This is a genomic window from Erysipelatoclostridium sp. DFI.2.3, assembly GCF_019132535.1.
GTDB classification, from domain to species: domain Bacteria; phylum Bacillota_I; class Bacilli_A; order Erysipelotrichales; family Erysipelotrichaceae; genus Clostridium_AQ; species Clostridium_AQ innocuum.
The window spans coordinates 1-57,671 of record NZ_JAHOOJ010000016.1; the positions used below are offsets into that span (position 1 = coordinate 1).

The following is a 57,671-nucleotide window of genomic DNA, read 5'->3' on the forward strand; positions in this document are numbered from 1 at the left end:
CATAGATATAAAAAAGGATATATGAAAGACTAAATGCAATTGTAAGTGTAAATTCAACTAGATTGTTGTGTAAGAGTCTTTTCTACTTAGCTACTTTGAAAGTGGAATTTAACTTTTCACTTCAGCTAATAACTAATGAAGAAATATAAGACTTACATAGCATTGATTAATTTGTTATAATATAATTATAATGCTATAATTAACCACAGTCAGCGATTACTATCTTTTCCAATTTATTAGATAATATGATTATCTTAATATATTCGAATCATCTTCCTTTTATGTCTATATATCATTCTTTTTTAGCTATAATGGCGTATCAATAAAAAAACTTATCAGACACATAATTTTTGGCTCCGAATATGCTCTAAATTTTAATAAATTTTATATCTAATTTTTGATTATCCGCATAAACACTATACATTCAAGCATTTTGAGGTATAGAAAAAAACTCATTTTACCACGAATTTACCACGATTGAATGAGCCTTGATATGACAGTAAAACCACTATGGGAGATAGCACAAATAACTGTGTATCTCCCAATTTTCTTTTATACAGTTGATTACTTCACTCGTATTTCAAATTTCAAGATTGCTTTCATCATATCTGTATAAACTTCTCCTTTTAGTTCTTCATCAACCTGCATAATGATTTTACCACTTTCACAGTGGTAAAACGGTCGCAAGCATAATTTAGAAATATAAGCGTCATAAAACTTCAAAATTTCTCTGATTGCCACCTCATCTCCGCTTGACGCTCTGCAAATCAATTCAAAAGAGGGATAGCCATAATCTTTGCTCATTCTTTTTACTTCCTTTCGCTTAAAAGCATTTTTAACTTCTTTAGTCCTCTACTTCTTCTGCTAAAAATAGCAGAACGTGATACATGGTACAATTCTGAAATTTCTCTGTCATTCATGCCTTGAAAATAACGTAATAAAATCGTACTACGCTGTTTTTTCGATAGCATATTTAAAGCTGTAGCGAGTTTTTCATCTGTTACACAAATCGTAAAATGAAAAACTTGAAACGATACATAATCATAAATGTATGTATCAACTGTTCCCTGTTCAAGCCGTTCTGTTTCTGACATTTCGCAAAACAGAACTTCATTTTTAGAGCGTTTCATAATCTGCTTTTTATGATATTTTACCCTGCCCTTAATGATAATCATCATCAAAGAATTAAACTGCAATCTGACAATATCCTTGAAAGAAGATGTATTCATAAGTTCACCCCCCCCCTTTCTGCAAAAACTGAAATATACAAACGGAATATTTCAATACGGAAAATAGAAATACCGTCTATACCTTTGGTTTCGTATCAGAAAAGAAAGTGTCTATGAAAAAAAGCCCGCACAAAACATATTGTTTTGCACGAGCCTTTATATTGAAAAATAAAAGTAAGATGTTTTAATTACTATTAGTATCTATCTTCTTTAACGCTTCTAAAGTTATATCTAAATTGTCTTTATGCCAATTTTCTAAAGTGATTCCAGCTTTTTTTGATGTCAAACTGCCAGAAGTTCGTAAATTGCTTAGCTCTTTTTGCTGTGTTGATAGTCGAATAATATCTGTATCTGTTGTAATTGAAATGATATAATTCAATAAATCTTCTGAAATCTCAATACTTTTAATTCGAGAATATGGAATTACTAAAAGTTCTTCTTTTTTTAACGTCATATTCAATGTCATAAGATTGAATGGTATTAACACAATTTCATGCTCACAAAGTTGTAGTACATAAAATTCCGAATTGAAAAATTCGAGAATCTTTGCACTCAAATTATGCGGAGCGTATTTTACAATAATACATTTGTTTTCAAGTGCTTTCAATCCAGCCTCATTTATAACCTTATAGACCTTTTTTTCTGTTGCCATAATACATTCCTCCTTGAGTTTTTATATTCGCCCTTATTTTATACTATTTCATTCTAAAAGTAAAGTATTTCTTACATTTAGAAGCAAAAAAATTCTTGCTCTCATTTAGATGAAAAACAAGAAATCTTTTATTTATTCAATTTTATTTAAAATTAAAATTGCAATAATCTCAATAAATATCATCGTATCATAAAGCCATTGGATTACATTGGCACAAAAAACATAACCTACTTCCAAAGTATCAGGCACCATTGCTCCAACTGCTTTTGCAAGTAAATTTGCCATAATTATAAAATAGATAAAGGCAATCGCACTAGCTTTTCCTTTAATTTTCCACCCACGTTCATCTCGATTTTGTTTTCGTACAAACATTACAATCAATATCAATGTAAGTGGCAAACTTGCCCATGCACCAATTATCAAAACAGTTTTACTGTTAAATACATTCCATAAAAATTCGTATAATGATAACACAGTCAATCCTCCCTAAAATCAAATAAATCTTCAATCGTTACATCAAACACTTTCGCAATACTGTATGCCAACAACATAGAGGGATTATAACGATTTCTCTCAAGCTGTATAATCGTTTGTCGTGATACGCCTACAAGGTCAGCGAGTTCCTGCTGGCTCATTCGTTTTGTCGCTCGGTAAACATGAATTTTGCTATCAAACGAATATTTATTTTTCTTTGCCACTCATACACCGCCTTTATCGTAATTTTCCATTTCCGATTATAACATATTTCTTACATTTTGTGTGGCTGTTTTTAATACCTTATGAGAAAATCGTGCAACTATCCCTTTTTCCCTCTTGATTACCCAACACAGAAAAGAAAAAGCCCTGTCAAGAGCTTTGCCACCATTGGTGGTGCTTTGCACTCTTGATCGGGCTTTTTGTTTGCTGTATCTTCTCACAAGAGGAAAAAGATTACTCGTCCTCATCATCAAAATGGTTATTCCCTAATACTTCCCGTAACAGTTCCATATCTTCTTTTGAGTTGGGGTTTATCCGTTTCACGAATTGAAAAGGTGTTTTATACTTATGTCCCTCTATGCTTTCCCCAAACATATCCATGCTGTATAAATCATCATATCGGTCTAACAATCTTTGAAACTTCAAATGCTGGATAAATTCTTTAATTGGGTAAAGGTCGCCTGCCTGTATGTTATTTCCGTTGATGTAGTCGGTAATATATTCCCGTAACTTTTCTAACTCATATTCCAGCCATTCTTCCTCACTATCAAAAAAGTTGTCATAATGCCCGTGTTTCAGTTCTGTATTTAGGCGTTCTTCGGCTCTTAGAAACTGACAGACTTCCTTTTCAGCCTGATTGATATATTTCCATTCCCCCGACAACAGTTCATTGGGCGTTACGTCCAGCACTTCCATTATCTTTTCCAGCGTATCATAGGCAGGATAATTCAATCCTCGTTCAATCTTGGAAAGGCTCTGCATATTGATACCGATTTTGTCCGCAAGCTCCTGCTGTTTCATTCCTCTGTATTTTCTGATGGTCTGTATGTTGTTTCCCAAAAAATTTATTTTCACTGCATAACCCTCCGTAACTCTGTATATCTTCTTATTTCGTTTCCGTTATAAGTCTATCATGCTTAATATGGTTTGTAAAGACAAAAAAAGATATTGACAAATAAGCATACAAGAATTATTATGTGTTTGTAAATAATTAAGCACAACAGAATGAAATATAAAACCATTTAAAAAGTAAATCCTATCTGATTAAACCCGTAGATATGAATATCGGTTGATATGGCATGGTTAGAAAAGGACAAACAGGGTTTGCAGACAAAGCATTGCAGGACTGCTGGCGTGCGTCAGCAACAACGCCATGACGGCTCTGCCGTCAAAGGACGGAAATGCTTTGTCTGCTGGCGAGCCTGCGAGCCTTACCTGTGCCCCCGTTATCTAACAGGGGGGCACTATTACAAGCGAAACTATCCAAAAACCATACAATCCCAAAGCTGTGAGGAATAATAAGAAGTTTTAAGAAGATAGTGTATATCATACTTTTTGAAAATAGGTTTACAGGTATTTCAAGGCTGTTGTGGGATTGGAGGAATACAATGAACAACTTAGAATTTGCACTTGAAATGAAGAACAAACGCCTTGCAAGCGGTCTTTCGCAAGGAGAACTTGCAAGCCTTACCCATTTATCAAGATACAGTATCAACCGCTTTGAGAACGGAAAAGCCAACGCTAGCAGGGAAACACAAAATATTATCCTGCGTTGTCTGAATTACTATGTCTGTGATAAACCTTTTTATCTGCTAGTCGATTACCTGTCTGTACGCTTTCCGACAACGGACGCATTAGCAATCATTAGAAAGGTGCTAGGCATGAAAGCCGATTATTTTATCCATTATGATTACGGGTATTATGGCTATAAGGAGCATTACACCTATGGAGAAATCAAAGTCATGGTATCTGATGATGAACACATGGGCGTGTTCTTGGAATTAAAAGGGGCAGGCTCACGCAACATGGAATACGTCTTACAGGCACAGAACAGGGATTGGTATTCATTCTTAAACCGCTGTCTTGACTGTGGTGGTCTTATCCGTCGCTTTGATTTGGCGGTCAATGATATGTGCGGTCTGCTGGATATTCCCACCTTGTCTGAAAAATACAAAAATGGCGGTGCGGATTGTCGCTGTAAAAACTATGAAAATGTGCAAGGTGGAAAATTAAGCGGAAAAAACCGTGATTTAGCAAGCACCCTTTATATCGGCTCAAAAGCAAGTACAAAATATTTTTGCCTGTATGAAAAACAAAAGGAACAGGCAACAAAAAAGAAACATACCGATATTATCAACCGTTTTGAAATTCGTCTGCGTGATACAAAGGCAGTACAGGCAGTTGAAGAACTGTTACTGACCTATAACCCTCACGGTCTGGTGTTTTATCTCATTACGGACTTTGTGGACTTTCCCGACTATCCATTATGGGAGATATTCACTTCCCATGACAGCTTACCGTTTGAAATGAACCCCGTACCCGTCAATATGGAACGCACTCTGCAATGGCTGGAAAGACAGGTCATGCCGTCAATCGTGATGATAGAGGAAATCGACAGGCTGACAGGTTCAAACTACATGAAAATGATTGATGAATGCAACCACCTTTCTGAAAAACAGGAAATGATTGTGGAACAGATGTGTACGGATATAGCAGACGTAATCGAAAGTGAGGGGGTGTTTTATGAGTAATGCACAGGATATTCCCGTATGGGAAAAATATACCCTTACCATTGAAGAAGCGTCAAAGTATTTCCGTATCGGAGAAAACAAGTTAAGACGCTTGGCAGAGGAAAACAAGGACGCTGGCTGGCTCATTATGAATGGCAACCGCATACAGATTAAACGCCGACAATTTGAACAGGTCATTGATAAATTGGACGCTATCTAGTGCAAATGAGCCTTGTATGTGTTAAGATGAAAACAAGTCATATCAAGGCTCTTTCCAACAAGGAAAGGAGCATGACACCATGAAAGAAAAAAGACGGGATAACAAAGGACGTATCCTGCATACCGGAGAGAGCCAACGAACAGACGGAAAATACTTATATAAATATGTGGACGCATTTGGAAACACAAAATATGTGTATGCTTGGAGATTGACGCCAACGGACGTAACGCCAAAGGGCAAGCGCCATGTTATATCGTTACGGGAAAAAGAGGAACAGATAAAAAAAGACCTGTTAGACGGTATCGACAGCACAGGCAAAAAAATGACGCTTTGCCAACTCTATGCCAAACAGAACGCACAGAGGGCAAACGTAAAGAAAAGCACACAGAAACAGAGAGAACAGCTCATGCGGTTATTAAAAGAGGACAAGCTGGGTGCTAGGAGCATTGATACCATAAAACCCTCTGACGCTAAAGAATGGGCGTTACGCATGAAAGAGAAAGGCTTTTCCTATAACACCATTAACAACCATAAACGCTCGTTAAAAGCGTCATTCTACATTGCCATACAAGATGATTATGTAAGGAAAAATCCCTTTGATTTCAAGCTGAATGAAGTCATAGAAGATGATACCAAAGGGAAAGTCGCATTGACAGAGGGACAGGAACAAGCCCTACTCTCATTCATCAAGATAGATAACGTGTACCACAAGTATTATGATGATGTGCTGATACTGTTAAAAACAGGACTTCGTATCTCGGAACTATGCGGATTGACGGTCAAGGATATTGATTTCAAAAATGAGATAGTCCATATCGACCACCAGCTATTAAAGAGCAAGGAACAGGGCTATTATATCGAAACGCCTAAGACCAAAAGCGGAATAAGGCGAGTGCCATTGAGCGAGGAAACAATCAAGGCATTTCAAAGGGTTATCAAGAGCCGACCAAAGACAAAGCCGACACAGGTAGACGGACACAGCGATTTTGTATTTATCAATCACAAAGGCAAGCCGAAAGTAGCGATTGATTACAGCACTTTATTTGTCCGTATGGTAAAGAAATACAACAAGCACCATAAAGATAACCCACTGCCACACATCACACCGCATATATTAAGGCATACGTTCTGTACAAAAATGGCACACAGGAACATAAACCCGAAAGATTTACAGTATATCATGGGTCATTCCAATATCAGTATCACAATGGATTGGTATGCACATTCCTCTATTGAGAGTGCCAAAACAGAGATAAAGCGTCTGATAGCATAGAAGTATTTACCACGAAATTTACCACGTTTGAGAGAGAAAACATAAGAAGATATGCCCCGATATGCGAACGTGAACAGAAAGTATAAATGCCCGTAGAGCCTATAAAATAAGGCTTTGAGGACATTTTATAAGATATGAAAAGATAGGAAAAAAGTGATATATAATTTCACCTAAATATAAAACCATAACATTTTATAAAGTGTTATGGTTTTATGATATTTTTTTATTTCGCAATACGATAAATATTTTCCATATCCTCTTTCTTCAAAACCTTGAAACACCCGATCGTGCGTTCGTCCTCAAAGCTGCACTTCCATGCCAGCTTTCGGATATCCTCCTCGCATAACGTGATTCCCATTTCATGAATGGATGTCGGCATACCGATTTCCTTAAAGAACTGTTCGGTTGCTTCAATTCCTGCCAGTGCACACTCGACATCGTTTTCTTCCCGGATTCCCATTACATTTCTGGCATACTGCGCAAATCTGGATGGCTGTTCCTGATAGACATAGCGTGCCCAGCTGCCCCATACGGCAGCCAGCCCTGCACCGTGAGCAACCTTGTACATCCCGCTCAGCTCATGCTCCAGCTGATGACAGGCCCAGTCACCGAAGCTGCGGCTTCCTGTTATATCGTTATGAGAAAGACTGCCTGCCCACATCACCTCCGCGCGGGATTCATAGTTGTTTGGCTCCTTCATCAGAATACGGGTATGCTTCATAACCGTACGCATCAGACTCTCTGCAAAGCCGTCAGTGATATCCATGTTGTTTTCCTTTATGAAATAACGTTCCATGGTGTGTAAAATGATATCCGTACAGCCGCTTGCTGTCTGATAGGGAGGAAGTGTCATAGTCAGCTCTGGATTCATAATGGCAAACCGGCACCGTCCGTAATCAGAGCTTAATCCACGCTTCAGCCATCCGTCTTCATTGGTGATGACACTGGAATTACTCATTTCACTGCCGGCAGCCGCAATCGTCAGTATCGCACCCACCGGAAGGCAGCCGGTTACCTTTTTCCTTCTTGCATAATACTCCCATACATCGCCTTCATTCACAACGCCATAGCCGATGCCCTTCGCAGAATCAATCACACTGCCGCCCCCAACTGCCAGAATGAAGTCTACCTGTTCCTTTTTAGCAAGAGCGATTCCCTCGCGCACCTTGGAAAGCTGCGGATTCGGCACAACACCGCCCAATGTGACGGCGGAAATCCCGGCCTTCTTCAAGGACGCCAAAACACGGTCAAGCAAACCGCTTTTCACAGCACTTTGTCCACCGTAATGCACCAGTACCCTGTGACACCCCTCCTGTTTCAATATAGAACCAATTTGCTCCTCTTCTTTTCGACCGAAATACACGCGTGTCGGAGCGTAAAATGTAAAATTGCCCATAAGCTACCTCCTGTATATGTCATTAGTTTACAACGAATCAAACAAAGGCGCAAGCCATGCAGGAGGCTCATAAAAAAAGCAGCGCGCAATACACTGCTTATCCGGTGAATTTTTCCCACAATCCAAACAGGAAAATGAACATTACAATCAGCGGCAGAACATAAGATACATAGCCTCTTGCCTTTTCCGGGAAGCGAAGACCTTTTCCGGCATTCGCCTCTGCCACAAAATTTTTCCAGCCCCAGCCAAGCTTTCTCGTACAGAAGAACAGGAAAACCAGAGAACCAAGCGGCATAATAACATTGGAAACAAGGAAATCCAGCAAATCCAGCACAGCGCTTTCTTCACCGAAAGGCTGAAATCCGGACAGGACACTGAAGCCGATTGCACAGGGGATGCTTCCCACTGCGATAATAATAAAATTCAAGAGAACACTCTTCCGCCTTGTCCAGTTACATAAATCAATTGTAAAGGAAACAATATTTTCAAACACGGCAATGATGGTGGATAACGCCGCGAAGTTCATAAATACGAAGAACAGAGTTCCCCACAGCTGTCCGTTTGCCATTTCATTGAAGATATTGGGAAGCGTCACAAACACCAGTCCGGGACCGCTGTCAGGTGCTACCCCGAAGGACATGCAGGCGGGAAAGATAATCATACCTGCCATAAAAGCCACAAACGTATCCAGCGCCATAACCCGTACACCCTCCCCACTCAGGGAATGCTTGCGGTCAATATAGCTTCCAAAGATTGCCATACCACCCATTCCAATGCTCAGTGTAAAAAAGGCCTGCCCCATCGCCGCATAGATGGCATTGAAAATACCGTTTTTCATCAGTTCATCAAAATCCGGTATCAGATAAAAGGAGACACCCTTCATCGCACCATCCAGACTCAGGGACTTTACTACCAGCAGGATCATAACCGCCAGCAGCAGTCCCATCATCCCTTTTGTGATTTTTTCCACACCGTTTTGCAGGCCAAGCGCACATACACCGCAGCCGATAGCGACAATCAGCAGCATCCAGAACAAGGATGCCTGCGGATTCTGCTGTAAAGAGGCAAAGACATGCTTCACCTCCTGCGGATCAAGACCGTTAAATTCCCCGCTGATCATCTTTGCGAAATATGCGAGCATCCAGCCGGATATCGTTGTGTAAAACATGACAAGGAGATAGTTTCCAGCCATAGCCACATAAGAGAACCGATGCCAGAGCTGCCCCGGCTTCTCTAAAACATGAAAGCTTCTTGCCACGCTTTTTCCGCTTCCTCTTCCCACGGAATATTCCATAACGATAATGGGAAGCCCCAGAAGAACAAGAAAAAACAGATACACGAGTACAAAGGCTCCTCCCCCGTATTTCCCCACCATATAAGGAAACCGCCATATATTGCCAAGACCGATGGCACATCCTGCCGACAAAAAGATGAAACCGAGTCGTGAGGATAATTTTTCTCTTTTATTTTCCATAATTACTCCTTTAACAAAGTGTCCTGCGGATAACGTGCCCCAGGAACACAGACGTTCTTCATTGTAAAAGAATTTTGTATGGAAGTCAACGAAAACGAAGGGAAACATACTTACTGTGTGTTCCCTAAAACTATTTCAAAAAAGTAAGAGATAGGAAAATGTAAAACATGCATCCATTTCCACAGCTTCTTCATACATTTGCCTGAATTTATAAATAAAATGTCACAAATACACTATTCACGGTACTGTGTTTTGAACTTTTTCAATTTCACTCAAATGCTTTTTAGTGACGTATTCTCATCACCTCATCTATACGTTTTGTACAAATGCAGATATCTGTTGCGGTGAAGAAAGACAGCCCTGCGATACCGGACCATCTGTACCCCAAACTGCCAGTGCAGAGCTTACACCGGCTCTGGCAGCACATTCCATATCCGTGTCCATGTCTCCGATATAGATACAGTCCTCTTTTACTGCATTCATCTTCCGCATATAAGCAAGAAGAGGTTCCGGGTCCGGTTTGTGAAGCAAGGTATCCTCCTTGCAAATTATACAGGCAAACAGCGCATCGAAGGAAGGGGATGAAAAGTAAGCCCTGTATTCCTGCCAGTCACGGGAGGTAACGATTCCCAAGGTATATCCCTGATGACGCAGATTTTCCAGTACCTCCAGCATCCCGCTGAACAGCGCGATATGCTCAACCTGTGTCTGATATTGCAGCTGCCAGTATTCATCGAACTGGGCTGCATCAACATTCTCCACCTGCAGCATGGTTAATGCTTTCTCCGTGGTTACTCCCAGTATGGCTTTCAATTCCGTATTAGAAAATGTACGCCAGGGTACATAATAGCGCAGGGTCTTTTGCCATGCATACAGATTTCCCTTTTCCGTATCCATAAGGGTTCCATCCAAATCAAATATGATATGCTGTATTGCCATAAATACCTCCTGTCCTGTTTCCATTTGCTGAACAGGCACTTTTCTCCATTGTATAATGACACAGCAGGAAACGCAATAGCCTGACTTCATAACAAATCAAGAGCTTCAGCTATTCATTTAAAGACAGAAAGACGGATATGGAAAAAGGAGCTATTCCGTATAAAGGAAATCGCTCCTTATCATTTACACTGTTACAGTGAATCCTGAGGCGGTACATCCAATTTCAGCGCACAGGCTCCCGGATTTTCTTAGGGAAGCTATACAGCCATTGCTGCCAGGGTTGCATCCCGCACAGCCTCGAGTGCCTGCGCTACGGTTGCTGCATCCCCAACAACATATACATTATCCTGATCTGTCAATGCACAGGCCAATGCCGTATTGCTGCGGGAACCGGTCGCATACACCACATGTGTGAAATCCTGTCGCTCCAGCGCCTCTCCATGAACATTCAGCTTTACTATGCCGGCTTCCACAGCCTCCAGCCTGGTATTGGTCAGTAGCTGTACCTGTGCCTTATGCAGACGGTCCATGACCAGCACCTTTTCATTTACAACCATACCTGCCGCAATCTCATCCGTCATTTCAATCATCGTGATATGCAGCGGTCCGCGCTTATTATGGAGAAGGTGTTCACATACCTCACAGCCGACCATTCCTCCACCGACTACCAGAACGTTACCGCCCGGAATGAGCTGTTCGTTTTTCAGCACCTCCCAGGCACCGATGCCATGCTCTGCCAGTCCGGGGATTGGCGGTACTGCCTCCATTGCACCGGTTGCCACGATCAAAGCATCGTATGCATCCTTCATATTCTCGCAGAATTCCGTATGCAAACGGATATCAACGGATAAGCGTGTCAGTTCATGCTCCAGATAAACAACCCACTTACTGATCGGCTGCTTAAATGGCGGCACACAGGCCAGCAGCAGCTGTCCTCCCAGACGGTCTGTTTTCTCAAATAAGGTTACCGTATGTCCGCGAAGAGCCAGTACCCTTGCGGCAGCCATACCCGCGATACCACCGCCGGCTACAGCGACATGCTTTTTCTTATCAGCCGGAATCAGCTTCATTTCCAACTCTTTACCACAGGCAGGATTGATAACACAGCTCGCCGGGTGACGCTTTGTCTGTTCCCCTACACAGCCGATCACACAGCCTGTGCATGGTGCAATTTCCTCCAGCTTATCTTCAGCTGCCTTATTAACCAGGTATGGGTCAGCAAGCAACGCACGACCGAATACGACCCCATCCACAGCTTTTTGATCAACCAGCTCCATTGCCATGGCAGGATCCAGCACCTTGCCTACCACAAGGACAGGCACACTGCTGACCTCGCGGATTCTTGCTGCCTGCGCAACATTGACACCCTCATGCTCACCGTGACTTGGAATGATCTTATTCGGGCGCTCATACTGTGTACCGCCACTGACTTCAAAGGCATCGACACCGTGTGCAATCAGCTTCGGCACAAGATAGCACATATCCTCCACCGTATTTCCCTGCGCATCCTTTTCATCCCCGCTGATGCGCAGAACGATAGGAAAGTCCCTGCCGCAGGCTTCTTTGATTGCATCGATCACCTCAAACAGAAGACGTGCACGATGATCCAGACTTCCTCCATACGCATCACAGCGCTTATTGCGCATTGGTGACAGGAAGGAGCCCAGCAGCATATATGCATGTGCACAGTGCAGCTCGATTCCATCAAAGCCTGCCTGCTTCGCCTGCAACGAGGTTTGTGCATACTGTTTAATGATGTTTGGCAGCTCTTCGATTGCCAGTGCTCTTGTCCTTTGCCCCATCGAATTAACATAGACACTGCTCGCAACCGGTGGTATTCCCATAAAGGCTGAGATACTCTCCGGTCCCGGATGGGTAATCTGCGGTATGATGCAGGCACCTGCTTCGTGAACTTTATCTGTGAAGGCCTTATAGGATGCTATGGCTTCCTCACCTCGAAAGCACAGTGTATTTCCCAGATAGGGAACGGATGGATCAACGCTTAACGCATCCAGAATAATACAGCCGACACCGCCGCGTGCACGCTCGAGCCAGTATGCCTGCATGCGCTCATTTACACAGCCGTCACTGCTTTCATATCCCAGAGACATCGGTGCCATAAATGTCGCATTGCGCAGCTTCATGGTAGAAATCGTCAGCGGCTGAAAAAGCTTTGAATTATTCATATTTCCTCCTGTTACAGGGAACGTGCAGTTTCATGTGCTTCCGCAATCGCCTGCAGTGCCCTTCTTGCCTTTTTGGCATCTCCTATGATGTGATACGGTATCTGTTTTTTCTCACAGGCTTCTGTCAGCGCCTCATGATCTCTTGCGCGTGCACCTACGGCCATAACGACACTGTCACAAGGAATCACCTGCTCGACTCCTTCGTTTTCCACCAGTACTCCGTTTTCCACAACGGCTTTTACCGAGGTGTTGACAACCGTTTCGATATGATGCATGTACAGCGATTCCATAACACAGATTTTACGCAATGCGCCAAGGTCCTTCGCGACGCCGTCCAGCATTTCGATAACGGTAACAGCTGTCCCCTGTTCACTCAGATATTCTGCAGTTTCCACACCGACCAGACCACCGCCGATAACTGCGACATGACCGGATGCGGTTGCTTTTCCGTTCAATATGTCATGGGAATTGTATACATGTTCCCGATCTGCCCCCGGAATGGACAGGTGAATCGGCTCTGCTCCGATCGCAAGGATAACCTCATCCCAGCTGCCCTCTGTGATCAGCGACGCATCTACCGGTGTGTTGAGATGAATCAAAATGCCAAGACGCTTCGCCTTTTCTCCATAGGACAGCGCCGCATCCTTCATTTCCATCTTCCTTGGTGCCTTACCCGCAGTCACAAACTGACCGCCCAGCTCGTCGCTTGCTTCATATACAACAGGCTGATGACCGCGCTGCTTCAGTATGCAGGCTGCCTCCAGACCGGCAACACCGCCACCTGCGATCAGCACCCTTTTCGGCTTCTGCGCCGGTACCAGTACATCCTGTGCTTCCTTTCCAAGGTATGGATTTCGCATACAGGTAATGAATGGAGCAGCGGGATCGGTAAATCCGTCATAGCAGCCCTGATCACAGCCAATGCAGTATACGATTTCCTGCAGTCTGCCTTCCTTCGCCTTTACGCAGAAGTCGGCATCGGCAAGCTGCGCACGTCCCATGACAACCATATCCGCCTTATTCTGTTCCAGAATTTCCTCCGCCAGCTGCGGTGTGTTGATACGTCCGACCGCAATACACAGCATTCCGGTTTCCCTACGGATTCTGGCACAGTTATCCACATTAAAGCCCTTTGGTATATCAATCGGCGGTACCTCGTATTTCAACCCCGCTGTTATCATATTACCACGCGAGATATCCAGTACATCTACTCCGGCCTCTTTTGCCAGCCTGCAAAACGCAATGACATCCTCTATGGTCAAGCCATTCTCCAGATAATCATCCTGTGCATCCAGGCGCATCAGCAGCGGCATATCCCGCGGTATGCTCTGACGAATGGCGCGGATACAGTCCAGCGGGAATTTACAGCGCTTTTCAAATGTTCCGCCATAGGCATCCTCACGGTGATTGAATGCCGGTGACAAAAAGGAATGCGGCAGATAATTATGTCCGCAATGGAATTCCACACAGTCATAGCCGGCCTTCACCGCACGCTTTGCCGCAGCGCCGAAGCAGGCGACAACCTCTTCAATCGTCTCCACATCCACAGCCGGTATGGTATGCCCGTGCACATGCAAATCACTGGCCACCAGGATTCTCGCCTTTGGATCCATGCTTGCGGCAAGACTTCCCTGCCACAGCTGCACACCGCACTTCCCGCCTGCCTCATGAATGGCATCACAGAATGCCTTGTGTGATGGAATATAGGAATCGTTATGCAGTGCCAGAAATTTTCGGGGAGCACTCGGCGCATGGACAGCACATACCTCCGATAAGTTCAGACCGCAGCCGCCCTTTACCCGCGCTACCTGATAATCGATGATCTGCTGTGTCACGTTTCCATCCTCTGCCGCCATTTTCGTTCCCATTGCCGGCAGCACAATGCGGTTTTTCACTTCCATTCCGCGAATTCTGATTGGTTCAAATAGTTTTTCAAACATAAAAAAGACCTCCTGATACTTAAATTATAACGCTTACATGAAAAACGTATATTCAAATTCAAAGGTCTTTTTCTCATTTATACAGATTGCTGTTTGCGATACTGTTCCGGTGTACAGCCCATGCAGGCTGCAAAGTGCCGTTCAAAGACAGCCAGAGATGAAAATCCGCAATCCATGGCAATCGATGTGATGGTACGCTTCGTCGCCGTCAGTAAGGCAGCCGCCTGATGCACACGAACAGCCATCAGCTCCTGTGTCCAGCTCGTATGATATTCCTGCTTTAACAGCTGTTCCAGCTCATAGCTTTTCCGATGGCATTCCCTCGCCATATCCTCAAGCGTAATGTCCTGTGAAAAATGCAGATAGAGGTATTGCATAATCTGCAAATACAAATCCTTGCGGCAATAGAAATGAGCATTGTCCAGAATCCGGTGCTTCTGGTAATCCAGTGGTGACATTCCTGTCCATGCCTGAAACTGACGGTAAAAGCCAGCAGTAGAGGAGTAGGAAAGCAGATCCACAATATAAGAAATGGATAGGTCCTCAAAGTGAAGCAGTGCACAGGCATTGATGATTTTGCCGAATGAGCGCAGCTGGGTAAAGCTGTAACCGCAGGCATCCTTGATCTTCTGATTGAGGTAGCGTGGATGCAGCTGCAGCTTTGCTGCCGCATCCTGCAGTGTGGTATGCTCCTGTGAGGCTACAATTGTGCGCTTGATCAGCTTCCAGACAGGTGACTGTTCCTCCTCCATGGATTCCTGCAATGCATAGCGGCAGAACAGCATATGAATTTGCAGGACGATATACATCAGCATATTGCGGGAACCAAAGGCATTGCCGTAAGATTCCTGCTGTGCCCGATGAAACAGCTGGAGTACCTCGCTATCCGCACAGCGAAGACAGGCCGGAGTTTCATATACCAGAGAGGCATTTCTTCCTCTGGGATGTTTTTCCCACATGGCATGCATGAACAAACCGATATAAAACTGGATTCGCAATACCCGCAGCGGCTTTCGCACACAGGAAACCTCATACAGATGATGAGCATACAGACAGAGAAAGGAATCCTGCTGAACGGTATGCAAAACCCCGTTCACCAGAATATCGCCATCCCCCTTTAAAACATACCAGAGCTCCACGCGTTCATGCCGTGTGAGCGGCACCGGTTGTGCAAGGCTTTGTTCCTCCACCTGTATATCCTGTTCCTTATAGGATTGAAAATAGTCAATCCCCGTGTACCAGTCATTTTGTTGCTGCATGCATGTTCACCTCGCTATGCTCTTCATCATCAGAGTGCTTCTTTTGCAGAAGCATTCGAGCCTATCACAGAACAACAGGCATTTATCACTTATCAAGTGTTTCCTTCATTGCTCGTGCTTTCCAGATTCCGTGTGTTTGCTCGTAAGCAAAAGAAAAGGGGAAGCTCCCCTTGTTCGTTATTTGCTCCAGAGCGGTACCGGATACTTGCCAGCTTCAATCAGCTTGCGAATTCCTTCCTTTACCATCGGCTTATCTTCCTGATAGGTAACACCGTACCATTTGTCATCACTGGATAATACGGTTACGGTAGCTTTTCCTTCACGGATCAGCGTATCCACTGTCACCGGAATGTAAAATTCGCTCTTCAATGGATTTTCCTTCACCGTCTCCTGCAGGAAGGTCGGGAAGCGTTCTTCCACTTCCTCCATGAATTTTGGAGTAAAGCCCCACATATTCATGGAAACAAGAGAATTGGCATCCACATCATACCATGTATCGTTTTCGTAATACTGTACCTTGCCCTCGCGTCTTTCAATTCTTGTGCGTTCATCAACACCTGCCAGCTTGCCGTCTTCCACCTTGCAGACACCGCGGGCAACACTGCCGTGATCTGTCAGAGTGTTTCCAAGAACAAAGCCAACCATGCTGTATGCTGTTTCATCCTCATTGGATACCAGATAGTCATGCAGCTTCTGGAAGGAAGCAATACCATAGTAATCATCCGCATTGATCACGGCGAACGGTTCATGAATTACGTTTTTACAGCACAGAATGGCATGGGCCGTTCCCCATGGCTTTACACGGTCAGCAGGTATCTCATACCCCTCAGGCAGACACGCATCCATCTCCTGAAATACGTATTCCACCTTGATATGATCCGCAATCTTATTTCCAATCGCTTTCTTGAAATCTTCTTCAATCGCTTTCTTTATAATAAAAACAATCTTGTTGAAGCCTGCACGAATTGCATCAAATGCAGACATTTCCAGAATAATTTCTCCGTTTGGTCCAATCGGATCAATCTGCTTCAATCCTCCGTAACGGCTGCCCATACCGGCCGCCAGTACAACTAATGTCACATCTTTCATTATCTCACCTCATTGCCCCTATTTTACCATAGTTGGTATTTGATGAAAAGGATTACAACACGATTTTGACAATTCTTCACAAGATACTGAAAACCGGCTACCCATTTCTTTTCAAGGAAATCATCTATAACTGAAGATAAATCGTTATTTATTTGTTCCAGATTTTATATGATTGATACAAAATATCTTTTAGAACTAACATCGCGTCTTGTTTACTATATCCATATCCATTCTTAATTTCATCAAACATTTTTGTAATTCGAAAAGCATAATTTGAAGTATTCACTTCTGTCTGGTATTTAAGAAGTATAGGATATTTCTTTCCCCATGCATTTGTCCAATTCACTTTTTCATTTAGTTTTTCATCACTTTTATCAATCATTTCTTCGATTTCTTGTAAATCAATATCAAATTCAATAAGTTCATCTAAAGAAATTCTATATAGTTTCGCCATCTTCTTTGATTGGTAAATATCTGGAACTGTTTCATTGGTTTCCCATTTTGATATTGTTTGTCTGCTTACGCCGATTTTTTCAGCAACTTCCTCTTGTGATAATCCACTTTTCTTTCTTGCGTGAAATAAACTATTTCCTAAATTCATTGTGTTATCCTCCTTGTTTTTTGATAATCAAATTATAGAGAATATTGAAGAAGAACTCCACCAACTTTTTCAAGCAATATCGCACGAGAATTTAACAAACTGAAATTTATTTACTTGTAATAACCCTCTATTTTATCAGCATATTCAGTTAAAAGTTTTCTTGAATATTTTTTTCATTTTTAGATACTCTAACTTCTTTCCAAAGAATAGATGCAACTTTTAATTTGTTAGAATAATAATCACTATGTTTATCTAAACAAAAATCTTTTAAAACTGGTTCCATTGACAAACTGAATTATCATACTTTGCATAATCTAACTCTCCATAATATATGTTAATCATATCTTGTATCGTAAATTCTATATCGTTCTCTCCTTTTACTTTTCTCCAAGCTGTTGCCATATTAGCAGTAAATTTAAACGACTTAACTCCAGTTAAAACTGAAAAATAATCTCGAAATTTTTGATTAAATGAAAAGTTACATTCAAGTAGTGGTGTATTTAGCGTTATTACTTCGGTGTGCTTTTTATTTTTATGTTCTGACATCCTTTCAATTCTATTCCCCTTAAAGTATTGCTCTATAATGTAATTCAGTTCCTGTTTTGTACCTCTATATTCTAATGTGAGAGATTTACATATTTGTGAAAGTTCTTCTCTGTACCAATAATACTTATTAAATTCTTCAAATGATTTTATATCTTTAAAATCTGGTCTATTTTGTTCCAAGCTCTTACCTCCACAAATTACAATTTATAAAACACTATTTCCTTTAAAACAAACCTAGTCCATACAGCCTGTAATCAAAAAGAGCTGCTATTTAACATATTGAATCCTCTTATTCGCAATAGCCTTTTCCACCATACGTTAAACATGATTATGAAGCCAGCGATCGCGTATTTCCTTTTTGTAATTTCTGCACACGATAGGAAAGGTAATCCATAAGCTCCTCCAGCTGCTTCTCATGCCAGTCCAATGCTATCTGCTCATCCTTCAAACAGCAGGCATGATAAATCAGACCCCGGGCAGTCGTCAGCAGTCCCCATGTCACATCCTTTACTGCAGTCTCTGAAACCAGCTTTCCAACCTCTGCCGCCAGCAGCTGAAAAATCGGACGCTGTTCATCAAAGAAATAGGTATCGTGGTATTTGATATGGCAGATATAAATCTGGCGCACGGCATGCATGTCCTCCAGCGTGACCATCTTCAGATAGCAGGTCATGATTTTACGAATGCTGCCCCATGCATCCTCCTCCAGCGGTAATGCAAGAAACTGTTCATCCGCCTGACGATAGCCATACAGCAAAGCAGCCTCCTTACAGGAAAAATATAAATAGAAGGTGCCGATGGATACACCTGCCTTTTTACATACGCTTCGAATGGTGATATCACTGAGATCCGCTTCCTTCATACTCGCATGAATCGCCTCAACAATTTTTCTTCTTGTTTTTTCCGTCTGGTTCGGCCGCCGCCGCATTTCCTTTTCTTTCATAGACTCACCTGCTTTGTGTCTTCATTGTATCGTATCCGCTTAAAAAACACAATGTGAACCACCCCTTGACTTTTTCTATGTAAGTGCTATCATGTAATTAAATGAACATGTTCACTTAAAGGAGGGACATCATGAAAAAGGAATATGAAGCTTTATTCACGCCGCTTCGTATCGGTAATGTGGAGATACGAAACCGTTTTGCTATGGCTCCGATGGCGATGGGCCAGCTGGATGACCATTGGGCATATAAGCAGGAATCCATTGATCACTTTACAGAACGGGCCCGTGGAGGTACCGGTCTGATCATCACCGGTGCCAATTTTATCGAAAACAGAATCGAAAAGCACCGCAAGGCAAGCTTTCCCTGTCCGCTGGAGGACCCGCAAAGCTACATGACACAGCTAAAGAAAATGAGTGATAATATTCATGCCTACAATTCCAAGCTGTTTGTCCAGCTGACCGCCGGATTGGGACGCTCTGCCATACCTGCCATGATTCTGGATAATACCTTTGTTGCACCGAGCGCTACCACGAATCGCTGGGATCCTTCCATTCAGCATCGTGCATTGACTACAGAGGAAATCTATGAGCTGATCAAGGATTTTGCGACCTGCGCCATGCTGGCAAAGATGGGAGGTGCAGATGGTATTGAGGTGCATGCAGTTCATGAGGGTTATTTGCTGGATAATTTCACAATGGAATATTTCAATCAGCGTGAGGATGAGTTCGGCGGCGATCTAATGGGACGACTGCGGTTTCCACTCGCCATATTACAGGCTGTTAAACAGGCATGCGGCAAGGATTTTCCTGTGATATTGAGATTCTCACTCAAGAGCTTTATCCGTGCGGAGCGCCATGGCATCCTGCCTGGTGAATCCTATCCGGAGCTGGGAAGAGATATTGAGGAAGGCCTGCAATTCGCCAAAATACTGACCGAGGCCGGATATGATGCTTTGAATGTGGATGCCGGAAGCTATGATGCATGGTACTGGGCACATCCGCCATTCTTTCAGGATCGCGGCCTGTATCTGCCATTTGCCGAAAAGGTAAAGAAGGTTGTAAAGGTACCGGTGCTGACAGCCGGGCGCATGGGCTATCCGCAGCTTGCCGCCGAGGCATTGCAGGAAGGAAAGTGCGACATGGTGGTATTGGGAAGACCACTGCTTGCGGATCCGGAATTTGTTAATAAAATGCGCCAGGGCAATATTCAGGATATCCGCCCATGTCTGTCCTGTCATGATGGCTGCTTTAACCGGGCACACTCGATGCGTCTGATGTCCTGTGCCGTCAATCCGCAATGCAACCGTGAAAAAGAGGCTGCCTTCTGTAAGGCAGAGCATACGAAAAGCTGTCTTGTCATCGGTGGAGGTCCTGCCGGTATGGAGGCCGCAAGAATTCTGGCACTACGCGGACACACGGTAACACTCGTAGAAAAAGAAAAGCAGCTCGGTGGCATGTATCGCTGGGCAAGTGTTCCGGAATTCAAGGATGATGGAAAGCTGCTGATTTCCTGGTATGAGCATCAGATGGAGCGTCTGAAGGTACAGGTTGAGCTGAATAGTGACATACAGGCGCAGGATCCACGAATCGAAGCCGCAGATGTCGTAATCTGTGCCACCGGAAGCCACGCTTTCCTGCCGCCAATCAAGGGAATTGAATATGGCGTAACTGCTGTCGATGTATTAAAGGGAGCGGTAACCGCGAAGAAGGAAGCTACGATTATCGGCGGTGGTCTTGTTGGCTGTGAGCTGGCCATCTGGCTCTCCCAGCATGGAAAAAGCGTGCGCATCATTGAAATGGCGGATACGTTGATGTCTACCGGAGCTCCTGCCGATATGAACAAGCAGATGATACTGGAATTACTGGAGCACCATCAGGTTGAAATCCGCTTACAGACAAAGCTGCAGGAAATCCGCGAGCATGAAATCGTGGTTGAGACACAGGGCGCTATACAGGAGCTAGCAAGTGACTGCACGATCCTTGCCCTTGGCTATCGCAGCAATCGTTCTCTGTATGATCAGATTTTGTTGAAGGCAAAGGATATTTATAATATCGGTGACAGCTCGCATCCAAAGGATATCATGGAGGGCATCTGGGATGCCTATGAGCTGTGCTCGCACCTGTAAGCAACAATTCCCTATCCCGATACCTCAGGAGTTTCATCAGCCAAAGGCTTTTATTGAATATTTACATGCATGCTGCCTCTTCTCATAGAAAAACATACAGGTTTCCCTTCTATCAATGTTAGAGAATAAGCACAGGGTATCTTTCACAAGCAAAAAAAAGAATAGTCTTCCGGTTTCGTTTCACCAAAGATGGGTAGAGCTTTTACCCATGAAAGCTAAAAGGAATCAAGTACATCGCTTTAATGATGCTTTGATTCTTTTTTTCTTGTTGCTGATGATATTCAAAAGGAACTATCCTCTTTATCTATTCTTGTTTTAGCGTATCCCTTCGACATATACAACGCTTTAGAAAAAGCCTCTTCCACAGCACGAGGACATACAAAATACAAGAAAAAAAGGTCATGCATTTCAGACCCTTTCCTAAGGCCTTTGCCATACGGCGAAATGAACACAACCTGAATATATCATATGGTGCCGGAGAGGTGAATCGAACACCCAACCTACGCGTTACGAGTGCGTTGCTCTACCATTGAGCCACTCCGGCAGAATAAGGAAATAGCTTTCTCACGAACCGTTTCCCTGAGACCGCGATTATTATACCATCTTTTCTTCCTTATGTACAGAATCAAAAAGAAATTTTTATAAGATTATTTGCTTAATTTCCGCATTTCTTCCTGGCATAGCCATATGCAGCAGCTCTGTGTGGCTGTAATTATTGAACTATGCAGTCACATTTATGTACTGCTTACCTGTCAAGCTGTGCTATCCTATGCTCATAATCACGACGTATTTCCTGGTACATTGCGATTACCGGTGTACAATCGCGCTTCACCGTCTGCAGGATGTGAGGAAGATTGTCACAGGCAATCTGTACGATTCTATCATCCAGATACTGCCCTTCAGCCATTTCCTGTAAAATTTCTTTGATTTTCTCCAAGTCATATGCTTCCTTATAGCTGCGCTTTCCTATGAGAGCGCTGATGATATCCGCAATTGCTACAATGCGTTCGGATGTCGTTAAAGCTTCCTCCTTCAGCCCCAGAGGATAGCCTTTGCCGTTCAGCTTTTCATGATGACGGACAGCGATATGCTCGATTTCCTCATCGACAACACCATGCAGAATTTTCATGGAATATGTCACATGTGACTGCATAACTGCCATGTCCTGCGGACTGAGTCTGCCCGGGAAGTCGAGGATCGTCACCGGTATGGCAACCTTACCGATATCATGCAGCAGGGCTCCGTAATACACCTTTTCTATTTCTGTCGGATGATAATCACATAGCGCCGCAAGTGTTGTGGAAACACTTGTCGTTGTAATGGTATGTGCTACCATATATTCACTGCGGAAATCTATTGCATAGCTGAGCATATGCAGATATGCCTTTCCTTCTGATTCCGTAAACGGTATTTCATCGAAGACCGCTACCTTTACCTCCTGATGCTGCACATAAAGCTGATCCAGCATGTGGCATTGTGCATCTGCGGAAAGGAACAGATCAATCGCCTCCTTACTGAAATAATCCTCCTCGAACTGGCGAAGGAAGGCTTCCACATTTTGAAGCGGTTTCTCAAGCTGATAGACATCCAGGCGATCACAGAGGCTGAGAAGCTGTGACACAAGAAGGTAGGGAATATCATGATCTCTGAGCTTTCTGTAATATATGTGATGATATAGAATGATATCCGCATACGGGCCGAGCGGGGACAGATTTTTCAGGAAAAGATAGCCGTATACGGAATGCTGGTAGATATCCCATGTTTCAAACTGGATTAGCTGCTCGATTTCCTCTGTCTTATAAGCACCGATATCATGAAGAAAGCAGGTCATGACAATATCCCGCAATTCCTTTCCTTTAAAGAGGCCTGCATGACACAGAGTCTGTTCCATCAAAAAAGCCACACGGTAGCCATGATCCACCAGCCGCGCATCCAGTGCATTTAATGTATTTCGTATAATCGGTATCACGTGTTTGTGTTCTATGACCTTCATGTATCCTCCTGTGAATGCAACTGTACCCATTATACTGTACACACCTGGTTTCTACAATAAGTTTCTGTGTGAAAAAAGAGGCAGCTTTTCTCTGCCCCTCTGTATTTAAAACATCTTTGAGAAGAAATTTGAAATCTTATCAAAGAAATCATCCTTTGTTTCTTCCTTTGTTTTCTTTGTTTCCTGTGTGTCTGTCTTTTTTTCCTTTTGCAGCTCTTCTGTTTTATAAATATATTTGACCTTGCTTTCACTGTTTTTCGGTGCACCGCTGAAGGTGTGCTCCTGCTCTGCTTCCTTTACAATTTCATCCTTAATAGCAAGAAGCTGTGTGACATCATCCAGTGACAGGGAAACCTGCTTCTGCATTTCATCAATACCGGTTGTTTTGAATTTGCTCATGCCTGCATGCAGTTCCCCTGTTTTATCCTTTAACAGAGTTGATGCATCATATAGCTGCTGTGCACCGTTACCGATAGTCGCAGAACCGCTTTGCAGAGCACCTGCCCCCTGGTCAACACGCTGTAATCCGGATACCAGAGCCTGACTGCCCTTATAAAGCTCGCTACTGCCACCGACTGCCGTTGTCATACTGGAGTCCAGTGTGGAAATTCCCTTTTTCAGTTCTAAGAGAGAGGAGGATTTTTCACTGAGCTGCTGCGTACCCCGGGCAAGCTGCTGTGCTCCCTGTGATGCAGTATTCAGACTTGCTTTGAAACTGCTTAGCTTCGGCAGCATTTCAGCAGCAGAGTCTGCCATGTCGGATAGATTTTTCAGATTTGCTGAATCTGTCTGCAGCTGGGTCAGCTGTTTTTGCAGATTGACCGCAGAAGCTGTAGCCTGCGTTTTATAATTTAATAAGTAGTCATCCGCACTTTTAAGGCTTTTCAGAGCCTGCGCTGCCTCTGCATCCACAACCTCTCCTTTATCATTAAAAGCTTTTTTCTTTAGATATTCTGCAGTTTCTCCCAGTTTTCCTGCTGCGTTATCAACATCTGTGCTTGTGAGTGCAGCCTCCAGATCAGCGGCAGCCTGCGCCACATGTTGCTGATCCTTTTCAAACATCTCCTGTAAAGCAGATACATTTCCTAAACCATCTGTTAAATTTTTCAGCATTTCATCACTCAGGGATGCATTCAGCTCATTGCTTCCATCCTGCAAGCCCTTTGCAAGTGCCTGCATATTCGTATTGATCTCATCAACACCGCTTACCAGTGTACCCAAACCGTCTGTTGCTTTATTCAGCTTGGCAGTTCCCTTCTTCGCCTGATTCATTCCGGTATGCAAATTCTGCAATCCGCTGTACAGCCTGGTTGAGCCGCTCACCAGCTCCTGCGTACCATTCTTTAATGCAGATACACCGTTCGTCAGTGTCGGCACACCATTTACCAGCTCCTGCATTTTACCTTGGAAGGTTGCTGTACCCTCAGAAAGCTGTGAAGTCCCATTCAATAGCTGTGCACTTGCATTGGTCAGCTCATCCAGCCCCTTCGTGAGATCATCCATGGAATTGATATCCTTCAGCTTATCCACCGGCACCTCCGGTGTCATTGCAAACATAATCGGACCAAGCTCAAAATCCTTTGCTTCACAGGTAATGGTGATATCATCCTGCATCGGCAGTTCCTTTGCGCCGGTTACACCGCAGCTTTCCAGCGTATCCTGCAATCCGGGAACACTGATGAAAGCGACCATGGTATTGTTGCCCTCGGAAAGCACCTTACCGTTTTCACACTTCACATTTGAAAAATGATCGGTGGAAAGATCAAGTACACCTGCGCCCATATAAAATGGATGAATGCGTGTCTGTCTGCCATTCACATTCACTGTTTTACTCTGCGTATTTTTCAGTGAAATATGAATTTCCAGCTTACCGCTTTTTCCGATCAGGTCCTTTCCACTGATTTCCTTACCATCCAGCTTATAAGTCACCCTTACCTGTACCGGTAGAGTTTTGGTGCTCGTTCCTTCATAATAAATATCATTGGAATCTGCATTCCAGGTATAGGTCTTTCCGGAAACCTCTGGCTTTTCGTCACTTTTCACATTCTTGACATTGCTGAGGTCCAGCTGTTCCTTTATATTACGAATACCGTTATCGTTGTGCAGCCAGCTGCTTACAATTTCCTGATCGACACTGCCATCACTGTTCAGCATGGCGTAAACCGTTTCATCCTTTACCGTTTCATCATCCTTTGCATACAGCACCATGCCGGAATTAACCAGCAGCATACTCAATGCCGCACACGTTACTGCTTTCACATTTTTCTTCATATGAATACCCTCCTTATTTCAGATTGGCTTTTGGCCAGCCCTTGGTTGTTTTCTCTATCAGCTTATGGAATATAATCAGCATAGCTGGCAGTACCAGCAGAATAGAAAGCATGGAAATCACTGCCCCGCGGGAGATTAGTGTACACAGACTCTTGATTAAATCCATTTTGGAAATAAAGGATACACCGATACATGCGGCGAAGAAGGACAGTCCGGATGTGATAATACTCGGTGCAGATTTTGCTGCCGCTTCCCTCGCGGCCTCTATAACCGTACTGCCGTTGCTGAGTTCTTCCTTATAGCGTGTTGTCATCAGGATGGCATAATCCACCGTCGCTCCCAGCTGAATTGTACCGATGACAATGCTGGCGATAAATGGAAGCGTTGTCCCGGTGAAGAATGGAATCCCCATATTGATACAGATTGCAAATTCGATGGAAGCTACCAGTATAACCGGTAGTGCAAGCGATTTGAAGGTGATAGCGATAATCAGAAAAATCGCGGCAACAGATAAGATATTCACCATTTTAAAATCAATATCCGTCGTAGTAATCAAATCACGGGTCAATGAGCCTTCCCCGGCAATCACCGCATGCTTATCGTATTTATGCAGTATCGTATCTATCTTATTCAGCTGTTCATCCTCTTCATCCGTTGCGGAACGATAGGTGCTGTTGACCAGGATCATCTTTCTGCCGCCATTCTGCAGGATGTTTTTCACTGCTGCAGGCTCTAGCTCATTCGGAATACCGCCGCCAATCAGACTCTCATAGGAAACGACGGAATAAACTCCCGGTAGTTCCTCCACAGAATCACAGATTTCCTTGATTTCATAATTTTCCAGCTTCTCGTCCACCAGTAGGAAATGCGTCGTCGTCATATGGAACTGGTCCTTCAGCTTATTCGTACCGATGACACTTGGAAAATCCTCAGGCATTGTCGCATTCAGATCGTAATAGACATTGGTATGTGCCTGTGCATAAATCATCGGAATGAAGATAACGACAAAGACCACCAGAATTGTTTTATAATGTCTTGTCAGAAAGCCCGGAAGCTTTTTCGGTTCCTTTAAAAGGATCGGGTGCTTCCATTTCTCAATATATTTATCGAACAGCATCAGCAGCGCGGGCAGGATGATGATAGTCGATAATACGCCGAATACAACACCCTTTGCCATAACGATACCGATATCCCTGCCCAGGGTCAGCTGCATTGCGCATAATGCCAGAAATCCAGCGACAGTCGTTATAGAAGAGCTGGTGATGGAGGTGAAGGTAGCCTGTATCGCATTTGACATGGCTTCATCACGATCACTGCTTTTCTTTTTTTCCTCCTGATAGCGGTGCAGCAGGAAGATGGAGTAATCCATCGTGACACCCAGCTGCAGGACCAGAGCCAGTGCCTTGGTGATATAGGATATCTGTCCCAGAAAGACATTGGTTCCGAAGTTGTAGACGATTGGGAAAACGATTCCCAAAACGAAGACAAACGGTGCTATGGAGGACTCCAGCCCCATAAACAATACAATCATACACAGGATGATGGCAGTTACGGCATACAGCGGAGTTTCCTCGTTCATCAAATCCTTGGTATCCTCAGTGATGGCGGAAAAGCCGCCCAGATAGCATTCACGATCGGCATAGCCCTTGATGGTTTTAATGGCATCCATCGTACGCTGGGATGAGGTTTCCTCCTGAAATGTGATTACCATCAGTGTTCCCTTATCAGAATACAGCATCTCACGAACATCCTTTGGCAGTATCTCCTTGGGAATGCTGATATCCAGAACATCATCTCTCCACAGGACATCCTTAACGCCGTCAATCGCCTTGACCTCCTTTTTTAATTCCGATACATTCTTATCCGGCATATTCTCAACGACCAGCATACCGGTGCTCGCCAGATTGAAGTCATCACTCAGTGACTTCTGTCCGATCATGGACTCGGCATCCTGCGGCAGATAGCTCAGCAGGTCATAATTTACTTTCGTACGCGCATATCCGATAACACTGGGTATCAGCAGCAGTACGGCAACAAGCAGAATCAGATTTCTTTTCTTTACAATAAAATCAGAAAGCTTCTTCATACATTTCATCTCCAATCTTGTTTATGATCGTTCGATCATTTTGCGAATCGTAGTAAACAGCATTGGCTTCAGCTGTTCGATATCGTCCGGCTGATGCAGCACGATTGCAGTATAGCACAGGGTAGAAACAAGCTCTAAAATCATAAACAGCAGCTGATAGGCTTCACTTCGGGTATACCCGAGTGTTACCAGAAAGTCACAGTAGCTGTTCATATGCACTGCCACCTCATAATTGTCATCCTCCTTCAGCTTTCCGCCAACAAGATTCCAGGACAGGTTTTTCTGAATAAGCTTGATAACCTCCGGATGTCTGCAGAAATAGGCGATGACATGGTCGATCAGAAAAATCAGTTCGTCAATTTTATCATCAATTCTTTGCCGCTTGGCTTCAAGGAGTGCGTCGTTAATGATCGAGGAGCTTTCCTTTACGATGAGATGATTGATCAGCTGCACCTTGTCATGAAAGTAAAGGTAGAACGTACCCTTGGCAACTCTCGCTTTTTGGGCGATCTGATCAATGGAAATCTGATGCACCTCATTGCAGGAAAACAATGCAAGTGCGGCTTCTTCAATCCGTTTCTTTTTCTCACTCTTGTTCAATAGTACCTTGTTCTTCATATGCTTCTCTCCCGTTTTCGCTGAATGACGATTCGTCATTTTTTTCTAACCGATGAAAAGGATATTGCAAAAATGACGATTCGTCAATAATTTATATGCGGCTTTGAAGCAGGTTCTCTATACAATTTCTGATTTTTGTCTAAATGCTTAACATTTGTTTTTCTTATGACCTATTTTTCATCGTACCTTACAGTGGCTTTATCTGGAGGTGTTTGCTTTTGTGCGTGAACATCTCCAGCTTTGATTTTCACAGCTCATAAATGACTGAAACCAGATAGCAGCTAATAAAAGGATTAAGCAGATATTCTTTCATTCACGATAAAAACACTAGTAAGCACAAAAATCATTTAATATAAAAATGTTTCTTTTTTAGGAGTTTCATCCTTTTTCCACGTATGTAATAGTGTAAAGCATAGGACTGCATAGGAAGTGATACCTATGCTTACAAAAGATGTAATCGGAAACAAAGAAATAAACGTGGAGGTGCAGGAACGGCTAACATATGATAACGATATTTTTTAAGTTTGCTCTTGGTTCGGAGGATGAAGATGCTGCGTTTATCTGTAACACCGTTATTAAACGAGTGACAGGGATTCCCCCTAGGGAGAGCACTGTATTGAACCTCAGTCTGGATCCGCTATCATCAAAAAGAAAAAAATGGTATAGGACCTCCGTGTAAAGAGCATGAAACAGAAAAATGCATGTTTTCATTACAAATTGCTTCTTTGAATCAGGTTTATACTATTCATATAGACTGTAGCCAGTAACAAATAAATACAAATATTATGATTTCACAAAAAAAGTAATTGCAATTTAAAATCATTCATGGTATTATAGTTAACGTTGATGGAGGCTTAGCTCAGTTGGGAGAGCGTCTGCCTTACAAGCAGAGGGTCGGGGGTTCGAGTCCCTCAGCCTCCACCATGAATAAACGTGAAACGGACTCTAACCTTATCAATAAGGCAAAGCCGTTTTTTTTTATATTTGCTTTCAAGTTCTTTGGATGCGTGGTATCCGGTTACGGGGAAAGCAAAATCTGCAGGTTTCTCTCTATGGATGAGCTTATACAACAGAGCTTTTCTTAGATTCTGAGTTTGCGCTACGAATCATACTCTTTGATCATACACTTGCATTAAAAAAGCGAAAGGATATAAATTTCTATGAATAGCAAAACTATATTCCTTTATAGTAGCTTCGCCGGTTTTTGAATTCTTATAGCTATATCGCTGTCTACATATAAGCTGATTTTCGTAATTTTTCAGAGGTTGCTGAAACAAAGGTAAGCACGCTGTATGTTTTTTCTGGCGTTTCACATTATAAAAAGGGAATCCGAATTTCTATTGTTAAACACAATAGCTTTGAATTCCCTTATTTTTCATAAAGAGAGCATGAACAGCTTAATTTTCAAGCAGCTTTTGTACTTGCTTTTGCATGAATCGCCTATTTTCTCCACCCTGCATAAAAGGTTTTATTACCAGTAGTTCCCTTTTTAATAGCGGTTACCTTCTTTTTACAGGCAGCATCCGTATACCAGCCTGTGAATCGATACCCTTTTCTGCTTGGGTTTTTTAGCTTCACAGAGGATGTGATCGAGTATTTGGCAGGATTGGATTTCGTATTCTTCCCGCCATTCAGCTTATACGTGATACGGTAGCTGTTTTTGCTCCATTTCGCATACAGTGTTTTGTTTCCGGTTGTTCCTTTTTTGATTGTCTTGATCCGTGTCCGATAGCGGCTGTCACTGTACCAGCCCTTAAAGGAATAGCCCTTACAGCTTGGATTTTTCAAGGAAATGGAGGAAGTCACAGCATAAGTGGATGGATTGGACTTTGTATTTTTACCACCGTTCAGCTTATAGGTGATGCGGTAGGAAGTGGCGCTCCACTTCGCATACAGTGTCAGATTTCCGGTTCTTTTCTTGATGCTGGTTACCTTGTTCTTATATTTACTGTCGCTGTACCAGCCCTTGAAGGAATACCCCTTACGGCTTGGGTTCTTCAAGGAAATGGAAGAAGTCACAGAATAGGTGGATGGATTGGACTTCGTATTTTTCCCGCCATTCAGCTTATAGGTGATGCGGTAGGTGTTCTTGCTCCACTTCGCATACAGCTTCTTGTTTCCCTTGGTTCCTTTTTTATAGGACGTTACTCTCGTCTTATATTTGCTGTCGGAGTACCAGCCCTTAAAGCTGTATCCGCTGCGGGTAGGATTGTACAGCTTGACTGCCTGATTGTAATACACGCTGACATTGAAATTATGATTGCTTCCGCCATTGAGCACATAGCTGATACCATAGCCGCTGAAAATTCTGCTTGCTGCTTTTACCTTGCTGCCATCCTTTGCCTGTACAGTGATCGTAGCTGTTCCAAAGCCCTTCGCATAAACCTTTCCACTGCTGCTGACCGTAAGGATATTCTTGTTGCTGGATGTCCAGGTAAGACCTTTGTTCGATGCATCCGATGGAGATATGGACGCCGACAGCTGCAGATAGCTGCCCTTGGTCATATTCGCGGATGCCTTATTCATTTTCAATGCGCTGACCGGGTTGGTGACCGTCACAAGAACCATATCACCGCCGTTGTTATACGATGAGTTCAGCGTGATGGATATTACGCCTTCCCTGAGTGCTGTTATGACTCCCTTTTGATTCACAGAAGCGATCTTCGGATCGACGCTTTCCCACTTGAAAGCGACATCTACGCCTGTAGGACTGTAGGCTGTATAGTTCAGCTGATAGGACTGCCCTCTTTTCAAATTCAACGATGATTCCTGAATATTCACCTCCACCGGAGGAACATTTACATTGATTTCGCAAAACGTTCTGATATTCTCATTATCATCCGACGTTGCATAGATGTAGGCAAACCCCGGTTTCAGAGTCTTATAATGGCCGTTTTGATCCACGGTCACAACACTGGTGTTTGAACTGTGCCAGATCACCTTCTGATTGGTCGCATCCTGTGGATACACCGTTGCCTTTACATCTCCTGTATTTGTAACAAATACCGCATGAGCCGTGCTGTCTAATTGTATATGATCAACAGCGATTTTCACTGTAATCCTACACTCGGCACGTATGCCGTTCTTCATAACAGCTGAAATCACTGCAGTTCCACTCTTCAGGGCGGTAACCCTGCCTTTTTCATCCACAGAGGCAACTGCAGAGTTGCTTGATTTCCATGCAATGGATTTGTCCGTTGCATTTGCAGGCTGTATATCTGCCTGCAGGGCTACCGATTCATCCGGATGCAGGGTTGCACTTTGCTTATTCAGCTTCAGGGAAGTAACCGGAATATCCTTCACGGTTACTTGAAACGATGTTTTTGCGCCATGATAGCTGACAGTGATCGAATGATTTCCGGCAGTCAAAGCGGTATTCTCCACCCTGTATGCCGTGTTTTCCCTCTTAGAGCCGTCCGCATATACAGCCTCTATGCGCATTCCCTTCAACGATACTTTCTCTCCGGTTATATACTCCAGTTTATCGGGAGGCGTAAGCATATGCAGTGATACAGGAGTTTCCCGTTCTACTGCAATATCGTTTTCTGCCGGCATCCCAAACGGGAGCTTCCATGTGATATTTACGGTATCCTTTTCTCCGATGTTCACAATACCGGCGTCAAAACGCCCTCGATAATCGGTTTGCATTTCTTTTCCCTCCACCGCAATCGTGATGTACGGCAGGGACACACCCTTAAGCGCCACATCCCCGTTACGGGAAGCCGTGAGCGTCTGATCAATGCGAACCGGAACCACCGCTACCGGCCGGTTGGTTGCCTGAACACTGTGAATACTATTTGTTCCTGACCACATAAACGTACCCTGTGTGTTGTTATAGCCTGTCGTACTCATTTTGCAGAACACGGTTCCATCAACCTGAATACCTTGGGAACGCAATACACCCAGTACATAGACATTCCCTGTCACATGCACATTTTTCATTGTAAGAAAAGCATTTTCCCCGACATACAAATCCCCATCGTAAACATAATCATTTACTGTTTTAGAATCCGTAATATAAAATACATTGCTCAGTCCCTGGGCGACATCCGGATCAGGCACTACCTGAAATCCCTGTGCAGACATATCCAAATAGCGCATATTCTCATAGGAAGATGAAAGTAAAGGCTGATTGATATAGTTCACAAAATTCATTTTGTAATCCCACAGAGCTACTGAATAAATGGTCCAGTTTCCTTCCTACAGATCGCTGTCTGTAGGAATTGTCAATTCATATACCGTTTGATCCTGCGAATATTCCACGTTTTTCCTCAACGCCTTACCCCTGGGAGAATGCAGGGTGATTGAAATTCTTTTGATTCCACTCATATCATCACTTGCATCAAACTGATATTTAATTGCGGAACCAGGATAGACTTCTTTTGTCAAAACGGAAATTCCGTGCAGCTCCGGCCTTGTAATATCGGCGCCTGTTGAATCTGTAACCGTTACATCCAGAGGGGAAAAGTCATATGCATATATCGCATAGCTTGGCAGGTCAACGGTATTATATACCAAAATTCTGTCTCCATTTTCCAGGCCTGCATCGATACGATCAACCCTCCATATGCCGTCTTCCTCATCCTCAGACGTTTGAAATATGCCTGTGTATCGTCCGTTTCCGTCATATTTCATAGTTACCCCTTTTTCCTTTTTTGTAATCGGGGCAGTCAGATGTATTGTTATTCTGGAGCTCATCGGTTTTTCACTTTGTACATCTATTGTGTACGTAACAGCCTCTTTTGCTTTCACCGTGTTGGATGATACACCGATATTCGTAATCTCAAAAGGCAGGGCTTTCTTCTGCTCAACAACCTCCTGTGCCTTCATGCTCTGCGGCATACAGGACACTGCCAGAGCCAGGGCTAGTGCCAGCTTTCGCCATTTCATTTTCTTTTTCATGTAATCCCTCGTTTCACCATCTACCATCAGTATACTCCAACCTTTGATAAATAGAAACATCTTCTGATGGACTTTAAAAGCAAATGCGGTTTTGTTCACTGAGAAATCGCAGATCAATGCATGGGTTCATAGCGGGCAATCATGATTTATGAAATCATTGTCATACAATTAATTTGACTTCTTTCCCCTTTTCTTTGCTGTTTATATGCAAGACAGATCGGTGAATAGGAATTGAATGTGCATCTGTATGTAACGGAAGAATGCAAAAGAATCCCCTGTCTGTGCAAGAGGATTCCTTCCTTGTTTTTATGGAACGCATTCCTTTGATAGAAAGCCATATGACGCATGCGGTTTCCTACAGCAGCTTTGCGAGTTCTCCGATATCCTCGATCACGATATCCGGCGTTACCTCGCTCTTTTCGATATCCGCTTCCTTCGTTTCTCCGCTCATCACCAGAATGCTGGTAACCGCACTGTGATCCGCTACGGCGATATCCGTATACAGACGATCCCCGATAATGGCAATCTGGTTTGCGTCAAGACCGGTTTCCTTAATGATGTATTCCAGTGTTTTCGGACTCGGCTTTCCGAAGAATTCCGGATATCGACCGGTACTTGCTTCGATCAGCCTTGCCATGCTTCCGCAGTCCGGGATAAAGGTATCGTTTTCCATGGGACAGTTGAGATCGGGATTGATGCCGTAGTATGCGGCTCCCTCCCGGATGAAATGACAGGCCTTTGACAGCTTATCGTAGGTCAGTGTCGTATCAAAGCCCAGAACAACGATATCCGGATGCTCCTCATCCAGCTGCCAGCCATGATGTTGAAACTCTGCCTGCAGGGCAGGTGTCCCCACCACATACACGCGTTTTCCCGCATGATGCTCCTTCAGCCAGCGCAGGATGACATGGGTGGAAATCATCATCTGCCGCTGTTCGATATCAATGCCCATGCTATGCAGCTTATCGATATATGTCTTAACGTCCTTTGAGGAGTTGTTTGTAAAGAAATAATATGCTCTCCCGCTTTGTTTTACCGTATCCAGAAAGCTGCGGGTATAGGGGAACAATGCATTCCCTAAATAAATTGTTCCATCCATATCCAGAATGAATGCCCGTATGGGCTTCATCGCTTCCTGGATCTGTTTCTTATCTCGTATCATAATATCCATCCTTAATACGGCTTGCAGGGTCTACTGTCCATAATAGGCATTGGGACCGTGCTTCCGTTTGAAATGCTTATCCAGCAATACCTGCTGCATCGGCTGTACCGCGTTGTCCTGCAGCATGATGCTGACAAATGCCATCGCAGCACATTCTTCCATCACAACTGCATTATGCACCGCTTCAAAGGGGTCTTTTCCCCATGCGAAAGGTCCATGGCTGTGTACAAGCACGCCCGGCATCGTATCTGGATTCAGGTTTCCCTTTGTGAAGGTTTCCACGATCACATGTCCGGTTTCCAGTTCATATTCTCCGTGAATTTCCGCTTCACTCATGAGTCTGGTGCATGGAATATCTCCATAGAAGTAATCCGCCTGCGTAGTCCCTAATGCAGGGATTGCTCGTCCTGCCTGCGCAAAGGCGGTTGCCCAGCGGGAGTGTGTATGCACCGCTCCGCCGACATTGGGAAAGCTCTTATAAAATGCAAGATGCGTCATCAGATCACTGCTTGGCTTCAGCTTTCCTTCCACCACGTTTCCATCCAGGTCGCACAGCACGATATCCTGTGCCGTCATATGATCATATTCCACACCGCTCGGTTTGATGGCGACGATTCCCATGTCACGATCAATTCCGGATACATTTCCCCAGGTAAAGGTGATCAGTCCGTGCTTGGGAAGCAAGAGATTCGCCTCCAGCACACGCTGCTTTAATTCTTCCAGCATAGTGATTCCTACCCTTCTGTGATTTCATCATAGAAATCGTAGAATTTCAACAATCGCATGAAGGTCAGCCGCTGACGGACATACGGACTCAGACGCTGTGTTGTCGTTTTCAGTGCCTCATCAAGTGTCAGCTCCTGCATCGTCGTCAGACCGTGTACCTTTTTCATCCATCCGATCATGGTTTGGGCATCCGGCAGGTCTGCGAGAATCGTCAGGATATCCGCTTCCTTCTCCTTCAGCATGTTCCCGGTGATATCTGCCATCAGATTCGGTGTGTTTTCCTTCAGAATCTCCTCCTGCAGGACAGGACTGGTGATATTGGCTTTGATGAACTCTGTTTCCAGCTCCATGTGATCCTTCACCTGATAGCCTCCCGCACGCAGCTTCTGTTCTGCTTTCTTATAAACTGCCGTGGCCATACAGAGTCCGACACCGACCTTTTCTCCGTGATAGTAATCGATCGGTTCATTGATTGCGGACATTTCCCACAGATGGGACATATGATGCTCCGCTCCGGATGCCGGACGGGAGTTTCCAATCATCTGCATGGCTATGCCACTCAATAACAGACCATACATCAGATTTTCATAGGCGCTCAGATCATGGTTGCGGATACCATCCAGATTCTCACAGAGCTCCTTCAATACCTTATATTCCATATCGACGACGGTATCGCAGATATATTCACCGGTTAGGGCATGCGCGATTCTCCAGTCACACAGTGCCGTAAATTTTCCCAGCAGATCAGCGACGCCGCTTGCGGTCAGACGAAGCGGTGCCTTTGAAAAGATTTCACTGTCCGCCAGCACAAAGCGCGGAGATACCGCCGTAAAGCTTTTCTTAAAGCCGTGCCATGTCATGGCGGCAACGGTGGAAACATAGCCGTCCACACTGGCAGCCGTTGGAATACTCAGAAACGGAAGCTTTTTCTCATACGCATGATAGCGGGTAATGTCATGAATCGTTCCTGAGCCTGCCGCAATCAGAAAGTCAATTCCCGCATATTTGTCCAGCTGCTTCTGTGCAGCCTCCACGCCATGCTCATCCGCATGCAGATTTTCAGGGTTCAGCCGGATGGTGATGATACCGGGAAGAAGCTCCTCCACGAGCTTTCCTGCCGCTGCATACGTATTGTCATCGCACAGCATGGCAATCGTTTTGTATTCACTGTAATATGTTTTCATGATGTGAGGAAGGCGCTGTATGGCGCCCTTCTCAATAATCATATCATCTACAACAATTTCATGTGTTCTTCCGCAGGCACACGGCTTACGGAATTTCTGTACATTAATATTCATAGCCTAAGCCTCCGCCTCTGCATTTTTCATTGCCTGTGTTTCCAGATACTCCTCTACGTTTTTCTGTTTCATGCGGTATCCGGCATAGCAGACCACATATGCGGCGACGGCGACACCGATCCATAGCGGACTTCCGCTCAGGAAGGCGAGGAAGATCAGCCCCATCAGCGGTTTTCCCAGTATATTGAAGCTGGTAATCATGGCAGCACCTGCCGGTATCGCATAGCCTGCGCCCTTGGCAACCTCAGTAAACAGCGGTGCTGTATACGTACACATCAGTAAGCCGACACTGAACCAGATGGCACCGGTAACGATGACCTTTGCCATGTTTCCGTTGAATACGGCAACAAGTCCCTCTACCATATAAGGAATTGCGACCAGATCGACAACCGGCAGTGTCTGGTTGCCAGGCAGGAAGAATGCGATCAGTACCATGACCGGCATCAGCAGCAATCCACATGTCAGCGTTGCAGGCTCTCCATAGCCGACAGCATCATTGACGGCGATATACCATTCGCGATCTCCGGTATTGCCCATGAATTTACGGGCACCCTCGGTGATCGGCGCAAATGCCTGTGCAAAGAACCCTGTGATTTTCGGGAAGATGGCCATAACCGCAGCCGTGGCAACAGCAGCCGTCAGCACAGATCCCCAGCCTGCCATAGAGCCAAGATTGGACAGGTTCCCCAGAATACCGATAATACCGCCCAATACAAAGCCAATGGTCATCGGTTCCCCCATGAATCCGATTTTCTGCTGGATCGTCTGCGGATTCAGCTTCAGCTTGTTGAAGCCGATTGCATTCAGAATCGGATCGAAGACAATGGCGAAAATACCCGGTTCAATGTTATGCATAGCAATGATGGTGCAGTTTGGATACTGATAATACGTAGACCAGCGTTTTGCCAGCATATCGGATATCAGCAGAGAATACAGGTTCAGCAGCACCATGCAGGCGATGCCCAGTGCAAAGTTGTCTGTCGCAAAGATAACCATGGCTCCCCATACCATATAGGAATAGTTGTTCCATAAATCAGAGGGCTGGAAGCACTTTGTCCATTTGATCAGAAACAGCACTGTCTGTAATACAATACCGAGTCCCAGATAGATCATACCGGCACTTGTCGAGAACGCTACCAGACTGGTTGCCTGCCAGCCGACATCGAATACATTCAGATTTACACCGGTGATGTTGACCATGGCATCCGCCATATTCTTTACCAGCGGGGTGATGATCGGTGTGAATGCGCCCACCATCAGAGAAATACCCTCCAGAGATACTCCGGCATATAAGGCGGAAAGGAAGGCCTTCTGCGGTTTGACACGGAAGAACAATGCGATGATTCCGATGATGACCGGTACGATAATCGCAGCCCCAAAGTTGTCAATCATCGATTTCAAAAATTCTAATATAACCATACGTTTATCTCTCCTTTATAAATTATGCTGCGTACTGCGAAGTCGAATGCCTATTTCCCTATTGACTGCAGTGCCTTGAGGAAGTCCTCGAAGAACTTGTCCTCTCCCATTCCTGTGATGCAGGCAAAGGCATTGACACAGGGAATCCCATAATCTCCCTTAGGAAGCGGTGAGGTGTGTGCGATAATGTCAAAGCGTTTTGACTGCGCCAGATTTAAAGCCTCGGTCGGTTTTGCCTCGGTAGCACTTACCTGATAGCCGTGCTCGGACAAACGGTCCTTCAGCTTAGCGGCCACCATGCTGCTGGTGACGGTTCCCGAACCACAGATTGATAGAATGTTTACTGATTTCATAAGTTTTCTCCTCCTATTTCTATTTCCTTCTGTTTTACTATATCTATGACCTCGTCGGCACTGGAGGCCTGATAGATCTTCTCCAGAACGGCGTTGTCCTGTATGATACGCAGAATCTGCTGCAGCTTCTTAATGTGGTTTTTGGGATCCTCAATCGCCAGCATGAAGACAACCTTCACCTCTACCTGTGTATCATCACTGCCCATTTGAATGAACGTTACCGGATGCTTCAGTGTCATGATTCCTTCAGTTTCATGCAGTACATAGCCGGCATCCGTATGCGGTATTGCGACACCGAATCCATTGATATCCAATCCGGTTGGAAACTGTGCCTCTCTTTGTTTCAGGGCCTCCACATAATCGCTTCGGCTGTAGCCCTCGTTTATGAAGCAGGTGCCCAGCTGATCAAAGATATCATTGGCATGCCCTGCTTCCGCCTGTAGGTGAATCAGTTTTTTATCTAAGTCTTCCCAAATCATTTCCATACTCCTTTTTGTCGATCATGAGGGATGCCTCCCCTTCATGTATCCCGCTGTTTCTATCCACCTACAGTGTAATGCAAAAAGCGCTTTCATAAAAGAGTAAAAGACTGCGCAGAGGATTGCAGAGTTTTGAACAGTGGAATTCTTTGCACAGCAGGCATACTGCAAACTGTACCATAGAAAAAGACCCTGTATCAGCGTACAGCGTCTTTTTGTGACATGAATAACAGCCGGGATTTACATGAGGCTATCATAATATTTTTGGTATTTTTCTTTGAATTCCTTCCGCTTCAGCAGACTGACACGAATCGATTCCTCCTTCAGCTGCAGTGTATGCCCCGCTTCATAGTAATAGCCGCAAGACGGATTGATGAGCAGACCGTTTTTCGGACAGACAAAATAATCATCGTATATGCGCTGAAAATCCTGCAATCGCATGGAACAGGTATAGCGTGTATTTCCCATGTCCAGACAGAGCTGCTTTTTTATAACGCTCACTTTATGGATTTTATAAATCGGTACAGCGATGCTTTTTTCCCCTTCTTTTACATGGATGCGTATATTGATGTAATTCAGGCGGCGTTCCAGACGCTGAAGCAGCGGCAAAAGCTCCTGATCCAGTTTGGATTTGGGAAGAAAGGTAAAGGCGGAAAACTGCTGGGTGCGCTCAATGGCGAAATTATCCAGCGAGGACATGAGTATGATAATGGCATCCGGATTTTCCTTATAAATCATATTTCCGATTTCTATACCGGAGTGAACCGGCATCATCAGATCGCTGAGATAGGCATCATAGGTGCCCTTTAATGCATAGCTTGCGTCATTGGCGATATCAGCATGAAAGGCGGGATGCAGGGCTTCAATTTTCTTTTTGATTTCCTTTGCCTGTTCTCTTTTGTCATCAATAATCAGTATAGTATAGTGCTGCATAAGTACCTCCCTGTCGGCATGGTGTTGCCTTGTTTCCAGTTATATGGTGAAGCACACAGGATAGAGGAGGGCTTCCTTTATGGATACATTCAGGTGCCGGCTTCTGTCCTTCGTGCGTTATATATACAATAGCATAATTTGAAAAGATGAAAAGGCTTTTGGGACAAGCGGTATGCCACAGGTATCATTCGGTCATTTTAAGGTGTAAAAAGCTATCTGATGAAAAATCTGTTGTATCGCCTGTACATCATTCATCACCGCTATATCAAATACACCGGGACTTATACCTTCGATACCACTTCTCAGTTGCTCTGCCGCAGCCGCCTGATCATCCACAATCAATAAGGTATATGTTCTCATTTGTCTCTTCCTCCACCTATCATCGTCTTCATCATAAACATTATGACCATAAAAGTAAATAAAATTGGGACAAGCGGTCGATTTAGGTAGGAAACGGTAAAAAATAAAAAGCATAACTGGCTCTCCTCCTATTCTGATAACACATAGACCGTTCCCTCCCGGATAGATACCATTCATCCCCTACATATTTACATTTTCTACATTCCATGTAAAATAAACATAGGGAAGTAGATGATAAGGTAGTGGTTTTCCCCTTCTGTAAATCAAATCATTTTCCTGTTTGCAGCTATCTGCGTACCTGATGATGTTCAATGCCCAACCATTTAGTTACGCAGCAGGCATGCGAAAGCTTATATAAATAGAAACGGAGGATCTTTATGTCAAATTTTAAAAAAATAGTATTGCCTTTTCTGCTTCTCTGCTCATTGGGGACACTGGCTATTTCCATGGTATTCTTATGGACGAGCGGAATCGCCCTGGATGAGATGATCAGTGTCACAGAATATTTCGATTCCTATGGGATGCTGTACTGGCTTCTGTTGCTTATCTCTATCCTTTCATCACTTTCCTGCATCATACTGCTTGTGGCTAGAAACAGGTCCGTTCAGAAGTAAAAGAGGTTAACTGTTAGCGGTATGAAAAAACTCCGGTCAAACATAGGTCATGACCGGAGTTTTATTTATCTACTTTTTGTAAAGGAAACGTTCATCCAGTGTTACTTGGAACGCTTCCTGCAAATCACGGAAGCCCTCCACAGGAATCGTCTGAAGCTTATCCTGTCGGCAGGAATGCACCTTGATCCACATCTCGGCACTCTTTTCAATCGTATGCATCAGACCAAAGGTGGAATCAAAATCCACGCCGCTGCAGAACATTCCATGATGTGCCCATATGACTGCATTATAGGTTTCCATCAGCCTGCTTGTGACAACGGCAATCTCGCGACCTCCCGGTACCATCCACTCCACGACACCGATCCCCTCAGGAAAGATGATCGGACATTCCGTCATCATCTCCCAAATCTCTCTTGTGATAATTTCCGACTTCAGCGGAAGCAGAAAGGTAAGTGCAATCACATTGGGACAGTGACAGTGATAAATCACGCGGTTTTCATTATTTGTAAGCTTTGCCTTGACTGCCATATTCATAAGATGCGTAGGCAGCTCACTGGTAGGACGGCCTCCGTTTTCAAGACCCCAGCGGATACGATACTTTGTACCGGTAGAATCAACCTGTATGATGCCTATTGTATGCCGGGAATCCTTTTTCATATTGTGAAAATACTTTCCCGTGCCGCTGATTAGAAAATATTCATTTGCAAGGTTGTCCACATTGGTACCAATCGGCAGCCATTCCCCTTTATCGTGCAATTCATCTTTTACATCCGCAACATTTTCCGGCTTCATCCAATAGGTGAAATTCCCGCCGTTGCGCTCATGCCAGCCCAGTCTGTCGCCATAATCCGCCATAACAATATATTCATTTAAAAATGATGTTTCTTCTACTCTCATATGTTTTCTCCTCTCATATCCCACAGGATAGCAAGCAGCTGTAAGCCATCCTTATCTTAAATCATGCATAAGACATTGCCCTCTGTGTGCATGGCAATCATATAGGACTTATATCATGTATTTTGTATGTCCTGTTTGCACTGCCTCCTGCAGCTGTTCCAGCAGCAGCTCCGGACTGCGCTCATAGGAATCCAGAGTATCCCCGCCGCGATGATTGGTAAGTGTGCAGTTATCCAGCTGTACGACAGCATCTTCTTTAGTCAGCGGCTCCTTCGGAAATACATCGATTGCAGCCCCCATGATGCTGCCGTTTTGCAGCGCCTCCTCCAGCGCCGGCATATCCACCAGTACCGCTCTTGCCGTATTGATCAGATAGCTGACCGGTTTCATAAGCTTCAATTCCTCACGCCCGATAATTGGGGGATCATTGGGTCCGATGCGACCGTGAAGGGATACGATATCACTTTCCTGTAACAGGGTTTTCTTATCAACCGCGATACAGCCAAGTCGCTCAATCACAGATGCATCCAGATAGGGATCATGTACCATGATGCTGCATCCAAACGGCTGCAGGCGCTGTGCGACAAGCTGACCGATTGCACCAAAGCCAATCAAACCTACCGTCATACTTCTAAGCTCCCGTATCGATCCGGTATTCGGATAGGATTCTCTCCAGATACCCTCGCGCAGGGAGCGATCTGCTCTTGTCACATTTCGTGTTTCACAGATCATTAACCCAACCGTCAGCTCAGCAACGGCAAAGGCGTTGTGCATGGGACAGTGAATAACTCTGATTCCTTTTTTCTTTGCACTTTCCACCGCGATGTTTTCCACACCGCCCCTTGCCGTAACAATATACTTCAAGTGCGGTGCCTGCTCAATGATATCCTTTCCCACCGGACACATATGAACGAAGATCACGTCCGCATCCAGCATAGCCTCCTTCAATTCCCCTTCGACTGCATATGCCTCACTTCCCTTTGTTTCAATCTTGCGAATCAGCGTACGTGTAGATACACGGTCCAGATCCGCCTTCCATGAAAAGCCCTGATAGGAACAAAACAGTGCGTGATGTTTCAATACCCTAGCGAATGCCTCCTCTGACAGAAACATATCTCCAACAGCAACACATTTCATATACATTCCTCCTAATTGTTCGTTTCACACATTCATCATAGTACAAAAATGAAAATTCAGAAACACTATTCATGTTTATTGTTTATATTTCATCTTTTTTTTAATTTTATTGTTCGAAACGAACATTTTATGATATAGTGAAGGCAGGTGATAACAATGACAAAACAGGAACGGCAGAAAGCAATACTTGCGCTTTTGCAGGAAAAAGGAGAGCTTCACGTACAGACGATATGCCGAAGCTTCCACATAGTGGCCATGACCGCTCGTCGTGATCTCATGGAGCTGGAACAGATGGGAGCATTGATTCGAACACATGGAGGTGCCATTGCAAAGGAAAAGAAAACCTTTGATGCGCAGACACCGTTTGCAAAGCGCCGTAAGCTGCATACAGAGAAAAAGCGGCAGCTTGCCCATATTGCAAGAGGCTTTCTGAAGGAGCATGATCGTATTTTTCTTGCCAGTGGCTCTACGATGGATATGTTTGCGTCTGCCCTTCTGCACTACCTGCCATTGACCGTCGTAACCGATGCTGTGAATGTGGCATATGAATTGTATCAGGATTCCAGATTAACCATTTTTATGCTCGGTGGTGAACTGCGCAGCAATTCCCTCACGCTGACCGGTCCGATTGCACAGACAAATCTAAAACAGTTTCAGCTGTCAAAGGCCTTTTTAAGTGTGAATGCGATAGATGAAAAGGGAAACCTGTATACCGACAGTGTGGTGGAAAGCGGTCTGCTGGAAACACTGTTCTCCATTGTGGAGGAGGTCTATGTCCTGTGTGATTCCAGTAAGCTGAACAGCCGTGATTTCATTGCAATATCTCATGAACAGAGCTATACGCTTATCACAGATCAGGACGCGGATGAAAGTCTGCTGGAGGCATATCGGCAATGCGGTATCCGCGTGGTGAAAGCTGCACCACAAATTTAATTTCATAAGCTCAGATTTTATTGTTATGCATCATTTTACAATTAGCCCGAAAAATGAGGAGGATCTGATTTTCTATGGTATAATACTAGATATAGTTCTAATCACTGAACAGAAAATAGGGAGGAAATGTTATGAAGAAAAAGCTTTTACCATGTGCTGCACTTATGGCAGCCTGTCTTGCCGTATCCATGCCGATCGGTGCAAAAGAAAATCCGGAGCCATGGAGCAATACCTTGTCACAATCGGAAGAACATGTAATTAAGGAAACCGGAATTGATAAGCGCTTTGATATTGGTAAAACCGTATCCGTAAGGCTGGATAGTGCATATGTGACAAAGGACACAAAGGTTCAACTGACAGAAAATTCACTTTACAAAAAGGTTGGGAAACTGATTCCTGCACCATTCCACTTTCGCAGTGTTACCATAACCAAAAAATCGGGAGAGCTTATAGAATTTCCGGATACGCTGCAATTTCAGGAAAACAGCGGCTCCTTATCCCTGCATGGTCAGCTGCAATGTATCGAAATAAACCGTATGGATATAACGGGGGATACGATGGCTGCGACCTATACGGGAGTTCTGGTGGCAGAATAATAAAAAAGCTTTCAGATGCGTATCGCAGCTCTTCTGAAAGCTTTTTATTTTATGTGTGATACTACTTCATGAGCCCTTTTACGCATGGTAGTACGTTCCTACAGTATCCTGCAAAGAGCTGTTTATAAAATGGATTCATATTCATAAACTATTTGATATACTTCCTCTGCGGTTTTCGCCTTTCTGATATTCTCACAGAAATCCGCTTTCGATAACAGATTCATTAAATGAAACATTGCCTTCAAATGCGAGTCCTTATCTATCGTGGACAGACAGCATACAAAATCCACCGGATCATAGAACTGCGAATGAAACGGTACCGGATGCTTCAGCCGAATCAGCTGCATCCCCAGCTTCCTCCCACCGACATCCGGCGATTCATGCGGCAAGGCAAAGCCCTGTGCCAGTACGATATACGGTCCCATTGTTTCAATATTGCGAATCATCTGCGTGATGTACTGTTCACTCAGATAGTCCTGTTCCAGCAATGGCTGCGCACTTCTTCTGACAGCCTCCTTCCAGTCTGCACATTCCACATCCACCTCGATATGTCCGGCAAGCAGTTCACGAAGCGTTGCCTTGTCACTTGGGGCTATCGGAAAGAAATGCGATTGCAGATCCCGGATAATATTCTTATAGATTTCATCCTTATCCAGCGGGCTGATGGCAATGGAATTCGCAATCAGTGTCTGAAGTCGCTGAAAATTCGGATTGGAATTCACACGGTGCATACCGCTTTTCAATGTTTCCAGCTTTTCACCCAAAAGGATGCAGTCCTCATCACTCAGATACGGATGCAGAATGATGGTTTCACAGCGCTCCTCCTTCAGCGGTACCGTTGATATGATCAGATCGATTCCTGTAACATCATAATTCGCAAGTGCATGCACCGGCAGAACATCCGCTACATAAAACTGAAAGTATTTTTTCAGCCGGCTTAACAGCAGCTGTGAGGTTCCCACACCGGAGTTGCACACAAGAAGAATCGTGAACTGCGCGCCCTGATAACGGTTGCGCTCCATTGCCGCACAGACATGAATGGTGATATAGGCGATTTCCTCACGGGTGATGGCTCTTTGTACAAACAGCTCCAGTGGCTGCAGATTTTTCTCGATCGCTGCGACAACCTCCGGATTCTTCTTCACGATTTCATACAGAAGCTCATTGTCACTGTCATACCCCATATCCAGATCCTTAAATGTGGATTGCAGATGATTGGTCAGATTCTGGTAAAACTGGAAATCATTGCGCAGATCAATATTCAGATCATGCGCTACGGCATCAATAAACTGCTTGGAGATGACCTGAATCTGCATGATCTTCTCATCCGCATCATTGCGTTTGAGATAATGCATATTGTACAGGATATCCGCCAGCAGGTATTCCTCCTGCAGCCGATGCTCCATACCGAAATAATCCTCCATTTTGTTCATCAGATGGCTTGCCATTTTCTGCGTGGACAGATGTTGGGATACATAGTCGATCTCCACAAACCGATGCTTATGGTAGCGTTCAATCATAAGCATTAGATACTGCCGCAAATCTTCAAAGGAACCGTCAGTTAAAAAACGGCTGCTTGATATTTCCGCATCCTTGATCATACGCTTCAGGCTTTCCAAATCCTGTGGGGACATCATATCTTTATATTCTGAAATCCGATACTGCTGCACATACGGCAGGCGCAGCAGATGCATCAGCATAATCCGGCGGCTGCTCTCCCTGCCCTGAATACGCAGACCTCTGCGAAGGGATACGATTTCCAGATCCTGCTTCTGAATGCTCTTGCGTACATCATCCACATCATGAATGATTGTGGAACGGGATACAAAAAGAATATCCGCCAGCTGCTGCAGGGTTACATGCTCCCCCGTATTCGCTATCAGATACAGAATCATATGCATGCGTTCCTCCTTGCTCAGCTTGAAGGAATAAAAATCATTCTGTCCCAGCAGCATACGAATGGCATCGGTATCCTTCTGCAGCTCAATCACGCCATGCTCACAAAGCTGAATCGGCTTCTGCTTGTTTTCCAGAAGAAAATCCGTGATTCCCTCCAGATCATAGCGAATCGTTCGTTCCGATACCTTGAATTTGTCCATCAGATCATTGATGGTACAGGTTTCCTGATAATCCCGCTTTTCCATTATCCAGAAAATGATTTCTCGTGCACGTTTATTCATTAGCTATCTACCTCACCATATATCATATAGAAAATATGTCAAAATGCAAAGGTTAATTTTCTGCAAAAGACTCCGCAAGAAGTTAATCAGCTGAAAACGGTTTCCTATCGTATAATGGAAGCATAAAGTGAGGTTGGTCATCATGCAATTTAAAACCTATGTTCAGAAAAACAAACCGGTCTATATGTATATCCACGGAGAATGCCTTTCCGCCTTCAGCTTTCAGGAAGAAATACGGGAGCTGAAAAAAGATTACACCCTCATCGTCCCCGTCTTAGACGGACATGGAAGTGAAGCTCAGAAACCATTCATCAGTATACAGCAATGTGCAGAGGAGCTGCTTACCTATCTTCAGGAGTATTATAACGGGCATATCCAGGTGCTGTCAGGATTTTCACTAGGTGCGCAGATTGCCGTTTCCATGCTGTCTATGAAGCCGGATCTGTGCGAATACGCCATGATTGAAAGTGCGATGATGCAGCCGGTAAAGCTGCAGAGCTGGAGTGCCTATGCCGGCATCTACACAAATGCACTGGCAAGAAAAAAATGGTTCAATAAATTCATGTACTACACTGTTTTCAATGATGATTTTGCCTTTGAGGATTATTATCAAAATTATCAGGCAATGACAAAGGAAAACCTGAAAAGCATACACCATGCAGTCAGTACCTTTCAGCTTCCCGAAAATCTGGCGCAGGCTACATGTAAAACAGCAATTCTGGTCGGACAGCGTGAGAAGAAGAGTATGAAAAAAAGTGCCGATCTACTGAAAGAGGTACTAGGTGATGCACAGATTTTCATGCTGATGAATTATACGCACGGGGATTTCAGTCTTGGCAATCCAAGGGAATACCTGCGCTTTGTCAAAAGCTGGATACAGAACAAGGATATCCAGCAAAAGCGAAAGGTTCGTAAACAGAAGGAACAGCAGGAGGGGGATTACCTGCCGAACTGGAAGCATCTTGTGAATAAGATCAAGGATAAAAAAGCAAAGAAAAAGCTGCAGAAGGCAGGCTCTTAGAATAGAAAAAAGAAGCTAATCCATGCTATATAAAAGATAAGCTTTTCTTATGTATAATCGATTAGGCTATACATCCTGCAGCTGCACAAGAAGATGCCAGTCCATACTCTCACTTTCACTGTGAATACGATAGGCAAGCAGACTCTTCTTTAAAATATCCGAATCACTGCTTACAGCACTTAGAAGCAGCGCTTCATTCTGGAAGACGATATTTCCGTCTTTTTCCTGAAATGAAATCTTCACCACATGATGGTACAGCGGCTTTCCGGAAGCATCCAGAAGCTCCCCGCTCACAACCAGATCCTTTGGAACAGATCCAAGCTTCACTGTGATATCCGTATCCTTCGATGAAACCTTCAATATGTTGTCATCCTTCACCAGCTTTGAAAAATCGCTTTCCTCCAGATTTTGTTCCTGACCATCCGCAGTGGCTGTATTCCCGGCTTTACTGCATGCGGTAAAACTGCCCAGGCAGAGAAACACCAGACACAGAAGCAATATTTTTTTCATATGATACCCTCCATCCTTTTCCATATATATCGTAACATAGAGAGCAGGAATTGCAACCTCGCGTCCTGCTGTTTCGCATGCATTCTTACAGTCTGAGCGAATAGTAAAGCGATGGCGGTCATAGAACAGTTCTATAAAAGCATTGCGTCGGCCGTTACTGTCCGGTTCAGCTGTATTTAATATAGTTTTTTATAACAATCTGCTTGAAATCTTCAAAATTCCTGCATTTTTTTATTTCTGCGATAACCTCCTGCTTATTAAAGAGAAGGATCAAAGATTCATAAAGATCATGAAAGTGCTTATTGTCGATTTTATTAAACGCAATCATAAACACAACATTGACGATGTGCTGATTGGTCCATTCCATGCCTTTTGGACAGACAACCACAGCAACGCTTGTTTTATAGGCACTCATTTTCATCGGGTGTGGTATTGCGATATTCATAAACGCAGTGGAACTGGCCCGCTCTCTCTTCCATACCTCGTCTTTGAAATCCGCATGCACATAACCAAGCGATATCATCTGATCTGCCAGCTCATTGATTGTTTCCTCTTTTCCTGTAGGCTTCTCTTTGAAATAGAACAGGTCCTCATTAAAATAAAAATCGATATTATCCGCAAGAATCCGGCTCTTCTTTGTATTTTCAATTCGGGTGATAGCCTTCATAATCTTGTTTTTATCATAATTCATCGGAAGCGGCGGAAGCAATACCGTCAGATATTCCGGGGATTCGGGAAGCGGTATCGTCGTAATCAAGAGATCAAAGACCTCATGCTCAATGGCACGTTCAAAGGATATCAGCTTCTGAATATTGATTTGTTCGCCAAAGTTCATTAGCATTTTGTTATACAGCAGCTTCCCGATGTTCAGATACTCCGGGCATAAAATCACACAGGAAACTCTGGTTTCTGCTTTTTTCTGGCGCTCGATTTCCGTACCTACATGCAATGCAAGAAAGGCGATTTCATCCTCGCTGATTTCCTGTTGAAATGTCTGCATCAGCTGATACGCCATGAACGTTGCTATATCGTAAATCGTGGGACAGGATATTTTGATAGACTCCAGCATTGGATTTTTCATGATGCTGTGCTGTTCAAGACGATTCTTCAGATTTTTTAAATGCAGTGCAAAGGGCGTCAGAAAGCTGTCAGACATGAGATTCACAAAGAAATGCCGGTCTATACTTTGAATCAATTGATGGGATAAGGAAAGAATATCTTCCGAAACAACCTTGGAAAGCTCCTCCATCTGATCCTGAGCATGATAATTGGCATTTGTTTTAAACAATATATAGATTTCAAATTTTTCACTGCTCGTAAAGGTTACATCAAAAATCTGTTCCAGCGTCATACACAGCTCATCAATGATAGGCTTTTCTTTCAAACCGTCAATAGAATGGTATTCACGATTGCCAGGGATATGGTTTCCACTGTGCATTCTGCTGATCATGATGGTCACATGAAGAATCAGATTGATAAAGGAGAAATCATTGATATAATAATGATATTTATGAAACACCTGCTTTATCAGTATACAGGCTTCTTCTATATCATATGCAGGAAAGCTTTCCTGCAGGAAGGACAGATCCAGAAAATTCCCACTCGCTTCCTCCGACATGACATGCGTGATGAGCCTTCTTTTGTTTTTCTCCGTACCTCTGATATCTATTTTATTATCTACACAGGAGAATGTGATTTGAAAATGGGCAAAGCTGGTATTCATTTTATATATATCATTTTTAAGGGTGGAATAGCTGATGAATAATTCATCACAGAGATCAAAAATATCAAGCTGATGCTGTTTTTCAAGCAACAGCTTTTTTATCAGGTAAATACAGCGGCCTTCATAGTCCTGTGGGATATCATCCTTGTATTGAAGCAGGACAGATGCTTTTTGCTTGTGAATCGTATACCCGCGATTACTGGAAAGGATGAGGCCCGGATAGCTGAGATTCAACTCGGCAATATAGGATTTGATAGTTCTGATTGATAACGAAAGAGCTTTGGATAATGTTTCAGAGGTCAGCTTTTCTTCATGCTCATACAGATAGCGAATAAGATCTTCCTGTTTTCTTTTCATGCGATCACATCCTTATTTTTGAATTCTTAATTATATTATAGCGGCTTTTCAAGGGATTGGAAACTGGAAAATTGCACCGTGCAATTCACGCATCTGCACAGTGCAGATATTGAGTTGAGACCCAAACTGGAACATGGTTTAATAAGGCTGTAAGGTTCAAACGCTTACAGAAAAAGGAGGTCATGGAAATGGCACAGCTACATATTTATCTTTGCTGCGGAGGAGGGCTCTCCTCGGGATTTCTTGCACAGAAAGCAAGAGCGGCTGCGAAGAAGTCAAAAGTAAACGCAACAATTGAGGCAAAAAGTGAAAGTGAGGTAACGCAGTATCTATCAAAAATGGATATCCTTTGTATTGGACCACATTATGAATTCCGACTGAAGGCATTCGAGGACATGGCAGCCCCTTATAACATACCGGTTATCGTCATTCCGGAAGAAATCTATTCCATGCTGGATGGCAAGGCCTTACTCCAGCTGGCAGTGGATACCTTAGAAAAGTATAAAGTATAAAACATTAGAGGAGGAACCTAGTATGAATCAAATTATGAGCTGGTTTACAGACAAGCTGGCACCGGGGATGCAAAAAATATTCAGTAATCCATGGGTTGGGGCAGTCGCAAGTGCAATGCAGAAGATATTACCTTTCATTCTGGTTGGATCCGTCGTATCCATCTATAACGTATTTGTCCGATAAATACCGTCCCTACCGGATATGAGCTTTGTGAATACCTTCAGCTTCGGAATGATGTCCCTGATTGTATCCTTTATGGTCGCATACTTCGGTATGGTGGAACTGGATCATCCGAAATATACAATAACAGCAGGACTGACTTCCCTTACTGTATTTCTGATGGCCCTTTGCCCGACAATGGCTACGCTGGTGAAGAATGCAGCGACAGGGAAAACAGAATTAACGATTACAGATATTAACTTTCTGGGGGGAAGCGGTCTGTTTATCGCCATTATAGTAGCTTTGATCGTCATGGTGATTTTCCATTTTTATGCAAAGCTGCATGTACTGGAGAACAGTGCATCCATGCCGGACTTTGTATGTGAGTGGATCAATAATATCATACCAATGACATTGATCTATTTAGTCTTCGGTATCACGGTGTTTACTCTGGGCTTTGATCTTGTCGGCTTTATCAATATGGTTTTCCAGCCGATCGTGGACATCGGACAATCTCTGCCCGGCTTTGTAATTATCTGTTTCCTGTATGTATTACTGTACTCGGTTGGTATTTCCGCATGGTCCTTAAATGCCATTGTAAAGCCTATTCTGATGGCAGGTATAGCCGCCAATGCCGAGCTTGCTCTCGCAGGCGGTCAGCCGATCCACATCGTCACAACCGAAACGATATTCACAACTGCCCTGATTGCGATGGGAGGCTTGGGAGGAACCCTGCCGCTGAATTTCCTGATGCTGTTTAAATGTAAGTCAAAGAAGCTGAAAACGATGGGAAAAATCTGTTTGGCACCATCCGTCTTTAATATCAATGAGCCGCTGGTTTACGGAGCTCCGATCGTTTTCAACCCCCTGCTGATGATTCCGATGTGGATGAATTCCGTTGTAGGTGCATTGATCATCTGGTTCATCATGAGAGCAGGCTTCCTGAATATTCCAGCCGGTGTGAATAATATTTCCCGTATCCCTGCACCGATCTGTACATGGCTGACAACCGATGACTACCGGGCCTTCTTCTGGTTCTTTATCCTATTCGCAATCTATGCTTTGATTTGGTACCCGTTCCTGATGAAATATGATAAACAGCTGGTAAAAGAGGAACAGGAAAAAGAGACGGTTAAGAAACCATTATAGGAAAGGAGGATTTTCATGGATGAAAATAATCGCTTGATTCCTGTATCCATGTCGATTATTATGCATGCAGGAAATGCGAGAACAAAAGCCAATGAAGCTTTGGATGGTATCGCGTCATTTGATTTTGAGCGTGCAAAGGAAAAAATCAGAGAAGCGAGAGAGGATATCACAAGGGCACATCAGGGACAGACGGAAATCATTCAGGCAGAAGCCGCCGGTGAACAGTATACATCGTGCCTTCTGTTCACACATGCACAGGACACCCTTATGACCATTATGAGTGAAGTGAATCTCACAGAGAAAATGATTACCATATTTGAAAATTTCTATACAGGCAGAGGCACCGTCAAATGATGTGTTTTCAAAAGAAAGGAGCTGCGTATGAACATTGTAGAGCTTCATAAAGATAGGATGCAGGATTCATTTTCCAAAGATTTTCTATGGGGTGCTGCCATCAGTGCCAAGCAGGCGGAAGGAGATAGCGACCGTGCGCTGACCGTTGCGGATCTTCAAAATTATGATCCCCATGATAAGGCAAAGGTTAAGGGAGATCTTTCCCTGCAGGAAATCATGGATCGCATAGAGCATCCGCAGGATTATATATTTCCTAAAAAGACAGGAATTGATTTCTATCATCGCTTTCGCGACGATATAAAGCTTTTAAAGGACATGGGGATCAAGTGCTTTCGTTTTTCCGTCAGCTGGGCAAGAATTTATCCGGACGGTGCAGAAGAAAAGCCAAGTGAGAAAGGTCTCTTATTTTATGATCAGCTCCTCAATATCTTAAAGGAAATGGATATAGAACCCATTGTGACCTTATATCATGATGATATGCCGGTCGATCTTGCATTGAAATATAATGGATTTCTGCATCCCCATGTGGTTGATTTGTTTGTGGAATACGCTGCGCTTATCATGAAACGCTATCAGCATAAGGTCACCTATTGGATTCCTGTAAATCAAATCAATCTGACAAGAGTCGGACTAAGCTCAATCGGTGTCATTAAGGACACCGTTGAGGATGTGGAGGCAGTAAAATGGCAGGGAGTCCATCATAAATTTATCGCCTGTGCGAAAATCAGAGAGATCGGAAGAACGATCAATGCGGCCTTTCGCTTTGGTGCTATGCTCGCGGATTTCTATGTCAGTCCCATGACCTGTAAACCGGAGGATGTTGTGTTCGCAACTGAGAAAAATCAGATGACGATGTTCTTCTTTGCGGATGTGCAGCTGCGCGGAGAATATCCGGGTTATGCACTTCGTTATTTCAAGGATAACAGCATAGCGATCCATGCGGATGAAAAGGAGCTGACGCTTCTGAAAAACAATACGCTGGATTTTCTTGCGATAAGCTACTATAATTCCAATGTGGTAAGCTATGAGAAAAATACAATGGCAATCGGAAATGCGGAGTTAAATCCATATCTGAAGGCGAATCCATGGGGATGGACGATAAACCCGCTTGGCTTATACGACTGCTTTTTAAACTACTGGGACCGATATGGGAAGCCCCTGATGATTGCGGAAAACGGATTCGGACAAATAGAAGAATTGGATTCTGAACATAAGCTTCATGATGATTATCGTATCGACTATATCAAGGAGCATATCCGTGCCTTACAAAAAGCAGTACAGCACGGTGTGGATGTCTTCGCTTATTGTGCCTGGTCCCCGATTGATATGGTATCCTCCGGAACGAGTGAAATGAAGAAACGCTATGGTTTCATTTACAACGATCAGGATGATGCAGGACACGGGACACGGAAACGGTATCCGAAGGATTCTTACTGGTGGTATCGGAATGTGATCGCAACAAACGGAAATGTGTTATAAATTGAACATGTAAGCAGTGCATATTATGTACGCTTACATGTTTTTATTCTCCTTCCATATGCGGTGTAAGGGCTGTCCGGCTTTGGCATACAGACAGACAGCAAAGATTCTATACTTTCTATTAACACTGCCGTTTTCCCTTGCTTTTCATGATGAATTCCTACATAATGAACATGCAAAGGGGTGGTAACATGCGCTATCGAGATATATCCATACGTAAAAAAATACTGCTTTCCAATTTTCTTATGGTACTCATTCCCATCATTTTTGTATGCTTCATTCTGTTTTCCCTGCTGCTGGGATTTTCCTTTGTGACACACTCTCCGGCTGCACTCATCCGCAATGTCCTGTTAAACACCTCAAACTACGGACCTACACTGCTGATCAAAACAATGAACGACGAGCTGGCAGGAAGTGAGCACATCACGGACGAGGCCAAGCGTATTCTCGCACAGCTTGAAAAATCAGGTCTTCATATTTTCGTCGAGGAAGCACACGATCAAAAAGCGGAGGTTTTATACCACAGCAGCGGAGTCAACCGAAAAAGCATGCAGAAGGAATTCGAAAGCATAGCCGAAACAAAGCAGTATGAGCTTCCTTATATCATATGGAATGCAAACGGCATGGCATATCAGGCTGAGCTGAAAAATGCGGCGGATAAAACCCTGCGCATAACCTTTTCCGGGAAAGATCTCACCTTCCCTCAGGACTCTTATGAATCCTGGGAGCATACCAAGCTGATGATCAAAATAACGATTGTCGCAACCGGTGTATTCATGGTATTATTCATTGTAGCACTGGGTGCCGTACTGACAAGAAAGCTGGCACAGCATATCCTGATTCCGCTGTATGATCTCAATCAGGCTACCAGTGAAATCCGAAGCGGTAATCTGAAGCAGGAGATCTCTGTGGAGAAAGAGGATGAAATCGGCGAGCTGTGCTCAAACTTCGAAGCGATGCGCAAGCAGCTGATCGAGTCGGAAAAGCTGCGGTCCCAATATGACCTGAACCGCAAGGAGCTCATTGCAGGCATTTCCCATGACCTTTCCACACCGCTCACCTCCATGCAGGGGTATGTCAACGGACTGCTGGACGGGATTGCGGATACGCCGGAAAAACAGCAGCACTATCTGCATATCATACAGGAGAAAACAAATGCCATGAATGCGCTGGTGGAAAGTCTCTTTCTCTTATCCAAGCTGGATCTGGGACAGGTGCCGTTTCATGATGAATGTGTAAATCTGGCAGACTTTTTACAGGACTGGTATCAGGAATGTGCTTCCCGCTATGAGCATGCAAGCATAAAGCTTACCGTCAAATGCACGCAGCCCGTGCAGGTTTTGATGGACCGTACACATTTTATTCGGGTATTGGACAATCTGTGTCAGAATAGTATAAAATATAGAAGTGAGAATCCGGTGCACATTGATGTCACACTAGAATGCGATAAGAAGGAATGCATTCTCACATTTCAGGACAATGGAATCGGAATCGATCCATCCCAGGCACCAAGATTGTTTGACAGCTTCTATCGCAGCGATCCTGCGAGAAGCTCCAAGGTGAAGGGAAACGGACTGGGTCTTTCCATCACCAAGCAAATCATAACCCAGATGAAGGGTGAAATAAGCGCCAGCGGTGAATTGAACAAGGGTCTGTGTATTACGATAAGACTGCCGCTTTTACAAGGAGGAACAACGCTATGAAACGAATACTGATTGTAGAGGATGACAGAGCGATTGCGGAACTGGAACGCGATTATCTGGAAGCGAATGACTATGAGGTTGAAATCTGTGAGGATGGTGAAAGCGGATTAAAACGCGCCTTGCAGGAGGATTTTGCTTTGATTCTGCTGGATGTCATGCTGCCGAAGGAAGACGGCTTTCAGGTATGCCGGAATCTGAGAGCATCGAAAAATGTACCGATCATTCTGGTATCAGCCAAGCGTGAGGATATGGATAAAATCCGGGGTCTTGGTCTGGGTGCCAATGACTATATCGTAAAGCCGTTTAATCCAAGCGAACTGATTGCAAGAGTGAAATCACAAATCGCCAATTATGAACGGCTGACACAGGGAGCACAGAAAAAAGAGAATCTGCTGCAAATCGAAAATCTGATGATTGATTTAAACTCCCATGAGGTTTTTTTGGATGGTGAATCCCTCGTTCTCCCCAACAAGGAATTTGAGCTTCTCGTATTCCTTGCCAAAAATCCGAATATCGTTTTCAGCAAGGATCAGCTGTTTGAAAAAATATGGGGACTGGATGCCATCGGTGAAATCTCTACCGTTACCGTACACATCAATCGGATCCGTGAGAAAATCGAAAAGGACAGTGCCAATCCGAAATTTATCGAAACCGTATGGGGAAGCGGCTATCGTTTCCGCAAATATTAAACGCACACGAAAGAATTATCAAAGCGAAGCTAGTTATGCAGATAAAAAAACAGGGATATCCAAAGCTATTGCACTCATAATCGCCGGATTCCCTTTTTTTTACATTCAAACATGACGGATATCTCTGTATATATACCACCTTTTCACAACACATCATATTTTGTATGCCAATTATATGTTTCTATTTACAGATTCATTTTTCTTCATAGCACGGTATGATTTATCAAGTAAAAGATACACCCGTATATTCCCGTATTACCAGCACCTACAAACATCCGTCTGTAGATAGGAACACATTGTTTTATCTGGTGAAAACACACGCACTGCATTCTGCACCCTGAGCCTGAAAGCCAAAGAGAATGCAGGAGTCCTGCACATAGGCAAAGGTGTTGTAAACTCCTTTAAAAAAAACGAGTATCAACGCTATTCAGCGCTTCAATACCCGTTTGTCCTGAGAATCACCCACTTACCATTCCCTGCTCCTCTATTTTTTCAGAATCAAATCAATCTTTGTCTGCAGAGTGTTGATGCTTGTCTTGATATCCTCATCCGTCCCCAGCAGTCTTCGTATCTCACTGTCCGCAACCGAAATCACCTGATCGTAATCAGTAAACTTGGTATTTGGAATTGCATGCTCCATCGTATCATTAAAGAAATCCATATTGAAGGTGGAATCCCCCGGGGCATCCTTCAGTAAATACTCCATCACCTGTTTGGAGCCCGTGATATCCTTTAACACGGAAACGCCCTGTGAGTACTTAAAAATATCCTTCTGTGCCGTTGTATCATAGCACAGCGATTTTAAAAATTCCCACGCCAGCTTCTTATGCGAGCTGCTCGCACTGATCCCCATACTCAACGTATCCAGCTGCGACACATTATCCCCCTCTGGTCCCGCAGGCATAGGAATGCAGTCCCACTCAAAATTCGTATATTTCTTCACACGCCACGGATAGGGCTTGTAGGTTCTGTATTCGCTGAATTTCATTGGACAAAAGGCAACCATACCCTTATCAAACATAGCACTGTTCACACTCTGCCCCTTATTCAGCTCCTCCAGCTTTCTCGTAAATTCCACAGCCTCATACACCTTGTCATTCGCCAGAGTCGCACTCGTTCCGCTGGCATTGAAAATCGTCGCATCGTTGGAGGCAAGCGCATTCTGCCAGCCATAGCCGTAAACACCAAAGGTATCCAGGGAACCGTCATGATCCGAATCCAGGGTCACCTTTTCACAGATTGCATAGAAATCATCCCATGTCCAGTTATTATCCGGCAGGGCGATACCGAACTTGTCCAGCAGCGTCTTATTCACATACATCATGGTTGGAACACTTTCATATGGCAGTGCGTACTGCCTGCCATCCATCTGTCCGCTTTTCAATGCCGGTGTAAAATAATTTTTCACCGTAAGCTTTTCATCACGCTGTATGTAGGAATCCAGCTCCTCCAGCATTCCGATATCCGCAAAGGTATACAAATCATCGGACAGCACCATGTATACATCCGGCAAATCACCTTCCAGTGCCTGCTGGGAAAGCCATTCAGAGTAATCCGCCTTCTGCAGACCGCTCACATATTCCACCCGCACATTCGGATGTGCCTTTTCAAAGCGTTCAATGGCCTGATCGATAATTTTATAGCTGTCTCCGTTGGGAACATCCCAGTTGCTTCCGGCAAACATGCCGAATTTCAGGACTACTGTTTTCTGCTGCATATAGGAAAACCATCCGATTCCGCCGATACACAGCAGCAGCAACACCAGAGTGATCAACAGACGCCGTTTCATCCGTTATCGTCCTGTTCCGCTTTTTCCCGGTGTATATACCAGATGGCCAGCTGCGTACGATCGCGCAGCTCCAGCTTATCCAGAATAACACTCAGATAATTTCGTATCGTACCCTCTGTAAACTTCAGGATTTCTGCGATTTCCTTATTGGACAGCCCCTGTGCCACCTGCTGAATGATTTTCCACTCC

51 protein-coding genes, 2 tRNA genes and 1 pseudogene (1 of these 54 running past the window's edge) are annotated in these 57,671 nt (G+C 44.1%); 16 read left to right on the plus strand and 38 right to left on the minus strand.

The annotated features are described in order from the left end of the window. Positions 1-564: 564 nt before the first annotated feature. The 6 genes from KSZ58_RS15490 to KSZ58_RS15515 all read right to left on the minus strand — a co-directional run bounded on the left by KSZ58_RS15490 (position 565) and on the right by KSZ58_RS15515 (position 3,432). Positions 565-804 (minus strand): helix-turn-helix domain-containing protein, encoded by a 240-nt coding sequence (locus tag KSZ58_RS15490; protein ID WP_002350350.1) that lies wholly within the window; start codon positions 802-804, stop codon positions 565-567. 5 nt (positions 805-809) lie between these two features. Further along, positions 810-1,229 carry an RNA polymerase sigma factor gene (locus KSZ58_RS15495; RefSeq protein ID WP_009269612.1) on the minus strand — a complete coding sequence of 140 codons (420 nt, stop codon included), beginning with the start codon at positions 1,227-1,229 and terminating at the stop codon, positions 810-812. A 184-nt stretch (positions 1,230-1,413) separates the two neighbouring features. Further along, positions 1,414-1,881 (minus strand): hypothetical protein, encoded by a 468-nt coding sequence (locus KSZ58_RS15500; protein ID WP_002350348.1) that lies wholly within the window; start codon positions 1,879-1,881, stop codon positions 1,414-1,416. Positions 1,882-2,013: 132 nt separating this feature from the next. Further along, complete coding sequence (locus KSZ58_RS15505) at positions 2,014-2,355, minus strand: hypothetical protein (protein WP_009269613.1); 342 nt, start codon at positions 2,353-2,355, stop codon at positions 2,014-2,016. A gap of 2 nt (positions 2,356-2,357) precedes the next feature. After that, entirely contained in the window at positions 2,358-2,579 is a 222-nt protein-coding gene (locus KSZ58_RS15510; RefSeq protein WP_002349979.1) for a helix-turn-helix transcriptional regulator, read from the minus strand. A 232-nt stretch (positions 2,580-2,811) separates the two neighbouring features. Further along, complete coding sequence (locus tag KSZ58_RS15515) at positions 2,812-3,432, minus strand: helix-turn-helix domain-containing protein (RefSeq protein ID WP_009269614.1); 621 nt, start codon at positions 3,430-3,432, stop codon at positions 2,812-2,814. Positions 3,433-3,965: 533 nt separating this feature from the next. Between KSZ58_RS15515 and KSZ58_RS15520 the strand changes: the two genes are divergently transcribed. The 3 genes from KSZ58_RS15520 to KSZ58_RS15530 all read left to right on the plus strand — a co-directional run bounded on the left by KSZ58_RS15520 (position 3,966) and on the right by KSZ58_RS15530 (position 6,580). Beyond that, positions 3,966-5,108, plus strand: a complete 1,143-nt coding sequence (locus KSZ58_RS15520) for an XRE family transcriptional regulator (RefSeq protein ID WP_009269615.1) — start codon at positions 3,966-3,968, stop codon at positions 5,106-5,108. Further along, positions 5,101-5,307, plus strand: coding sequence for an excisionase (locus tag KSZ58_RS15525; RefSeq protein ID WP_002341493.1), 207 nt, complete (start codon positions 5,101-5,103; stop codon positions 5,305-5,307). Before KSZ58_RS15520 ends, KSZ58_RS15525 begins: the two co-directional genes overlap by 8 nt. A 79-nt stretch (positions 5,308-5,386) precedes the next feature. Further along, the gene (locus KSZ58_RS15530) at positions 5,387-6,580 is read left to right on the plus strand and encodes a site-specific integrase (protein ID WP_009269616.1); all 1,194 of its coding nucleotides are present in this window, start codon (positions 5,387-5,389) and stop codon (positions 6,578-6,580) included. Between the two features lie 223 nt (positions 6,581-6,803). Here the strand turns inward: KSZ58_RS15530 and KSZ58_RS15535 are convergent, their stop codons facing one another. From KSZ58_RS15535 to KSZ58_RS15580, 10 genes and pseudogenes are all read right to left on the minus strand, one after another. Continuing rightward, positions 6,804-7,976: an iron-containing alcohol dehydrogenase gene (locus KSZ58_RS15535; protein WP_009269617.1), complete on the minus strand. Its 1,173-nt coding sequence runs from the start codon at positions 7,974-7,976 to the stop codon at positions 6,804-6,806. 97 nt (positions 7,977-8,073) lie between these two features. Further along, positions 8,074-9,450: a sodium-dependent transporter gene (locus KSZ58_RS15540; RefSeq protein ID WP_002607991.1), complete on the minus strand. Its 1,377-nt coding sequence runs from the start codon at positions 9,448-9,450 to the stop codon at positions 8,074-8,076. A 309-nt stretch (positions 9,451-9,759) separates the two neighbouring features. Beyond that, positions 9,760-10,389 (minus strand): HAD family hydrolase, encoded by a 630-nt coding sequence (locus KSZ58_RS15545; RefSeq protein WP_008819645.1) that lies wholly within the window; start codon positions 10,387-10,389, stop codon positions 9,760-9,762. Positions 10,390-10,646: 257 nt separating this feature from the next. Next, a complete protein-coding gene (locus KSZ58_RS15550; RefSeq protein ID WP_009269618.1) occupies positions 10,647-12,575 on the minus strand; it encodes an FAD-dependent oxidoreductase in 1,929 nt (642 codons plus the stop codon). Positions 12,576-12,586: 11 nt separating this feature from the next. Further along, positions 12,587-14,515 carry an NAD(P)/FAD-dependent oxidoreductase gene (locus tag KSZ58_RS15555; protein ID WP_009269619.1) on the minus strand — a complete coding sequence of 643 codons (1,929 nt, stop codon included), beginning with the start codon at positions 14,513-14,515 and terminating at the stop codon, positions 12,587-12,589. Between the two features lie 77 nt (positions 14,516-14,592). Continuing rightward, a complete protein-coding gene (locus KSZ58_RS15560) occupies positions 14,593-15,774 on the minus strand; it encodes an AraC family transcriptional regulator (protein WP_008819642.1) in 1,182 nt (393 codons plus the stop codon). A gap of 177 nt (positions 15,775-15,951) precedes the next feature. Then, the gene (locus KSZ58_RS15565; RefSeq protein WP_009269621.1) at positions 15,952-16,863 is read right to left on the minus strand and encodes a sugar phosphate nucleotidyltransferase; all 912 of its coding nucleotides are present in this window, start codon (positions 16,861-16,863) and stop codon (positions 15,952-15,954) included. Positions 16,864-17,011: 148 nt separating this feature from the next. Beyond that, the gene (locus KSZ58_RS15570; protein WP_008819640.1) at positions 17,012-17,464 is read right to left on the minus strand and encodes a helix-turn-helix domain-containing protein; all 453 of its coding nucleotides are present in this window, start codon (positions 17,462-17,464) and stop codon (positions 17,012-17,014) included. Between the two features lie 110 nt (positions 17,465-17,574). Continuing rightward, positions 17,575-18,190, minus strand: a pseudogene (locus KSZ58_RS15575) (SAP domain-containing protein). A gap of 148 nt (positions 18,191-18,338) precedes the next feature. Continuing rightward, positions 18,339-18,953 (minus strand): TetR/AcrR family transcriptional regulator, encoded by a 615-nt coding sequence (locus tag KSZ58_RS15580; RefSeq protein WP_009269622.1) that lies wholly within the window; start codon positions 18,951-18,953, stop codon positions 18,339-18,341. Positions 18,954-19,084: 131 nt separating this feature from the next. On the opposite strand from KSZ58_RS15580, the gene KSZ58_RS15585 reads away from it, so the two are divergent. Continuing rightward, complete coding sequence (locus KSZ58_RS15585) at positions 19,085-21,079, plus strand: FAD-dependent oxidoreductase (protein WP_009269623.1); 1,995 nt, start codon at positions 19,085-19,087, stop codon at positions 21,077-21,079. Between the two features lie 469 nt (positions 21,080-21,548). Here the strand turns inward: KSZ58_RS15585 and KSZ58_RS15590 are convergent. From KSZ58_RS15590 to KSZ58_RS15610, 5 genes are all read right to left on the minus strand, one after another. Then, positions 21,549-21,623 (minus strand) — tRNA-Thr (locus KSZ58_RS15590). A gap of 201 nt (positions 21,624-21,824) precedes the next feature. Further along, on the minus strand, positions 21,825-23,072 hold the full coding sequence (locus KSZ58_RS15595) for an HD-GYP domain-containing protein (protein ID WP_009269624.1): 1,248 nt from the start codon (positions 23,070-23,072) through the stop codon (positions 21,825-21,827). A 105-nt stretch (positions 23,073-23,177) separates the two neighbouring features. Next, complete coding sequence (locus KSZ58_RS15600; protein WP_008819635.1) at positions 23,178-25,343, minus strand: hypothetical protein; 2,166 nt, start codon at positions 25,341-25,343, stop codon at positions 23,178-23,180. Positions 25,344-25,356: 13 nt separating this feature from the next. Further along, entirely contained in the window at positions 25,357-27,429 is a 2,073-nt protein-coding gene (locus tag KSZ58_RS15605) for an RND family transporter (protein ID WP_021421117.1), read from the minus strand. Positions 27,430-27,450: 21 nt separating this feature from the next. Beyond that, positions 27,451-28,047 carry a TetR/AcrR family transcriptional regulator gene (locus KSZ58_RS15610; RefSeq protein WP_009269626.1) on the minus strand — a complete coding sequence of 199 codons (597 nt, stop codon included), beginning with the start codon at positions 28,045-28,047 and terminating at the stop codon, positions 27,451-27,453. A gap of 848 nt (positions 28,048-28,895) precedes the next feature. Here KSZ58_RS15610 and KSZ58_RS15615 point away from each other — a divergent pair. After that, positions 28,896-28,971 (plus strand) — tRNA-Val (locus KSZ58_RS15615). A gap of 516 nt (positions 28,972-29,487) precedes the next feature. Here KSZ58_RS15615 and KSZ58_RS15620 read toward each other — a convergent pair. From KSZ58_RS15620 to KSZ58_RS15660, 10 genes are all read right to left on the minus strand, one after another. After that, positions 29,488-32,202: an InlB B-repeat-containing protein gene (locus KSZ58_RS15620; protein ID WP_233104402.1), complete on the minus strand. Its 2,715-nt coding sequence runs from the start codon at positions 32,200-32,202 to the stop codon at positions 29,488-29,490. Positions 32,203-32,247: 45 nt separating this feature from the next. Then, entirely contained in the window at positions 32,248-32,949 is a 702-nt protein-coding gene (locus KSZ58_RS22805) for a hypothetical protein (RefSeq protein WP_224727350.1), read from the minus strand. A 355-nt stretch (positions 32,950-33,304) separates the two neighbouring features. Then, positions 33,305-34,111 carry an HAD-IIA family hydrolase gene (locus KSZ58_RS15625; protein ID WP_008819630.1) on the minus strand — a complete coding sequence of 269 codons (807 nt, stop codon included), beginning with the start codon at positions 34,109-34,111 and terminating at the stop codon, positions 33,305-33,307. A 30-nt stretch (positions 34,112-34,141) separates the two neighbouring features. Beyond that, the gene (locus KSZ58_RS15630; protein WP_008819629.1) at positions 34,142-34,837 is read right to left on the minus strand and encodes an L-ribulose-5-phosphate 4-epimerase; all 696 of its coding nucleotides are present in this window, start codon (positions 34,835-34,837) and stop codon (positions 34,142-34,144) included. An 8-nt stretch (positions 34,838-34,845) separates the two neighbouring features. Then, the gene (locus KSZ58_RS15635; RefSeq protein ID WP_009269630.1) at positions 34,846-36,135 is read right to left on the minus strand and encodes a sn-glycerol-1-phosphate dehydrogenase; all 1,290 of its coding nucleotides are present in this window, start codon (positions 36,133-36,135) and stop codon (positions 34,846-34,848) included. Positions 36,136-36,138: 3 nt separating this feature from the next. Further along, complete coding sequence (locus tag KSZ58_RS15640) at positions 36,139-37,554, minus strand: PTS galactitol transporter subunit IIC (protein WP_009269631.1); 1,416 nt, start codon at positions 37,552-37,554, stop codon at positions 36,139-36,141. A 50-nt stretch (positions 37,555-37,604) separates the two neighbouring features. Next, complete coding sequence (locus KSZ58_RS15645) at positions 37,605-37,907, minus strand: PTS sugar transporter subunit IIB (protein WP_002607967.1); 303 nt, start codon at positions 37,905-37,907, stop codon at positions 37,605-37,607. After that, positions 37,904-38,386 (minus strand): PTS sugar transporter subunit IIA, encoded by a 483-nt coding sequence (locus tag KSZ58_RS15650; RefSeq protein ID WP_002607966.1) that lies wholly within the window; start codon positions 38,384-38,386, stop codon positions 37,904-37,906. The genes KSZ58_RS15645 and KSZ58_RS15650 overlap by 4 nt, the downstream gene beginning before the upstream one ends. A 240-nt stretch (positions 38,387-38,626) precedes the next feature. Continuing rightward, a complete protein-coding gene (locus KSZ58_RS15655) occupies positions 38,627-39,319 on the minus strand; it encodes a LytTR family DNA-binding domain-containing protein (RefSeq protein ID WP_008819625.1) in 693 nt (230 codons plus the stop codon). A 192-nt stretch (positions 39,320-39,511) separates the two neighbouring features. Further along, positions 39,512-39,793, minus strand: coding sequence for a hypothetical protein (locus KSZ58_RS15660; protein ID WP_009269633.1), 282 nt, complete (start codon positions 39,791-39,793; stop codon positions 39,512-39,514). A gap of 263 nt (positions 39,794-40,056) precedes the next feature. Here KSZ58_RS15660 and KSZ58_RS15665 point away from each other — a divergent pair, with 263 nt between their 5' ends. After that, the gene (locus tag KSZ58_RS15665; protein WP_175627924.1) at positions 40,057-40,293 is read left to right on the plus strand and encodes a hypothetical protein; all 237 of its coding nucleotides are present in this window, start codon (positions 40,057-40,059) and stop codon (positions 40,291-40,293) included. A gap of 69 nt (positions 40,294-40,362) precedes the next feature. Here the strand turns inward: KSZ58_RS15665 and rhaD are convergent, their stop codons facing one another. Both rhaD and KSZ58_RS15675 read right to left on the minus strand, forming a co-directional pair. Then, on the minus strand, positions 40,363-41,190 hold the full coding sequence (rhaD, locus tag KSZ58_RS15670) for a rhamnulose-1-phosphate aldolase (RefSeq protein WP_217752797.1): 828 nt from the start codon (positions 41,188-41,190) through the stop codon (positions 40,363-40,365). Between the two features lie 108 nt (positions 41,191-41,298). Next, positions 41,299-42,327, minus strand: a complete 1,029-nt coding sequence (locus KSZ58_RS15675) for a 2-hydroxyacid dehydrogenase (RefSeq protein ID WP_008819621.1) — start codon at positions 42,325-42,327, stop codon at positions 41,299-41,301. Positions 42,328-42,483: 156 nt separating this feature from the next. Between KSZ58_RS15675 and KSZ58_RS15680 the strand changes: the two genes are divergently transcribed. Both KSZ58_RS15680 and KSZ58_RS15685 read left to right on the plus strand, forming a co-directional pair. After that, positions 42,484-43,260 carry a DeoR/GlpR family DNA-binding transcription regulator gene (locus KSZ58_RS15680; protein WP_009269635.1) on the plus strand — a complete coding sequence of 259 codons (777 nt, stop codon included), beginning with the start codon at positions 42,484-42,486 and terminating at the stop codon, positions 43,258-43,260. A 131-nt stretch (positions 43,261-43,391) separates the two neighbouring features. Then, complete coding sequence (locus tag KSZ58_RS15685) at positions 43,392-43,856, plus strand: hypothetical protein (RefSeq protein WP_021421113.1); 465 nt, start codon at positions 43,392-43,394, stop codon at positions 43,854-43,856. A gap of 122 nt (positions 43,857-43,978) precedes the next feature. On the opposite strand, the gene KSZ58_RS15690 is transcribed toward KSZ58_RS15685, so the two are convergent. Next, positions 43,979-46,036, minus strand: a complete 2,058-nt coding sequence (locus KSZ58_RS15690) for a BglG family transcription antiterminator (protein WP_055200991.1) — start codon at positions 46,034-46,036, stop codon at positions 43,979-43,981. Between the two features lie 142 nt (positions 46,037-46,178). On the opposite strand from KSZ58_RS15690, the gene KSZ58_RS15695 reads away from it, so the two are divergent. Then, complete coding sequence (locus tag KSZ58_RS15695) at positions 46,179-47,057, plus strand: alpha/beta fold hydrolase (RefSeq protein WP_175627921.1); 879 nt, start codon at positions 46,179-46,181, stop codon at positions 47,055-47,057. 66 nt (positions 47,058-47,123) lie between these two features. Here the strand turns inward: KSZ58_RS15695 and KSZ58_RS15700 are convergent, their stop codons facing one another. After that, a complete protein-coding gene (locus tag KSZ58_RS15700; RefSeq protein ID WP_100933916.1) occupies positions 47,124-47,567 on the minus strand; it encodes a hypothetical protein in 444 nt (147 codons plus the stop codon). A gap of 166 nt (positions 47,568-47,733) precedes the next feature. Next, a complete protein-coding gene (locus tag KSZ58_RS15705) occupies positions 47,734-49,647 on the minus strand; it encodes a PRD domain-containing protein (protein WP_008819615.1) in 1,914 nt (637 codons plus the stop codon). Between the two features lie 188 nt (positions 49,648-49,835). Here KSZ58_RS15705 and KSZ58_RS15710 point away from each other — a divergent pair, with 188 nt between their 5' ends. From KSZ58_RS15710 to KSZ58_RS15735, 7 genes are all read left to right on the plus strand, one after another. After that, positions 49,836-50,159 (plus strand): PTS lactose transporter subunit IIB, encoded by a 324-nt coding sequence (locus KSZ58_RS15710; RefSeq protein WP_008819614.1) that lies wholly within the window; start codon positions 49,836-49,838, stop codon positions 50,157-50,159. A 22-nt stretch (positions 50,160-50,181) separates the two neighbouring features. Then, on the plus strand, positions 50,182-50,343 hold the full coding sequence (locus tag KSZ58_RS22810) for a hypothetical protein (protein ID WP_224727347.1): 162 nt from the start codon (positions 50,182-50,184) through the stop codon (positions 50,341-50,343). A gap of 18 nt (positions 50,344-50,361) precedes the next feature. Beyond that, entirely contained in the window at positions 50,362-51,468 is a 1,107-nt protein-coding gene (locus tag KSZ58_RS15715; protein WP_224727346.1) for a PTS sugar transporter subunit IIC, read from the plus strand. Positions 51,469-51,483: 15 nt separating this feature from the next. Next, a complete protein-coding gene (locus tag KSZ58_RS15720; protein ID WP_008819612.1) occupies positions 51,484-51,822 on the plus strand; it encodes a PTS lactose/cellobiose transporter subunit IIA in 339 nt (112 codons plus the stop codon). Between the two features lie 27 nt (positions 51,823-51,849). Then, a complete protein-coding gene (locus tag KSZ58_RS15725; RefSeq protein WP_054344133.1) occupies positions 51,850-53,301 on the plus strand; it encodes a glycoside hydrolase family 1 protein in 1,452 nt (483 codons plus the stop codon). A 191-nt stretch (positions 53,302-53,492) separates the two neighbouring features. Next, positions 53,493-55,004 carry a cell wall metabolism sensor histidine kinase WalK gene (locus KSZ58_RS15730; protein ID WP_142419811.1) on the plus strand — a complete coding sequence of 504 codons (1,512 nt, stop codon included), beginning with the start codon at positions 53,493-53,495 and terminating at the stop codon, positions 55,002-55,004. Beyond that, entirely contained in the window at positions 55,001-55,693 is a 693-nt protein-coding gene (locus KSZ58_RS15735; protein ID WP_002607954.1) for a response regulator transcription factor, read from the plus strand. Before KSZ58_RS15730 ends, KSZ58_RS15735 begins: the two co-directional genes overlap by 4 nt. 484 nt (positions 55,694-56,177) lie before the next feature. Here the strand turns inward: KSZ58_RS15735 and KSZ58_RS15740 are convergent, their stop codons facing one another. Together KSZ58_RS15740 and KSZ58_RS15745 are read right to left on the minus strand one after the other, a co-directional pair. Then, positions 56,178-57,482 (minus strand): sugar ABC transporter substrate-binding protein, encoded by a 1,305-nt coding sequence (locus KSZ58_RS15740; RefSeq protein WP_009269643.1) that lies wholly within the window; start codon positions 57,480-57,482, stop codon positions 56,178-56,180. Continuing rightward, positions 57,479-57,671: the final stretch of a response regulator transcription factor gene (locus tag KSZ58_RS15745; RefSeq protein WP_008727190.1), read on the minus strand. Its footprint extends 485 nt past the window's final position; 193 of the gene's 678 nt are visible here — the last part of the coding sequence; its start codon lies off the right edge, out of view — the gene reads right to left on this strand; it ends in the stop codon at positions 57,479-57,481. The genes KSZ58_RS15740 and KSZ58_RS15745 overlap by 4 nt, the downstream gene beginning before the upstream one ends.

Excerpts from the sequence above, each read along its gene's own strand:
- KSZ58_RS15680 (WP_009269635.1), top strand. The coding sequence starts at position 42,484 with ATGACAAAACAGGAACGGCAGAAAGCAATACTTGCGCTTTTGCAGGAA.
- KSZ58_RS15675 (WP_008819621.1), bottom strand. The coding sequence starts at position 42,327 with ATGAAATGTGTTGCTGTTGGAGATATGTTTCTGTCAGAGGAGGCATTC.
- KSZ58_RS22805 (WP_224727350.1), bottom strand. The coding sequence starts at position 32,949 with ATGAAAAAGAAAATGAAATGGCGAAAGCTGGCACTAGCCCTGGCTCTG.
- KSZ58_RS15715 (WP_224727346.1), top strand. The coding sequence starts at position 50,362 with ATGAGCTTTGTGAATACCTTCAGCTTCGGAATGATGTCCCTGATTGTA.
- KSZ58_RS15660 (WP_009269633.1), bottom strand. The coding sequence starts at position 39,793 with ATGCTTTTTATTTTTTACCGTTTCCTACCTAAATCGACCGCTTGTCCC.
- KSZ58_RS22810 (WP_224727347.1), top strand. The coding sequence starts at position 50,182 with ATGAATCAAATTATGAGCTGGTTTACAGACAAGCTGGCACCGGGGATG.
- KSZ58_RS15635 (WP_009269630.1), bottom strand. The coding sequence starts at position 36,135 with ATGAATATTAATGTACAGAAATTCCGTAAGCCGTGTGCCTGCGGAAGA.
- KSZ58_RS15685 (WP_021421113.1), top strand. The coding sequence starts at position 43,392 with ATGAAGAAAAAGCTTTTACCATGTGCTGCACTTATGGCAGCCTGTCTT.
- KSZ58_RS15720 (WP_008819612.1), top strand. The coding sequence starts at position 51,484 with ATGGATGAAAATAATCGCTTGATTCCTGTATCCATGTCGATTATTATG.
- KSZ58_RS15640 (WP_009269631.1), bottom strand. The coding sequence starts at position 37,554 with ATGGTTATATTAGAATTTTTGAAATCGATGATTGACAACTTTGGGGCT.
- KSZ58_RS15655 (WP_008819625.1), bottom strand. The coding sequence starts at position 39,319 with ATGCAGCACTATACTATACTGATTATTGATGACAAAAGAGAACAGGCA.
- KSZ58_RS15730 (WP_142419811.1), top strand. The coding sequence starts at position 53,493 with ATGCGCTATCGAGATATATCCATACGTAAAAAAATACTGCTTTCCAAT.
- KSZ58_RS15585 (WP_009269623.1), top strand. The coding sequence starts at position 19,085 with ATGAAAAAGGAATATGAAGCTTTATTCACGCCGCTTCGTATCGGTAAT.
- KSZ58_RS15520 (WP_009269615.1), top strand. The coding sequence starts at position 3,966 with ATGAACAACTTAGAATTTGCACTTGAAATGAAGAACAAACGCCTTGCA.
- KSZ58_RS15555 (WP_009269619.1), bottom strand. The coding sequence starts at position 14,515 with ATGTTTGAAAAACTATTTGAACCAATCAGAATTCGCGGAATGGAAGTG.
- KSZ58_RS15645 (WP_002607967.1), bottom strand. The coding sequence starts at position 37,907 with ATGAAATCAGTAAACATTCTATCAATCTGTGGTTCGGGAACCGTCACC.
- KSZ58_RS15665 (WP_175627924.1), top strand. The coding sequence starts at position 40,057 with ATGTCAAATTTTAAAAAAATAGTATTGCCTTTTCTGCTTCTCTGCTCA.
- KSZ58_RS15740 (WP_009269643.1), bottom strand. The coding sequence starts at position 57,482 with ATGAAACGGCGTCTGTTGATCACTCTGGTGTTGCTGCTGCTGTGTATC.
- KSZ58_RS15495 (WP_009269612.1), bottom strand. The coding sequence starts at position 1,229 with ATGAATACATCTTCTTTCAAGGATATTGTCAGATTGCAGTTTAATTCT.
- KSZ58_RS15610 (WP_009269626.1), bottom strand. The coding sequence starts at position 28,047 with ATGAAGAACAAGGTACTATTGAACAAGAGTGAGAAAAAGAAACGGATT.
- KSZ58_RS15700 (WP_100933916.1), bottom strand. The coding sequence starts at position 47,567 with ATGAAAAAAATATTGCTTCTGTGTCTGGTGTTTCTCTGCCTGGGCAGT.
- KSZ58_RS15710 (WP_008819614.1), top strand. The coding sequence starts at position 49,836 with ATGGCACAGCTACATATTTATCTTTGCTGCGGAGGAGGGCTCTCCTCG.
- KSZ58_RS15565 (WP_009269621.1), bottom strand. The coding sequence starts at position 16,863 with ATGAAAGATGTGACATTAGTTGTACTGGCGGCCGGTATGGGCAGCCGT.
- KSZ58_RS15630 (WP_008819629.1), bottom strand. The coding sequence starts at position 34,837 with ATGCTGGAAGAATTAAAGCAGCGTGTGCTGGAGGCGAATCTCTTGCTT.
- KSZ58_RS15735 (WP_002607954.1), top strand. The coding sequence starts at position 55,001 with ATGAAACGAATACTGATTGTAGAGGATGACAGAGCGATTGCGGAACTG.
- KSZ58_RS15500 (WP_002350348.1), bottom strand. The coding sequence starts at position 1,881 with ATGGCAACAGAAAAAAAGGTCTATAAGGTTATAAATGAGGCTGGATTG.
- KSZ58_RS15550 (WP_009269618.1), bottom strand. The coding sequence starts at position 12,575 with ATGAATAATTCAAAGCTTTTTCAGCCGCTGACGATTTCTACCATGAAG.
- KSZ58_RS15600 (WP_008819635.1), bottom strand. The coding sequence starts at position 25,343 with ATGAAGAAAAATGTGAAAGCAGTAACGTGTGCGGCATTGAGTATGCTG.
- KSZ58_RS15620 (WP_233104402.1), bottom strand. The coding sequence starts at position 32,202 with ATGAATTTTGTGAACTATATCAATCAGCCTTTACTTTCATCTTCCTAT.
- KSZ58_RS15695 (WP_175627921.1), top strand. The coding sequence starts at position 46,179 with ATGCAATTTAAAACCTATGTTCAGAAAAACAAACCGGTCTATATGTAT.
- KSZ58_RS15545 (WP_008819645.1), bottom strand. The coding sequence starts at position 10,389 with ATGGCAATACAGCATATCATATTTGATTTGGATGGAACCCTTATGGAT.
- KSZ58_RS15525 (WP_002341493.1), top strand. The coding sequence starts at position 5,101 with ATGAGTAATGCACAGGATATTCCCGTATGGGAAAAATATACCCTTACC.
- KSZ58_RS15605 (WP_021421117.1), bottom strand. The coding sequence starts at position 27,429 with ATGAAGAAGCTTTCTGATTTTATTGTAAAGAAAAGAAATCTGATTCTG.
- KSZ58_RS15725 (WP_054344133.1), top strand. The coding sequence starts at position 51,850 with ATGAACATTGTAGAGCTTCATAAAGATAGGATGCAGGATTCATTTTCC.
- rhaD (WP_217752797.1), bottom strand. The coding sequence starts at position 41,190 with ATGAGAGTAGAAGAAACATCATTTTTAAATGAATATATTGTTATGGCG.
- KSZ58_RS15580 (WP_009269622.1), bottom strand. The coding sequence starts at position 18,953 with ATGAAAGAAAAGGAAATGCGGCGGCGGCCGAACCAGACGGAAAAAACA.
- KSZ58_RS15530 (WP_009269616.1), top strand. The coding sequence starts at position 5,387 with ATGAAAGAAAAAAGACGGGATAACAAAGGACGTATCCTGCATACCGGA.
- KSZ58_RS15535 (WP_009269617.1), bottom strand. The coding sequence starts at position 7,976 with ATGGGCAATTTTACATTTTACGCTCCGACACGCGTGTATTTCGGTCGA.
- KSZ58_RS15595 (WP_009269624.1), bottom strand. The coding sequence starts at position 23,072 with ATGAAGGTCATAGAACACAAACACGTGATACCGATTATACGAAATACA.
- KSZ58_RS15540 (WP_002607991.1), bottom strand. The coding sequence starts at position 9,450 with ATGGAAAATAAAAGAGAAAAATTATCCTCACGACTCGGTTTCATCTTT.
- KSZ58_RS15570 (WP_008819640.1), bottom strand. The coding sequence starts at position 17,464 with ATGAATTTAGGAAATAGTTTATTTCACGCAAGAAAGAAAAGTGGATTA.
- KSZ58_RS15690 (WP_055200991.1), bottom strand. The coding sequence starts at position 46,036 with ATGAATAAACGTGCACGAGAAATCATTTTCTGGATAATGGAAAAGCGG.
- KSZ58_RS15560 (WP_008819642.1), bottom strand. The coding sequence starts at position 15,774 with ATGCAGCAACAAAATGACTGGTACACGGGGATTGACTATTTTCAATCC.
- KSZ58_RS15650 (WP_002607966.1), bottom strand. The coding sequence starts at position 38,386 with ATGATTTGGGAAGACTTAGATAAAAAACTGATTCACCTACAGGCGGAA.
- KSZ58_RS15625 (WP_008819630.1), bottom strand. The coding sequence starts at position 34,111 with ATGATACGAGATAAGAAACAGATCCAGGAAGCGATGAAGCCCATACGG.
- KSZ58_RS15490 (WP_002350350.1), bottom strand. The coding sequence starts at position 804 with ATGAGCAAAGATTATGGCTATCCCTCTTTTGAATTGATTTGCAGAGCG.
- KSZ58_RS15705 (WP_008819615.1), bottom strand. The coding sequence starts at position 49,647 with ATGAAAAGAAAACAGGAAGATCTTATTCGCTATCTGTATGAGCATGAA.